The organism is Micromonospora sp. NPDC048839 (genome assembly GCF_040649915.1).
Classification (GTDB): Bacteria; Actinomycetota; Actinomycetes; order Mycobacteriales; family Micromonosporaceae; genus Micromonospora.
On sequence record NZ_JBEZGL010000022.1, the window covers coordinates 1 to 56,246 of the forward strand.

Annotated in this window: 51 protein-coding genes, 4 pseudogenes and 1 riboswitch (1 of these 56 running past the window's edge); of the genes and pseudogenes, 32 read left to right on the top strand and 23 right to left on the bottom strand. The window is 72.1% G+C overall.

The window, feature by feature from the left end; all coding sequences use genetic code 11:
- The 4 genes and pseudogenes from AB0C25_RS30300 to AB0C25_RS30315 all read left to right on the top strand — a co-directional run.
- Positions 1-85, top strand: a pseudogene (locus AB0C25_RS30300) (DUF4081 domain-containing protein); the annotation flags it as partial.
- A 271-nt stretch (positions 86-356) separates the two neighbouring features.
- A complete protein-coding gene (locus tag AB0C25_RS30305; protein WP_357377620.1) occupies positions 357-758 on the top strand; it encodes a hypothetical protein in 402 nt (133 codons plus the stop codon).
- Between the two features lie 87 nt (positions 759-845).
- On the top strand, positions 846-2,942 hold the full coding sequence (locus AB0C25_RS30310) for an amino acid transporter (RefSeq protein ID WP_357377622.1): 2,097 nt from the start codon (positions 846-848) through the stop codon (positions 2,940-2,942).
- 173 nt (positions 2,943-3,115) lie between these two features.
- On the top strand, positions 3,116-4,633 hold the full coding sequence (locus tag AB0C25_RS30315) for a hypothetical protein (protein ID WP_357377624.1): 1,518 nt from the start codon (positions 3,116-3,118) through the stop codon (positions 4,631-4,633).
- A 126-nt stretch (positions 4,634-4,759) separates the two neighbouring features.
- On the opposite strand, the gene AB0C25_RS30320 is transcribed toward AB0C25_RS30315, so the two are convergent.
- Both AB0C25_RS30320 and AB0C25_RS30325 read right to left on the bottom strand, forming a co-directional pair.
- Positions 4,760-5,719 carry a TIGR03557 family F420-dependent LLM class oxidoreductase gene (locus AB0C25_RS30320; RefSeq protein WP_357377626.1) on the bottom strand — a complete coding sequence of 320 codons (960 nt, stop codon included), beginning with the start codon at positions 5,717-5,719 and terminating at the stop codon, positions 4,760-4,762.
- A gap of 90 nt (positions 5,720-5,809) precedes the next feature.
- Positions 5,810-6,712: an NAD(P)-binding domain-containing protein gene (locus AB0C25_RS30325; protein WP_357377628.1), complete on the bottom strand. Its 903-nt coding sequence runs from the start codon at positions 6,710-6,712 to the stop codon at positions 5,810-5,812.
- 96 nt (positions 6,713-6,808) lie between these two features.
- Between AB0C25_RS30325 and AB0C25_RS30330 the strand changes: the two genes are divergently transcribed.
- Positions 6,809-7,174 (top strand): helix-turn-helix domain-containing protein, encoded by a 366-nt coding sequence (locus AB0C25_RS30330; RefSeq protein ID WP_357377630.1) that lies wholly within the window; start codon positions 6,809-6,811, stop codon positions 7,172-7,174.
- 68 nt (positions 7,175-7,242) lie between these two features.
- Here AB0C25_RS30330 and AB0C25_RS30335 read toward each other — a convergent pair whose 3' ends face one another.
- Complete coding sequence (locus AB0C25_RS30335) at positions 7,243-7,449, bottom strand: hypothetical protein (RefSeq protein ID WP_306271566.1); 207 nt, start codon at positions 7,447-7,449, stop codon at positions 7,243-7,245.
- Positions 7,450-7,702: 253 nt separating this feature from the next.
- On the opposite strand from AB0C25_RS30335, the gene AB0C25_RS30340 reads away from it, so the two are divergent.
- Both AB0C25_RS30340 and AB0C25_RS30345 read left to right on the top strand, forming a co-directional pair.
- Complete coding sequence (locus AB0C25_RS30340) at positions 7,703-8,530, top strand: hypothetical protein (RefSeq protein WP_357377632.1); 828 nt, start codon at positions 7,703-7,705, stop codon at positions 8,528-8,530.
- Positions 8,527-9,276 carry an Asp/Glu racemase gene (locus AB0C25_RS30345; protein WP_357377634.1) on the top strand — a complete coding sequence of 250 codons (750 nt, stop codon included), beginning with the start codon at positions 8,527-8,529 and terminating at the stop codon, positions 9,274-9,276. The genes AB0C25_RS30340 and AB0C25_RS30345 overlap by 4 nt, the downstream gene beginning before the upstream one ends.
- An 18-nt stretch (positions 9,277-9,294) precedes the next feature.
- On the opposite strand, the gene AB0C25_RS30350 is transcribed toward AB0C25_RS30345, so the two are convergent.
- From AB0C25_RS30350 to AB0C25_RS30370, 5 genes and pseudogenes are all read right to left on the bottom strand, one after another.
- The gene (locus tag AB0C25_RS30350) at positions 9,295-10,452 is read right to left on the bottom strand and encodes a low temperature requirement protein A (protein ID WP_357377636.1); all 1,158 of its coding nucleotides are present in this window, start codon (positions 10,450-10,452) and stop codon (positions 9,295-9,297) included.
- Between the two features lie 339 nt (positions 10,453-10,791).
- Positions 10,792-11,028 (bottom strand): annotated as a pseudogene (locus AB0C25_RS30355) (hypothetical protein); the annotation flags it as partial.
- Positions 11,029-12,290: 1,262 nt separating this feature from the next.
- Complete coding sequence (locus AB0C25_RS30360) at positions 12,291-13,640, bottom strand: NAD(P)/FAD-dependent oxidoreductase (RefSeq protein WP_357377638.1); 1,350 nt, start codon at positions 13,638-13,640, stop codon at positions 12,291-12,293.
- A 121-nt stretch (positions 13,641-13,761) separates the two neighbouring features.
- Positions 13,762-14,079 (bottom strand): annotated as a pseudogene (locus AB0C25_RS30365) (TcmI family type II polyketide cyclase); the annotation flags it as partial.
- A 90-nt stretch (positions 14,080-14,169) separates the two neighbouring features.
- The gene (locus AB0C25_RS30370) at positions 14,170-14,967 is read right to left on the bottom strand and encodes a BTAD domain-containing putative transcriptional regulator (protein WP_357377640.1); all 798 of its coding nucleotides are present in this window, start codon (positions 14,965-14,967) and stop codon (positions 14,170-14,172) included.
- Between the two features lie 444 nt (positions 14,968-15,411).
- On the opposite strand from AB0C25_RS30370, the gene AB0C25_RS30375 reads away from it, so the two are divergent.
- The 9 genes from AB0C25_RS30375 to AB0C25_RS30415 are packed head-to-tail and all read left to right on the top strand — an operon-like array spanning position 15,412 to position 23,506.
- Entirely contained in the window at positions 15,412-15,750 is a 339-nt protein-coding gene (locus tag AB0C25_RS30375) for a TcmI family type II polyketide cyclase (RefSeq protein ID WP_357377642.1), read from the top strand.
- The gene (locus AB0C25_RS30380; protein WP_357377644.1) at positions 15,747-17,471 is read left to right on the top strand and encodes an acetyl-CoA carboxylase carboxyltransferase subunit alpha; all 1,725 of its coding nucleotides are present in this window, start codon (positions 15,747-15,749) and stop codon (positions 17,469-17,471) included. Before AB0C25_RS30375 ends, AB0C25_RS30380 begins: the two co-directional genes overlap by 4 nt.
- Before the next feature lie 17 nt (positions 17,472-17,488).
- Positions 17,489-17,980, top strand: a complete 492-nt coding sequence (gene accB, locus AB0C25_RS30385; RefSeq protein ID WP_357377821.1) for an acetyl-CoA carboxylase biotin carboxyl carrier protein — start codon at positions 17,489-17,491, stop codon at positions 17,978-17,980.
- A 19-nt stretch (positions 17,981-17,999) separates the two neighbouring features.
- Entirely contained in the window at positions 18,000-19,442 is a 1,443-nt protein-coding gene (locus AB0C25_RS30390; RefSeq protein ID WP_357377646.1) for an acetyl-CoA carboxylase biotin carboxylase subunit, read from the top strand.
- Positions 19,439-20,191 (top strand): SRPBCC family protein, encoded by a 753-nt coding sequence (locus tag AB0C25_RS30395; RefSeq protein WP_357377648.1) that lies wholly within the window; start codon positions 19,439-19,441, stop codon positions 20,189-20,191. The genes AB0C25_RS30390 and AB0C25_RS30395 overlap by 4 nt, the downstream gene beginning before the upstream one ends.
- The gene (locus AB0C25_RS30400; protein WP_272611493.1) at positions 20,184-20,588 is read left to right on the top strand and encodes a cupin domain-containing protein; all 405 of its coding nucleotides are present in this window, start codon (positions 20,184-20,186) and stop codon (positions 20,586-20,588) included. Before AB0C25_RS30395 ends, AB0C25_RS30400 begins: the two co-directional genes overlap by 8 nt.
- 55 nt (positions 20,589-20,643) lie before the next feature.
- Positions 20,644-21,918 (top strand): beta-ketoacyl-[acyl-carrier-protein] synthase family protein, encoded by a 1,275-nt coding sequence (locus AB0C25_RS30405; RefSeq protein WP_357377650.1) that lies wholly within the window; start codon positions 20,644-20,646, stop codon positions 21,916-21,918.
- Between the two features lie 23 nt (positions 21,919-21,941).
- Positions 21,942-23,192, top strand: a complete 1,251-nt coding sequence (locus AB0C25_RS30410) for a beta-ketoacyl synthase N-terminal-like domain-containing protein (RefSeq protein ID WP_357377823.1) — start codon at positions 21,942-21,944, stop codon at positions 23,190-23,192.
- Entirely contained in the window at positions 23,189-23,506 is a 318-nt protein-coding gene (locus AB0C25_RS30415; protein ID WP_357377652.1) for an antibiotic biosynthesis monooxygenase family protein, read from the top strand. The genes AB0C25_RS30410 and AB0C25_RS30415 overlap by 4 nt, the downstream gene beginning before the upstream one ends.
- A gap of 77 nt (positions 23,507-23,583) precedes the next feature.
- Here AB0C25_RS30415 and AB0C25_RS30420 read toward each other — a convergent pair whose 3' ends face one another.
- Together AB0C25_RS30420 and AB0C25_RS30425 are read right to left on the bottom strand one after the other, a co-directional pair.
- Positions 23,584-24,366 (bottom strand): hypothetical protein, encoded by a 783-nt coding sequence (locus AB0C25_RS30420; RefSeq protein WP_357377654.1) that lies wholly within the window; start codon positions 24,364-24,366, stop codon positions 23,584-23,586.
- 145 nt (positions 24,367-24,511) lie between these two features.
- On the bottom strand, positions 24,512-25,849 hold the full coding sequence (locus tag AB0C25_RS30425; RefSeq protein WP_357377656.1) for a hypothetical protein: 1,338 nt from the start codon (positions 25,847-25,849) through the stop codon (positions 24,512-24,514).
- Positions 25,850-26,072: 223 nt separating this feature from the next.
- Here AB0C25_RS30425 and AB0C25_RS30430 point away from each other — a divergent pair, with 223 nt between their 5' ends.
- The 5 genes and pseudogenes from AB0C25_RS30430 (at position 26,073) to AB0C25_RS30450 (ending at position 27,520) form a co-directional block, all read left to right on the top strand.
- A complete protein-coding gene (locus AB0C25_RS30430) occupies positions 26,073-26,219 on the top strand; it encodes a hypothetical protein (protein ID WP_357377658.1) in 147 nt (48 codons plus the stop codon).
- A gap of 68 nt (positions 26,220-26,287) precedes the next feature.
- Positions 26,288-26,427: pseudogene (locus tag AB0C25_RS30435) on the top strand (helix-turn-helix transcriptional regulator); the annotation flags it as partial.
- On the top strand, positions 26,401-26,643 hold the full coding sequence (locus tag AB0C25_RS30440) for a hypothetical protein (protein WP_357377837.1): 243 nt from the start codon (positions 26,401-26,403) through the stop codon (positions 26,641-26,643). The pseudogene AB0C25_RS30435 and the gene AB0C25_RS30440, both read left to right, overlap by 27 nt.
- A 6-nt stretch (positions 26,644-26,649) precedes the next feature.
- A complete protein-coding gene (locus AB0C25_RS30445) occupies positions 26,650-27,099 on the top strand; it encodes a hypothetical protein (protein WP_357377660.1) in 450 nt (149 codons plus the stop codon).
- Positions 27,100-27,268: 169 nt separating this feature from the next.
- Complete coding sequence (locus AB0C25_RS30450; RefSeq protein ID WP_357377662.1) at positions 27,269-27,520, top strand: hypothetical protein; 252 nt, start codon at positions 27,269-27,271, stop codon at positions 27,518-27,520.
- Between the two features lie 117 nt (positions 27,521-27,637).
- Here the strand turns inward: AB0C25_RS30450 and AB0C25_RS30455 are convergent, their stop codons facing one another.
- From AB0C25_RS30455 to AB0C25_RS30470, 4 genes are all read right to left on the bottom strand, one after another.
- Complete coding sequence (locus tag AB0C25_RS30455) at positions 27,638-29,074, bottom strand: glycine hydroxymethyltransferase (protein ID WP_357377664.1); 1,437 nt, start codon at positions 29,072-29,074, stop codon at positions 27,638-27,640.
- Between the two features lie 19 nt (positions 29,075-29,093).
- A riboswitch (ZMP/ZTP riboswitch) is annotated at positions 29,094-29,183 on the bottom strand.
- Positions 29,184-29,266: 83 nt separating this feature from the next.
- The gene (locus tag AB0C25_RS30460; protein ID WP_357377666.1) at positions 29,267-30,136 is read right to left on the bottom strand and encodes an NAD(P)H-hydrate dehydratase; all 870 of its coding nucleotides are present in this window, start codon (positions 30,134-30,136) and stop codon (positions 29,267-29,269) included.
- Entirely contained in the window at positions 30,120-30,851 is a 732-nt protein-coding gene (locus AB0C25_RS30465) for a histidine phosphatase family protein (RefSeq protein WP_357377668.1), read from the bottom strand. The genes AB0C25_RS30460 and AB0C25_RS30465 overlap by 17 nt, the downstream gene beginning before the upstream one ends.
- Positions 30,852-30,894: 43 nt before the next feature.
- Positions 30,895-32,454: a glycosyltransferase family 39 protein gene (locus tag AB0C25_RS30470; RefSeq protein ID WP_357377670.1), complete on the bottom strand. Its 1,560-nt coding sequence runs from the start codon at positions 32,452-32,454 to the stop codon at positions 30,895-30,897.
- Between the two features lie 212 nt (positions 32,455-32,666).
- Between AB0C25_RS30470 and AB0C25_RS30475 the strand changes: the two genes are divergently transcribed.
- From AB0C25_RS30475 to AB0C25_RS30490, 4 genes are read left to right on the top strand one after another with little or no spacing between them, the layout of a single operon-like run.
- A complete protein-coding gene (locus AB0C25_RS30475; RefSeq protein WP_357377825.1) occupies positions 32,667-33,542 on the top strand; it encodes a glycosyltransferase in 876 nt (291 codons plus the stop codon).
- A 23-nt stretch (positions 33,543-33,565) separates the two neighbouring features.
- Positions 33,566-34,540 (top strand): NAD(P)-dependent oxidoreductase, encoded by a 975-nt coding sequence (locus AB0C25_RS30480; protein WP_357377672.1) that lies wholly within the window; start codon positions 33,566-33,568, stop codon positions 34,538-34,540.
- 21 nt (positions 34,541-34,561) lie between these two features.
- Positions 34,562-35,854, top strand: a complete 1,293-nt coding sequence (locus AB0C25_RS30485) for an acyltransferase (RefSeq protein WP_357377674.1) — start codon at positions 34,562-34,564, stop codon at positions 35,852-35,854.
- A 36-nt stretch (positions 35,855-35,890) separates the two neighbouring features.
- Positions 35,891-36,862 carry a DNA primase small subunit domain-containing protein gene (locus tag AB0C25_RS30490; RefSeq protein ID WP_357377676.1) on the top strand — a complete coding sequence of 324 codons (972 nt, stop codon included), beginning with the start codon at positions 35,891-35,893 and terminating at the stop codon, positions 36,860-36,862.
- A gap of 43 nt (positions 36,863-36,905) precedes the next feature.
- Here AB0C25_RS30490 and AB0C25_RS30495 read toward each other — a convergent pair whose 3' ends face one another.
- Both AB0C25_RS30495 and AB0C25_RS30500 read right to left on the bottom strand, forming a co-directional pair.
- Complete coding sequence (locus tag AB0C25_RS30495) at positions 36,906-39,071, bottom strand: acyltransferase family protein (protein WP_357377678.1); 2,166 nt, start codon at positions 39,069-39,071, stop codon at positions 36,906-36,908.
- 74 nt (positions 39,072-39,145) lie between these two features.
- A complete protein-coding gene (locus AB0C25_RS30500; protein ID WP_357249639.1) occupies positions 39,146-39,619 on the bottom strand; it encodes an Lrp/AsnC family transcriptional regulator in 474 nt (157 codons plus the stop codon).
- A gap of 106 nt (positions 39,620-39,725) precedes the next feature.
- On the opposite strand from AB0C25_RS30500, the gene pdhA reads away from it, so the two are divergent.
- From pdhA to AB0C25_RS30520, 4 genes are all read left to right on the top strand, one after another.
- On the top strand, positions 39,726-40,925 hold the full coding sequence (pdhA, locus tag AB0C25_RS30505) for a pyruvate dehydrogenase (acetyl-transferring) E1 component subunit alpha (protein ID WP_357377827.1): 1,200 nt from the start codon (positions 39,726-39,728) through the stop codon (positions 40,923-40,925).
- A complete protein-coding gene (locus AB0C25_RS30510) occupies positions 40,922-41,926 on the top strand; it encodes an alpha-ketoacid dehydrogenase subunit beta (protein ID WP_357377829.1) in 1,005 nt (334 codons plus the stop codon). Before pdhA ends, AB0C25_RS30510 begins: the two co-directional genes overlap by 4 nt.
- Entirely contained in the window at positions 41,911-43,344 is a 1,434-nt protein-coding gene (locus AB0C25_RS30515; protein WP_357377831.1) for a dihydrolipoamide acetyltransferase family protein, read from the top strand. The genes AB0C25_RS30510 and AB0C25_RS30515 overlap by 16 nt, the downstream gene beginning before the upstream one ends.
- 137 nt (positions 43,345-43,481) lie before the next feature.
- On the top strand, positions 43,482-45,161 hold the full coding sequence (locus AB0C25_RS30520) for a right-handed parallel beta-helix repeat-containing protein (RefSeq protein ID WP_357377833.1): 1,680 nt from the start codon (positions 43,482-43,484) through the stop codon (positions 45,159-45,161).
- 96 nt (positions 45,162-45,257) lie between these two features.
- Here the strand turns inward: AB0C25_RS30520 and AB0C25_RS30525 are convergent, their stop codons facing one another.
- Entirely contained in the window at positions 45,258-47,345 is a 2,088-nt protein-coding gene (locus AB0C25_RS30525) for a PQQ-dependent sugar dehydrogenase (protein WP_357377680.1), read from the bottom strand.
- A 20-nt stretch (positions 47,346-47,365) separates the two neighbouring features.
- A complete protein-coding gene (locus AB0C25_RS30530) occupies positions 47,366-48,310 on the bottom strand; it encodes a sugar phosphate isomerase/epimerase (RefSeq protein ID WP_357377682.1) in 945 nt (314 codons plus the stop codon).
- A 672-nt stretch (positions 48,311-48,982) separates the two neighbouring features.
- Here AB0C25_RS30530 and AB0C25_RS30535 point away from each other — a divergent pair.
- Positions 48,983-50,251, top strand: a complete 1,269-nt coding sequence (locus AB0C25_RS30535; protein ID WP_357377684.1) for an Ig-like domain-containing protein — start codon at positions 48,983-48,985, stop codon at positions 50,249-50,251.
- Positions 50,252-50,308: 57 nt separating this feature from the next.
- Here AB0C25_RS30535 and AB0C25_RS30540 read toward each other — a convergent pair whose 3' ends face one another.
- Entirely contained in the window at positions 50,309-51,370 is a 1,062-nt protein-coding gene (locus tag AB0C25_RS30540) for an SMP-30/gluconolactonase/LRE family protein (protein WP_357377686.1), read from the bottom strand.
- A gap of 111 nt (positions 51,371-51,481) precedes the next feature.
- Here AB0C25_RS30540 and AB0C25_RS30545 point away from each other — a divergent pair, with 111 nt between their 5' ends.
- Positions 51,482-51,868, top strand: a complete 387-nt coding sequence (locus AB0C25_RS30545; protein ID WP_357377688.1) for an STAS domain-containing protein — start codon at positions 51,482-51,484, stop codon at positions 51,866-51,868.
- Positions 51,869-52,084: 216 nt separating this feature from the next.
- Here the strand turns inward: AB0C25_RS30545 and AB0C25_RS30550 are convergent, their stop codons facing one another.
- Positions 52,085-52,477 (bottom strand): FKBP-type peptidyl-prolyl cis-trans isomerase, encoded by a 393-nt coding sequence (locus AB0C25_RS30550; RefSeq protein ID WP_357248913.1) that lies wholly within the window; start codon positions 52,475-52,477, stop codon positions 52,085-52,087.
- A 248-nt stretch (positions 52,478-52,725) separates the two neighbouring features.
- Here AB0C25_RS30550 and AB0C25_RS30555 point away from each other — a divergent pair, with 248 nt between their 5' ends.
- Positions 52,726-53,649, top strand: coding sequence for a TerC/Alx family metal homeostasis membrane protein (locus tag AB0C25_RS30555; protein WP_357377835.1), 924 nt, complete (start codon positions 52,726-52,728; stop codon positions 53,647-53,649).
- 182 nt (positions 53,650-53,831) lie between these two features.
- Here AB0C25_RS30555 and AB0C25_RS30560 read toward each other — a convergent pair whose 3' ends face one another.
- The 3 genes from AB0C25_RS30560 to AB0C25_RS30570 all read right to left on the bottom strand — a co-directional run.
- On the bottom strand, positions 53,832-55,070 hold the full coding sequence (locus AB0C25_RS30560; RefSeq protein WP_357377690.1) for a DUF4037 domain-containing protein: 1,239 nt from the start codon (positions 55,068-55,070) through the stop codon (positions 53,832-53,834).
- Between the two features lie 103 nt (positions 55,071-55,173).
- Positions 55,174-55,734, bottom strand: coding sequence for a hypothetical protein (locus AB0C25_RS30565; RefSeq protein ID WP_357377692.1), 561 nt, complete (start codon positions 55,732-55,734; stop codon positions 55,174-55,176).
- A protein-coding gene (locus tag AB0C25_RS30570; protein ID WP_357377694.1) for a DUF6286 domain-containing protein crosses the window boundary here: on the bottom strand, positions 55,731-56,246 show its 3' portion. It continues 6 nt past the right edge of the window; 516 of the gene's 522 nt are visible here — the last part of the coding sequence; the start codon falls outside the window, past its right edge; the stop codon is at positions 55,731-55,733. The genes AB0C25_RS30565 and AB0C25_RS30570 overlap by 4 nt, the downstream gene beginning before the upstream one ends.

Sequence of the window (56,246 nt, forward strand, 5' to 3'; positions counted from 1 at the left end):
GTGGGACCGGCTCTCGGACACCTGGGGGCCAGCGCGAGACGTCCGCCCCAACCAGCCACTGCTGGCCACCGACACCTTGCCGGCCACCCGAGGGTGCAGCCGGCCGGCTCCGGGGGGTGCCGACCGTCTGCCACCGTCGGCCGGCCCGGGGGGTGCCGGCCGGCGGTGGGGAAGGGGCGTCACGCTCGTCCCGGCGGTGGCGGATGTCGGGGGTGTCGGCGGGCGCTTAACGGGTACGCCCGCGCCATGACCGTCCTGGCCCGGCGCCGGCCCGCCGCCCGACCCCGGCCCGCGCGGCCCGGCCCGCTGCGGCCAGGTGGCCCGGTGCCGCGACCCACCGTCCGACCCGGTGCGCGATGACCGCTGCCGCGACGCGGTTCGCGTTCCGCTTCGATCCGCTGTTCCGCCCGGTGTTGGCGCTGCTGGGGGTCCGCCCGGCGACGGCCTGGGTCGCCGTCACCGACCGGGATCTGGTGATCCGGTACGGGCCGTGGCGGCTGCGGACCGACCGGGAGAACGTGACAGCCGTCGAGCTGAGCGGCCCGTACCGCTGGTGGCGGGTGATCGGGCCACACGTGTCGCTGGCCGACGGGGGCGCGAGCTTCGGCAGCAGCACGGCCGGTGGGATCTGCCTGCGCTTCGGCACCGCGGTGCCGGCGGTGGTGCCGGGCGGGCGGCCACGACATCCGGCGGCCACGGTGACCGTGGCCGACCCGCCCGCACTGGCCCGCCTGCTCGCCGTACCGGACCTGTCCTGAGCTGGCCGTCCACCTGCCCGGTTCCGCCGGTCGGGTCCCACGCCACCGCCTACCGTCGGATCAGGACCTGTGAGGGTGGGACTGGCGATGGGTGACGAGCACCGGGCGAAACCACGACGTTGGGGTGGACGCCGCCACGCGCCGACGGGGCCGGACCCGGCACTGCGGGCGGCCCGTGACCCGGCCCGCCCACACCGGGGCGGCCGACCGGGTGTCGTGGTGCCCGAACGCGTGGCGACGGCGGCGCGGTCGGCGCCGCCGGCCAGTCCACTGCGCCGGTGGCTCTTCCAGCACCAGGTGCAGCCGCCGGGCCCGGAGGCGGGCGAGGGACAGAACCGCCGGCACGCCTGGTGGCAGGTGATGTGCCTGACCGGCGTCGACTACTTCTCCACGCTGTCGTACCTGCCGGGTATCGCGGCGGTGGCGGCCGGTGCGCTGTCTCCGCTGGCGACCCTGCTGATCGTCGCGCTCACCCTGTTCGGGATGCTGCCGATGTACCGGCGGGTGGCCCAGGAGAGCCCGCACGGGCAGGGGTCGGTGGCGATGCTGGAGCGCCTGCTGCCGTTCTGGCGGGGCAAGATCTTCGTACTCGTGCTGCTCGGCTTCGTGGCCACCTCCTGGATCATCACGATCACCCTCTCCTCGGCGGACGCCACCGTGCACCTGCTGGAGAACCCGTACCTGCCCGACGCGCTGCACGGCCCCGCCGTCCCGGTCGTGGTCACCGTGGTGCTGCTGCTCATCCTCGGCGGGGTGTTCCTGCTCGGCTTCCGCGAGGCGGTGGTGGTGGCCATCCCGCTGGTCGCCGTCTTCCTGGCGCTCAACGCGGTGATCGTCGTGGCGGCCCTGGCCCGGATCGTCGACGACCCGGGCATCGTGTCGGACTGGACCGCCGCGCTGACCACGGGCGGCGGCGGGCCGGGTCACGTGCTGCTCACGGCCGTGCTGGCGTTCCCGCTGCTGGTGCTGGGCTTGTCCGGTTTCGAGACCGGGGTGAGCATGATGCCGCTGGTCCGGGCCGACGGGGCGGACAAGCAGGCCCGGCTCGCCGCCCGGATCCGCAACACACGCCGGCTGCTCACCACCGCCGCGCTGATCATGTCGGTCTACCTCGTCTCGACGACATTCGTGACCACGGCGCTCATCCCGCAGGAGGAGTTCCGGCCCGGAGGGGCGGCCAACGGGCGGGCCCTCGCGTTCCTGGCGCACGCCCAGCTGGGCGAGGCCTTCGGCACCGTCTACGACGTCAGCAGCGTGCTCATCCTCTGGTTCGCCGGCGCCTCGGCGATGGCCGGGCTGATCAACATCGTGCCGCGCTACCTGCCCTCGTACGGCATGGCACCGGAGTGGGCGCGGGCGGTGCGTCCGGTGGTGATCGTCTACACGATCGTCAGCGTCGCCATCACGATCGCCTTCCGTGCCGACGTCAACGCTCAGGCCGGGGCGTACGCGACGGGCATCCTGGCGATGATGGTCTCCGGCGCGGTGGCGGTGACGATCTCCGCGGTCCGCCACCGCCAGCGTGCCGGAGCGGTCGGCTTCACACTGCTGACCCTGGTGCTGCTGTACGCGTTGCTGGAGAACGTCATCGAGCAGCCGGACGGGATCACCATCTCCGCGTTGTTCATCCTCGGCATCATCGTGGTCTCGTTGGTCTCCCGGGTCACCCGGACCACCGAACTGCGCGCCGAGCGGATCGAGTTCGACGAGCCGGCCCGTCGGTTCATCACCGAGTCCCTGGCCCACGACGGGCAGTTGCACCTGATCGCGAACAAGCGGCAGAGCGGATCGGTGAAGGAGTACACGATCAAGGAACGGGCGCAGCGGGGGATGAATCCGGTGCCCGGTGCGGCGGACGTGCTGTTCCTGGAGATCGACGTGGTCGACCCGTCGGAATTCAGCCAGGTGCTGCGGGTGCACGGGATCGAGGTGGGTGGCTTCCGGGTGTTGCGGGCCAGCAGCCCGGCCGTGCCCAACGCGATCGCCGCGATCCTGTTGGCCCTGCGCGACGCCACCGGGGTACGCCCGCACGCGCACTTCGAGTGGTCGGAGGGGAGCCCGATCGCGCACCTGGCGCGCTATCTCATCCTCGGTCGCGGGGACACCCCGCCGGTGGTGCGGGAGATCATCCGGCGGACCGAGCGGGACCCGCTGCGTCGTCCCGGCATCCACGTCGGCGGGTGACCGGCTGCCCGTTTGACGGGGTGAAAAGATGAATAGGGGCACTATTCACGTTCACACCTTCCTGTCCGTATTGCGGACCTATCGTGACGTTTGGCGGTCGGCGCTACGTCGAGCCCCCCGCGCCCGGATCGGCGCGCGGTCACGTCTTGCAGGCAGGAAGGCAGGCACCTTTGATGTCCACGTACCACGGAGGAGACCGCGAGATCCGACCCAGACGCCGGTCCCGATGGTTCTTGGCCAGCGGGTTGCTGGCGGGAAGCCTGGTCGTGGGAGCGGCCGGCGTGGCCGGCGTGGCCGTCGCAGCCGACCGTGACCTCTCCCTCCCCGGTCTGGGCCGGCTGAGCGCGGCGGCCGGAAGCGACGACGACCGCCGTGCCGGCGACCAGGGCGGGGCGCAGCGCGACCCGGACGACGCCGAGCGGGGCCGCGCCCCCAGCCCGGGCACCGGCAAGCGGGGCGTGGTGTCGGTGCCCTGCGACGCCGCGAAGCTGGTGGCGGCGCTCGTGACGGCCAACGCCGAGGGCGGCGCGGAACTGCGGCTCGCGCCCAAGTGCCGCTACCTGCTCACCGAGGCGTTCCACGAGACCGACCAGTACGACGGCGGGATCCGCGACGCACGGGAGGCGGCCGACGCGGCGGAAACCCCCGGCGACGCCGAGGCGCCGCCGCACAACCCGGCCGACGACACCGCTGGCCTGCCGGTGATCTACCAGGCCATCACGATCGACGGCGCCGGCGCCACCATCGCGCGCGACGCCCAGGCCGCGCCGTTCCGCTTCTTCACCGTCCGCGACGGTGGTGAGCTGACCCTGCGCGACGTGGAACTGCACAACGGCCGCTCGAACATCGAGGGCGGCAGCGTGCACGTGGTGCACGGGGCGACCGCCGTGGTGGAGCGGGTCACCGTCACGCAGAGCACCTCGCTGTCCCCCGAGGGCGGCGGCGGTGGGATCTTCAACGACGGCAACATGGTGGTCACCGACTCCACGTTCGTCGGCAACAGCGCCTCCGGCGCCGCGGGCAAGGGCGGGGGCCTGCTCAACGGTGGCGTGCTGACGCTGAAGCGCTCGGAGTTCCACCGCAACAGCGCCAACGCCTACGGCGGCGGGCTCGGCAACTACCGCGGTGCCGCCGACGTGGAGAGCGTCTCCTTCACCCAGAACAGCGCCGGCCAGGGTGGCGGGCTGGCCAGCTTCTCGGCCCGGACGAAGGTCTCCGACACCGAGCTGCTGAACAACACCGCGCAGGTCGGCGGCGGTGCCGCGAACTCCGACGCGGTGCTGGTGATGCGCACGATGACCATCCGTGGCAACACGTCCACCGTCAATGGCGGCGGCATCTCCACCGTCAAGGGCCTGACGCCGCTCGACGACAGCGTGGTCGACGGCAACTCCACCCACGGTGTCGGCGCCGGCATCTACGCCGAGAAGGCGAACCTGCTGGTCCGCGGCAGCGACGTGACCCGCAACGAGGCGGTCGGCGCGGCGTCCAGCGGTGGTGGCATCTACGCGTCCGCGGGATCGGTGGCGATCTACACCAGCAAGGTCACCCACAACGCGTCGACGCTGAAGCCCGGTGGCATCTTCGCCGCCCACGCCCAGGTCAAGATCGACGACGAGAGCGTGGTCATCGAGAACGAGCCGACCAACTGCGAGGGCAGCGCGGTACCTGTCGCGCACTGCTTCCGCTGACCCGACCCGCGCACCCATCCGGAGCGCGCAGCCGGCCGCCCGGACGATCGTGGTGATCGTCCGGGCGGCCGTCCGCCGTACCGCCGTACCGCTGCGATCGTGCGGGCGGTGGCCGTGCCGGCGGCGTCAGGACATGGCGCGCAGCCGGTCGGAGAGGGTGCCGGCGAAGAAGTCGAGGAAACCGTCCGGGTCGGGGCCGGCGTTCTGCAGGACGACGTGGTCGAAGCCGGCCTCGACGTACGACCGGACCTTCGCCACGTGCGGTTCCGGGTCGGGGCCGATGGCGAAGAGCTGGCGGATGTGTTTCTCCTCCACGTGGGCGCTGGCCGCGTCGAAGTTGACCGGGTTCGGCAGTTCGCTCATCACCTTCCAGCCGGTGACCATCCATCTGCTGGTCTGCAACACCGCCTGCACCGCCTGGTCCTCGTCACTGGCCCAGGCCAGCGGAACCTCGGCGTAGCGCGGGCCGGAGCCGCGGGCCCGGCGGTAGTGCTCGACGATCGAGGCGTCCGGCTCGGTGGCGAACAACCCGTCGCCCAACTCGGCGGCGAGCCGGGCCGACGCCTCGCCGCTGGCCGCCACCGCGATCACCGGCGGGGTGTCCGGCAGGTCGAAGATCCGGGCGTCCTCCAGGTGCAGGTGGCGGCCCTCGTAGGACTGGTAGCCGCCCTGCCAGAGCAGCCGGATGATCTCCAGCGCCTCGCGGAGCCGCTCGTGCCGACCCCGGACGCTGGGGAAGCCCTGCCCGACCACGTGCTCGTTGAGTCGTTCGCCGGCCCCCACCCCGAGGGTGAACCGTCCGTCGGAGATCAGCGCCATGGTCGCCGCGGCCTGCGCGATGATCGCCGGGTGATAGCGGACGGTCGGGCAGGTGACGCCGGTGGCCAGACGCAGGGTGCTGGTCTTGGCGGCGATGGCGCCGAGCACGCTCCAGGTGAACGACGAGTGGCCCTGCGCGTCCAGCCAGGGGTGGAAGTGGTCGCTCATCTCGACGAAGTCGAAACCTGCCTGTTCGGCCAGGACGGCCTGTCGGATGATCTCCTGGGGGCCGTAGCCCTCCGCGGCCAGCTTGTAGCCGATCTGCATGCGACGCTCCCGGTCTCGTCCGCCGACTGACCCGGGTCGGTTCCCGACCGCCGGGTCGGCAAACACCGACGACACCCGTAGGTCAGCCTCCTAGGATGCCCTAGGGGGTGTGCGGCTCGTCAGCAGATCGACCAGGCCGGCCAGATCCTCCTCGCCGGCGCCCTCGGCCAGACGGCGGCGCATCAGCGCGAAGTAGGGGCTGAGCAGCTCCGCGCTGACACCCTGCTGTTCGGCGGTGCGCAGAAAGGTCGGTGTGCCGGCCACCTGCATGGCGAGAGCGGAGACGACATCCGTGGTGTAGTCGCCGCTGCGCAGGCGGTCGGCGGTCTGGTGCGCGGTCGGGGCCATGGCGACGAGCCAGTCCGCGAGCAGTGCAGCGAACGCCGCCGGATCGACGTCCTCCTCGCGGATCAGGGCGAAGGCGTGTGTGATCCCGGCGAACATTCCGTACATGGCGCTGAGCAGGGCCACGTCGTACAGGGCGGCGAAACCCGGGTCCTCGCCCACGAAGGTGGTGCCGGCCGGGACGCCAAGCGTCCTCTGATGCCGCTCGAACAGCTCCCGCGAGCCGCTGTAGAAGACGTAGCCGCCAGCATCCGGTACGCCGATCATCGGAGGGACAGCCATGATCCCGCCGTCGAGGTAGCGGGCGCCCCGCTCGTCTGCCCACGTGGCGCGGGCGCGGGCCTGGGCGGGGGTGCTGGTGGTCAGGTTGACCAGGTCCCGGCCGGTCAGATCCACGCCGGTCATCGCCTCGTCGACCGAGGTGTCGTGCAACAGGCAGACGACGACGAGGGTGTTCGCCGCGACCGCCTCGGCGGCGCTGGCCGCGACCCGTGCGCCCTCGGCGGCGAGGACGGTGGCGCGGGTCGGGGTGCGGTTCCAGACGGTGACCCGGTGACCGGCGGCGAGCCAGGCACGAGCCAGCGCGGTGCCCATCGCGCCAAGCCCCAGCATCGTGACGGAGGTCTGCTGAACAGCGTTCGGTGTCATGCCGATTAGGCTGGCCAGAAGTCCTCCGGTGCTCAAGTACGCACTTCGGAGTGGGTGCTTACCCCCGGGTGAGCGAGGACGTCGGAAGGGGTGGTCATGACGACGCTGAACCGGCCGGGCGCACCAGACGGCCACGTCTGCGGGATCGACGCCGCGATGGAGGTGATCGGCGGCAGGTGGAAGGTGCTGATCCTCTGGGCGCTGCACGAGCACCCGTACCGCCGCTTCGGTGAACTGCGTCGACTGCTTCCGGGTATCTCCGAGAAGGTACTGGCCTCGCACCTACGGGAGATGGAAGGGGACGGTGTCGTGCACCGCGTCTCCTACGACGAGGTGCCGCCCCGCGTCGAGTACTCGCTGACCGTGGACGGCACGCGACTCAACGAGGCGCTCGAGCCGCTGGCCGCCTGGGGGCGCGAGAGGCGGGTCGGCGCGTCAGCGAGCACCGTCTCCGACGGCTGAGCCGCCCCCGCACGGACACCGGTCCCGCGCCCCGGGGTCGGGGGGCGCGGGACCGGTGCAGCTCTGTCCTACTTGGAGGGCTCGGGCAGCTTGCAGTCGACCTTGGGGTTGGCACCGATGTAGTTCAACGGCCCGGCCACGATGGTGACCAGGATGGTGCCGGCTTCGGCGCAGTTGGTGTCGTCGCCGCTGTAGTAGCCACGCTGGCCGGCGGCGACCGCGCCGATCACCAGCCAGATCACGACGATGACTCCGAGTATCGAGGTGCCGCGCATCGCTGCCTCCTGAAGGAAATGTGGTGGATCTGAGGTGCAGTCGTTGTACCCAATCGGGTCGTGCCGCTAACGGACACCGGGACGGGGTCACGCCGGATCCCCCATCCGGCCGAGGCCGATCGCCGTTGCGTACCGCCCGGGATCGGCCGCTCGCACGGGGTAACGCGAGTCGGCTATCGGATCGGCGACCGATCCGGCCCCCGTGCCGCTCGGCGGACGTAGAACTGCCTCACGGCCCCGCCGAGGAGGACTCATGGACGCCCCGACACCACCCCTGTACATCGACCGTCCCGAGGACGTCGCGGTCGCGGCCCGCGCGCTGGCTCGCGGCGCGGTCGTCGCGGCGGCGTTCGCCAACTTCTACGTCATCGTCACGCGTCCCGACGCGGCCACCGTCCGCCGGGTCAACCTGGCCAAGGGCCGACCCGCCGAGCAGGTCGGCAGCATCACCACCGCGATCGGCCGGATCCCCGGGATGTTCGACTGGACGCGGATCTCGCCGCGGCTGCCGGTCGGCCGGGTGCGGGCACTGATGGACAGCCTCTACGGCGCCGGGCCGTTCGGCTTCCGGGGGCCGGCGGCGGAGCGGCTGCCCGAGCACCTCACCCAGGTCGACCAGGGGCTGCGCACCACTCAGGTGATCGCACCGGGCCTGACCTGCCCGTCCAACGTCTTCTTCGAGCGGGCGCTCGCCGAGACCGGATCGGACCACCTCTACATCACCTCGGCGAACCGCTCCCGGCACCTCACCGGCGCGGCCGAGGAACCGGCGCACTGGAAGGCCGAGGCTCTCGCCGCCGACTTCGCCCACCTCGACGACCTGGTGGTGCTCGCCCACCGGGACGAGTCGGCGGCCCGTGCCGCGTACCCGGGCTACCTCACCACCTCCGTCACCCTGCTCTCCTTCCACGCGTCGGACGGCGAACTCGAGGAGCCGCCGGTGCTCACCGTGGACCGGCACGGATCGCTGCACCTGGATGACGTCCGCCGCGCCGCCGCGCCGCTCGGGCTGCAGGTGCGCCTGGGTGACGCCGCCGCGCGGCGACTGCAGGTGCGCGCGTACGCCGGGGCGCTGGTGTGAGCGCTTACCGCGTCGGCCTGGTGGTGCCCAGTTCGAACACCACCATGGAGACCGAGATCCCGGCCATGCTGCGCCGCCGCGAGACCGTCGACCCGACGGTCCGATTCACCACGCACGCCAGCCGGGTACGCCTGCGTCAGGTGACCCCCGACGAACTGGCCCGGATGAACCGCTCCGCGCTCCGCTGCGCCGCCGAGTTGGCCGACGCCCGCTGCGACGTCCTCGCGTACGCCTGCCTGGTGGCGGTGATGTGCGAGGGTCCCGGCGCGCACGAACGGGCCGAGCGGCGGCTGGGCCGGGCGGCCGGTCGCGCCGGGCACGACATGCCGGTGGTGAGCAGCGCGGGGGCGCTGGTCGCCGGGCTGCACGCGCTGGGTGCCCGTCGGGTGGCCCTGATCGCGCCGTACCTGCCGCCGTTGACCGCGACCGTCGTCGCCTACCTGGCCGCGCACGGCGTGCAGGTGACCGAGGCGGTGAGCCTGAGCGAGCCGGACAACGTCGCGGTGGGGCGCGTACCCACCGCTGACCTGGTCGAGCTGGCGGAGCGGCTGGACGTGACCGACGTGGACGCGGTGGTCCTGTCCGCCTGCGTGCAGCTGCCGTCGTTGGCGGCGGTGCCGCGGGTGGAGGCCCGACTCGGCCGTCCGGTGCTCACCGCGGCCACCGCCACCGTGCACCAACTGCTCACCAGGCTGGGTGTCGAACCGTACGTGCCGGACGCCGGACGGCTGCTCGCCGGGGTCTGAGTGGGGCGGTCGGCCGGTTCAGTGCGGCGGCGATGGGGCCTCGGGTGGTTTGCCGTAGCTACGCCGGAAGTCCGCGTAGGCCACTCCGATCAGCACCAGCAGGGCACCGAGAGAGGCGAACACCGGCGGCAGGTACAACACGGCGGGCGCGATGGTCAGCAGCGCCAGCACACCGCCGGGGCGGGACAGCGACACCCGGCTGAACACCTCGTACTCGAAGGAGGCCCGGCCGGCCAGGAAAAGGGCCGGGCCGCCGAGGATCACCGCCGCCCAGGCCGGCGGCGTCCGTCCGGTCGGCTCGTGCAGCACGAGGTCGAAACCGGTCGCCGTGGTCACCACTCCGGCCACCATCAGCAGATGGGTGTACGGGGCGGTGAACAGGAACTTGCTCGGTGACCCGGACCCCTTGATGGCCATCGGCAGCAGCTGACCGGACTTGTGCACGTAGATCCGCCAGAGCAGCAGGGTGGTCAGGAACGCCACCGCGAACACCCCGATGTTCTGCGCCTCGCTGTGCGCCGTGCTGAACATGGTGCCGATGGTCAGGATGGCGTCGCCGAGCGCGATGATGAAGAACTGCTGGTAGCGCTCGGAGAGATGCTCCGCGGTGACGTTGCGCTGGGGCTCGGGCACCACCCCGAGCCCCGGCACCGGGTACGCGAGCCGGAAACCGACGTAGTCGATGGCGAGCGCGAGCGCCCAGCACGACAGGCGGGCGTCGCCGCTGACGAACGCGCCGATGAGCCACGGGATCGCGGACACCGCGAACCAGATGAAGATGCGTGCCGCGCGGCGCTGGGTCTGCGGCTCGCGGCGTACGGCCGGCATCAGGAACAACCCGCGCCCGAGGTGGATCGCCACGTAGGTGCCCGCGAACGCGAGCCCACGGTCGCCGAACGCCTCCGGGATCGCCGTGGTCATCAGCAGCGCGCCGAACATCACGGCGCTGATCAGCAGCTTGATCTCGGTGCGTTCCGGGTTGTACAGGTCGGTGACCAGGGTGGTGATCACCCACGTCCACCACACGGCGGCCAGCATGATCAGTGCCTGTCCGGCCCGGTGCCAGTCGAGCTGGTCGACCATGCCCCGGGAGATGAGCGCCAGAGCGACCACGTACACCAGGTCGAAGAAGAGTTCGAGGAGGGTCACCCGGCGTGGGGCCTCCGGATCACGCACCGGAGGTCGACGGGTCCGCGGGGACCCGGGCTCCGGCGCGGCGTGGTGCACGGGCTACTCCTGCGGAACCGGTCGGCTCGACGGACCCGTCCGGCCCACCTGAACGGACGGTAACGATCGGTCGACAACCCGGCCGCGAATTCGCCGTGCGTCCCCCAACCGGGGGTGATCGACTCGGTTTCCTGAATGCCGGGGTGTCCGGGCGGGTCGGTTGGCCCGGTTTTCTGAAGTCCGAGTCGATCACGCCGACAGCCGGGTCCGTGGATGGCGTGACCTCGACGGCCGAACCCCCGGCCTACCGCCGCGACGGACGGTGGACCGGGGGCTCGATGTCCCGCGTCAGGACGGGTTGCCACCCGGGAGTACGGCGGCCATCTCGTCGCCGGCACCGGCGAGCACGCGCGCCTGCTGCGGCCAGGTGGCCAGCGCGGGTGCGGCGCGCAGGCCGGCGGCCCGGATCAGGTCGCGCAGCCCCGCCTCGTCCAGCGCACCGAGCTGGACGTACGTGCGTACACCGGCGACCTGCAACGCCGCCGCCATCTTCGGCCCGATCCCCTGGATCCGGCGGAAGTCGTCGGCCGGACCGGAGTCCGTGCCGCTGGCAGCGGTCGGGACGACCGGAGGGGTCTCGGCCACGGTCGGTACGACCGCAGGCGCGGCCACCGCCGACGGTACCGACTCCGGCTCGGCGTCCGCGTCCGTCGGAGCTGCTTCCACGCCGTTGGCGCCCGACGGGTCGGTGTGCAGCGCGTCGGCGTTCACCGGCACCGGCACCGCGGCCTCGGCCGCCACACCGTCGGCCGGCCTGGTCACGGTCGGCTCGTCGAGCGGGCTGACGGCGGTCGGCTCGTCGGCCGGGCTGGCCGTGATCGCCGCATCATCGGTCGCGTCGGCCGCGATCGGCACGTCCGCCAGGCTGGCCTTGGTCGCCGCACCGTCGGTCGGCTCGGCCGCGATCGGCTCGTCGGCCGGGCTGCTGTCGAGCGGGAGGTCGTCCGCGGGTTGGCGGGGGGCGATCACGGCCGCCGGGGCGGGCTGCTCGTCGACCGCGACCGGCTCGGGGGTCGACTCCACAACGGGCTCCGACGGAAGGTCATCCGCGTCGGACGGTGCCGACGGCGGGGCCTCGGTCAGCGCCATGTCGGCCGGGTCGACGGTGCTCGGGGCCTCCGCCGGGACTTCCACCGGCGTGGGCGCGCTGTCCGGTCCGGTGACGGCGGCCGGCGCGCTGACCGTGTCCACCGGCACCGGTTCGTCGGCGATCGCGACGGGGGTCGGGTCGACGGTGGCCGCGGGCCGGGCCTCGTCGGTGGTGGCCGACGGCGTCGGCGTTTCGATCACGGCCAGGCCGGCGACGGCATCTCCGTCCACTATCGAATTGCCCTGCACGCCCCGCCGGCCGCGCAGCAGCCACCCGGCGGCCAGGCCCAGCAACAGTGCCAGTACCACTATCAGCGAGTGTCCGATAGACCACGCCACGGCGAACCTCCCTCTCAGCTCGTTGGAAAAGGCACGAGAAAAACTCGCCGCAGCTTCGCACACGCGTGTTGCTGGCAAGTGAGAGGATCGGCCGCAGACGACCCGGGTGTGGCGACCACGTCACGCGGTGCCCGCCGAGTGACGCAGCGTCGCACCGAACACGCAGCACCGCACCGAACAAGCAGCACCGCGGCAGACAAGCAGCGCCGGACCAACAAGCACCACCGCACCGAACAGGCAGCACCGCGGCAGACAAGCAGCGCCGGACCAACAAGCAGCGCCGCACCGGACCACACCAAGGCCCGGCACGACGAGACCCGGGCCCGGCGGGGGACGCCGAGCCCGGGTCGATGTCCAGCTCAGTCCTGGTCGCCCTCGTAGGTGTGGAAGTCGTCGACGAACCGGCGACGCAGCCGCGGCACCCGGCTCGTCACTCCGAAGTAGCCGCGCGCGCCGAGCAGCGCGAGTCGACCCACCACCGGCCGGTACATCCGGTCGTCGCCGCTGGTGCCGCTGCGGTTCAGCGATTCGGCGACCCGCGCGAAGCCGTACGGCACCATCGCGGCCTCGTAGTCCGCGACCGCCTGCACCAACGTCTTGTCGCCGGTCACGGCGTGCCCGAGTTGGTCGCAGAGCAGGCGGGCGTCCCGCAGCGCGGTGTTCGCACCCACCCCGCGGCCGGGGGTCATGGTGTGGATGGCATCGCCGAGCATGGTGACGGTGCTGCTCTTCCAGGGCGGCGTCGGTTCGGACGTGGACACCCTGATCGGTAGGGCACTTGCCGGGTCCGCGCGGGTCAGCAGCTCGCGCAGGTTCGGGTGCCAGTTGGAGGTGAGGTCCAGGGCGACGTTCACCAGGTCCTCGCCGCGACGCTCCAGGACGTCGGCCGGGAATCGGCGGCCGGTGCTCCAGATGATGAGGTTGATGTTGTCGGTGGTGGTGTCGTGGGCCAGGCCGGGCCAGTTTCGCAGCACCGCGGCGTCGGCGTCGCTGACGCCGGGTTTGACGGCCCGCCGGGCATCCCACTTGAATTCCATGACGTGCAGGACACCCATCATCCCGCCGACGCCGAAGATCAGCGAGATGCCCTGACGGACCCGCTCCGGGACGAGGCCGCGGGTGTACGCGGTGAGCGGGATCCGGGTGGCGATGTTGATGGTGCCGGCGTCGCGGGTGACGGCGTGCGGCAGGTACTGCCGGCGTACCGCCGAGTGGGTGCCGTCCGCGCCGACCAGCAGGTTGCCGGTGGCGCTGGTGCCGTCGGCGAAGTACGCGGTGACCGTGCCGTCGTCGCGTTGCTCGTAGCGGGTGAAGGCCTTGTCGAAGTGCACCACGTCGTCCAGGCCGGTCAGCAGCACCTGCCGCAGCACCATCCGGGCCACCGAGTGTTCGGTGTGCACCGGGTCGGCGTTCGGTCGGAGGGCGAACGACGCGGTCTGGCGGAGCCCCTGGGTGACCACGTTGAAGTAGTGCGGCGGCCGCGCGCAGGTGGCCAGGAAGGTGGCGAACAACTCCGGGGGCAGGCACTGCCGCAGTGCCCGGCTACCGGTGGGGCCGATGCCGACCCGGTAGCCGAGCAGCCCTTCGGCGCGGTCGCGGTGCCGTTCGTAGACGGCGACGCTGATCCCGGCACGGCGCAGGCCGTGCGCCAGGCACAACCCGCCCGTGCCGGCGCCGATGATCAGGACGTGCGGTGGAGGGGTGGCCATCTCAGCCCGCCGGCTGTGCCGCGGCGTCGGTGCTGGCCGGACGTGCCGCGGGTACGTCGGTGCTGGCCGGACGTGCCGCGGGCGCGTCGGTGCTGGTCGGGCGCGCCGCGGGCGCGTCGGGGGCATCCCACCGGTAGAAGCAGCCGGCGATCGCGTCCCGGGGGGAGCGCCAGGTCGGCAGGTACGGCGACGTGTGCGCGGAGAGCCGCTCGTTGACCTGGTGGAAAAGCGGGTGGTTGCGGGCCGCGGCGAGGGCGTCCGGGTCGATGTCGTCCGAGGTCTCCAGCAGGTGTACGCACAGGTCGTGCAGGCAGTACAGGGATCGGTGCATGACGCCGGTCAGACCGGGCAGGTCGGTGGCGTCGGACTCGGCGAAGATCTGTGCGACCCGCCCCTCCGCGCCCGGGATGATCCGGCTGACGATCAGTAGACGACTCATGGGACCCCTTCCGCCGGTGGCCTTCCGATCCTCGGACCGGTGCCACGTGCTCTGTGCGCCTACCGTGCCGCAGCGTCTGTCACATCACCGTCACGTACGCCGGCCCGCCGGTGACGGGCCGTCGGTGACGGCTTCGCGGGTGGCCTGGCGGATCGGGGCGAGCGTGTCGTCGAGCAGGGCGTTCATGGCCGGGCTCGGCTCCAGACTCAACTCCCTGCGCAGCAGGTCCCGGTAGACGTAGAAGGCGTGCACGGCCTCGAAAGCGTTGCCCTCGGCGAGGTGGATGCGGACCACCAGGCGGTGCGGCGTCTCCCGGAGCGGCTCGGCGGCCATCGCCTCCAACGCGGCGTCGAGGGCCTCGCCGTGCCGCCCCGCGGTCAGGTGCTGCCCGGCCACCTGTTCCAGCATGTGCAGGCGCAGTTGGCGCAGTCTCTCCCGGTCCAGCAGCACCCAGTCGTCGTACCAGCCGGGCAGGAGGTCGTGGCGGCCGGCGGCGAGCGCTCCCGCCGCGATGCGCGGGTCGTCGCCGTCCCGCACGCGGGCCGCGGTGCCGACCAGGTCGTCGACGTCGAGCCGGACCGTCGGGCCGAGCCGTACGGTGTCGCTGGCCACGGTCATCGGGCAACACGGGTCCTGCCGCAGCCGCCACAGCGCGGTACGCAGTGAGGACAGTGCCCGTTCCTCCGACGCGTCCGGCCAGAGCAGGCCCGCGAGTTGGCTGCGGGTGGCGCCGGGGCGCAGCCCGATCAGGGCGATCACCCGTTGCAGCCCGCGGGGCACCACGACCGGCACCGCCTCGCACAACAGGCGGAAACCACCGAGCAGGTGAAGGGAGACACCCTCCCCGGGCGGCTCCCCGGCGGTCGGCACGGACGGGTCAGCGGTCACGGCGGCACCCCCTGCGGAACGCTCGTCCCGACTGTCTGCTGTGTCCCGGATCGGTTGCCCGTGACGCCACTGTCGGCCCCACCGGTGCGGGCGCGGCCCACGGCTGCCGGGGGCGGCCCCGCCCGCCGGGGCGGCCGGGCTGACCACCGTGAAGATTATCAATAGCAGTAACGGTGAGTCAACGTCGCGGTGAATGTTCTATTGGCCGACAGTCAACCTGAGATCGGTTCTGAACTGCGGAAACGTCGTCGTTCCGCCCGTGTCGGATGCAGCGTACGCATAGCTGGTACACAGGCTGCGTCAACGCAGCGTCACCGTCCTACGTCGCTGACCGGTGCGCCACGGTGACGCCGCCGTGACGAGGACTGCCGCATCGTGTCCGCAGTCGTCCAGCGCGTCCGGGCACACCCGTCGCCGCCCGGACGCCGTGGGGGGAGGAGCAGTATGGACCGATCACTGATCGTCGCGAAGTTGGATCCGACCGCCGAGGAGCGGGTCGCTGAGATCTTCGCCGAGTCGGACGCGACGGAGCTGCCGCGCCTGGTCGGCGTCCGGCACCGTTCGCTGTACCGGCTCCACGATCTCTATGTGCACCTGCTCGAGACCGAGCATCCGGCAGCGGACGCGGTGGAGGGCGCCCGGGGTCACCCGGAGTTCATCCGGGTCAGCGACCGCCTGCGCCCGTACGTGTCGCCGTACCTGCCCACCTGGCGCTCACCGCGGGACGCGATGGCGCAGTGCTTCTACCGGTTCGACGCCCCGGACCCCCGGCGGCGGTCGTGACCGCCACCGCGCCACGCGAGGAGCAGCTCTGGTCCCGCTGCCCCGGCTGCGCCAGCCTGCTCTACCGCAAACGGTTGCGCCGCAACCTGGATGTCTGCCCGGAGTGTGGGGAGCACGCCCGGCTCGGCGCCCCGGAACGCCTGCGTCAGCTTGTCGACCCGGGGTCGCTGCGGCTGTTGCCCGACCAGCTCCCCGAGACGGACCCGATCGACTTCGTCGACGTGCTGCCGTACCCGCACCGGCTCAGCGCCGCCCGCGCCAGCACCGGACTGGCCGAGGCGGTCGTCTGCGCCACCGCCACCATCGGCGCTCACCCGGCCGTGCTGGCGGTGATGGATTTCCGTTTCCTGGGCGGCAGCCTGGGTTGCGCGGTGGGGGAGCTGATCACCCGGGCCGCCGAACGGGCGCTGGACGACCGCGTCCCGCTCATCCTGGTCACCGCTTCCGGCGGGGCGCGGATGCAGGAGGGCGTGCTGTCGTTGATGCAGATGGCCACCGTCAGCCAGGCCATCGCCGCGCTGCGCGAGGCGGGACTGCTCACCGTGAGCGTCCTCACCGACCCGACCTACGGCGGGGTGGCCGCGTCGTTCGCCACCAACACCGATCTGGTCCTCGCGGAGAGCGGCGCGCGGATGGGTTTCGCCGGTCCTCGGGTGATCCGCCAGGTCACCGGCCGGGCGCTGCCGGAGGGCTTTCAGAGCGCCGACGTCCTGCTCCGCCACGGTCAGGTCGACATGGTGGTGCAGCGCCGGGCACTGCGCGCACGGCTGGGGGCGCTGCTCGCCGCCACCCGCGCCGCCCGTCCGGCCCGTCCGCCCGTACCCCGGCAGGAGCCGGCGCCGCGCCGCGAACGCCTCGCCGACGCCCCGGCGGCCACGCCGGGCGGAGGTGACACCCCGGCGGTACGCGACGCGTGGGACACGGTCCGACTGGCGCGACACCCCGGTCGACCGACCACACTGGACTATCTCGACTCGGTCTTCGACGGGTTCCTGGAACTGCACGGCGACCGGCTCGGCGGAGACTGCCCGGCCGTCGTGGGCGGCGTGGCGCGGCTGGCCGACCGGCACGTGATGGTCATCGGCCACCAGAAGGGGCACACCACCGCCGAGTTGGTGGCCCGCAACTTCGGCATGGCCAGCCCGTCCGGGCACCGCAAGGCGCTGCGGTTGATGCGCCTCGCCGCCCGGCTCGGCCTGCCCGTGATCACGCTGGTGGACACCCCCGGCGCCGACCCCGGGGTGAGCGCCGAGGAGCAGGGCCAGGCGGCGGCCATCGCGGAGAACATCCTCACCCTCACCGTGCTGCCCACCCCCGTGCTGGCGGTGATCACCGGAGAGGGGGGCAGCGGCGGCGCGCTGGCCCTGGCGGTCGCCGACCGGGTGTTGATGCTGGAGAACGCCGTCTACTCGGTGATCAGCCCCGAGGGATGCGCGGCCATCCTGTGGCCGGACCGTTCGGCGGCGCCGCAGGCCGCCCGCGCGCTCAAGCTGACCGCGCCCGACCTGCGCCGGCTCGGGGTGGTCGACGAGGTCGTGCCGGAGCCGACCGCCGCCGCGCACGGCGACCCGGCGGAGACCGCCCATCGGTTGCGCGCGGCCCTGCTGAGCAATCTGCTGCCGCTGCTGGATGTGCCGCCCGCCATGCTGGTCCGCCTGCGTCGACAGCGCTTCCGCCGGTTCGGGATGGCACGCGCCAACGCTCGGGCGGGTGCCCGGTGAGCGCCGGGGACACGACGGTGTCGACAGTCGAGGTGCCCCACGACGGCGGGGTGGAGGGCGAGGAGGCGCTCGCCGGCCTGCGCCGGCAGGCACAACACCTGATCGCCGAACTGGCCGGGCCGGTGCGCCGGATCCGGCTGCGCAGCGGCCCGGCGGTGCTGGAGGTCGAGTGGCACCCGGAGGAGCCGGCCCGTGCGGACGTACCTCCCGGGTCCGCCGAGGTGGCGCGGCCCGCCGGCCCGGTGCCGGCTCCGCCACCGACGCCCGGCCGGGCCGCGGTGCGGGCACCCATCGTCGGCACCTTCTACCGCGCGTCGGAGCCCGGCGCGAGGCCGTTCGTCGCGGTGGGCGACCTGGTCCGTCCGGGCCAACCGGTCGCCATCGTCGAGGCGATGAAGCTGATGAACGAGGTGACCGCCGATCGCGCCGGTCGGGTGGTCGCGATCCTCGTCGAGGACGGCCACCCGGTGGAGTACGACCAGCCGCTTGTCGAGCTGGACCCGGCATGACGGCGCAGGGTGGTTGACCATGTTCGAGACCGTGCTGATCGCCAATCGGGGCGAGATCGCCCTGCGGGTGCTGCGCGCCTGCAAGGAGTTGGGTGTGCGAACCGCAGTCGTCTACTCCGCGGCGGACGCCGACTCGGCGGTGGTTCGCCTCGCCGACCAGGCGGTCCGGATCGGGCCCGCGTCGAGTCGGCGCAGCTACCTCAACGCGGCCGCGATCGTGGAGGCCGCCCGGCAGGTGGGCGCGCAGGCCGTGCACCCCGGTTACGGCTTCCTCTCCGAGGACGCCGACTTCGCCGAGATCTGCGTGGACAACGGGTTGACCTTCATCGGCCCACCACCGACGGTCATGGCCGCGCTGGCCGACAAGTCCTCGGCGCGGGCCCTGCTGAGCCGTGCCGGCCTGCCACTGTCGCCGGGCAGCGTCGCGCCGGTGCCCACCGCCGCCGCGGCGGCGGAGGTCGCCGCGGCCGTCGGCTACCCGGTGATCGTGAAGGCCGCCGCCGGCGGCGGCGGTCGTGGCATGACAGTCGTGCGAACGCCGGGCGAGCTGCGCCGGGCGTACGCCCGTACCCGGGCCGCCGCCCAGGCCGCCTTCGGCGACGACCGGGTGTACGTCGAGCGCTACCTCACCGAGGCGCGGCACGTCGAGGTGCAGGTGCTCTGCGACTCCCACGGCAACGGGGTGCACCTGGGCACGCGGGACTGCTCGGTGCAGCGCCGGCACCAGAAGTTGGTCGAGGAGGCGCCCGCACCGGCGCTGTCCGCCACTGTTCTCGACACCATCGCCGAGGCCGCCCTGCGGGGCGCGCTGGCTGTCGGTTTCGTCGGTGCCGGAACCCTGGAGTTCCTTGTCGACGCCGAGGAGAAGTTCCACTTTCTGGAGATCAACTGCCGGATCCAGGTGGAGCATCCGGTCACCGAGATGGTCACCGGGATCGACCTGGTGCACGAACAACTGCACATCGCCGCCGGGGTGCCGCTGCGCTGGCGGCAGGAGGAGATCCGCCTGCACGGCGTGGCGGTGGAGTGCCGGGTCAACACCGAGGACCCCGACCGGGACTTCGCGCCGACCCCCGGCCGGTTGGAACGGTTCACCCCACCCGGCGGCCCGTTCACCCGGGTGGACACCCACGCCAGCGCCGGCTACCTCGTCGGCCCCTGGTACGACTCGCTCCTGGCCAAGGTGATCGTCTGGGCGCCGGACCGGGAACTGGCCCTCAACCGGCTGGAACGGGCCCTGGACGAGTTCGACGTCGCCGGGCCGGGCGTCCACACCACCATCCCGTTCGTCCGGCGCGTGCTCGACGACGCCGCATTCCGCAAGGGCCGCTACACGACCGGCCTGGTCGACCGTCTGCTCGCCGCGCCCGACGCGGCGTCCGCGCGGCGGCCGGCGGCCACCCCCGCTCCGCGCCCCGCGTCCGCCGCGGAACCCGACACAACCCTCAGGAGGACCCGATGACCGTCACCCATGGTCGCCCGATGACCGCCGAGATCACCGACATCCTGGTGGCGCACTGCGGGCTGGACCCCGACGCGGCGGCCCGGGCGCCCGCCGCGTCGCTGGAAGAGCTGGGGATGGACTCCCTCGCACTGCTGGAACTCTCCGCGGTCGTCGCGGACCGGTGGCAGGTGAGCATCCCCGAGCAGGCCGGGGAGCTGAGCATCCCGGCGGTGGCCGACCTGGTCGCCCGCCGCGTCGACCCACCCGGGCACACCGAGAACAGCGTGGTCATCGACGCGCCGCTGGCGCTGGTCTGGGAGGTCACCAACGACGTGGCGAACTGGACCGAACTGTTCACCGAGTACGCCGTGGTGGACATCCTGCACCGCGAGGGCCACACCGTGCGGTTCCGGCTCACCATGTACCCCGACGAGAACGGGGTGTCCTGGAGTTGGGTCAGCGAGCGCACCTCCGACCCGGTGAGCAGGCAGGTCCGGGCGTACCGGGTGGAGACCGGGCCGTTCGAGTACATGCGGATCCACTGGCGCTACACGGAGGAGGTCGGCGGCACCCGGATGACCTGGACGCAGGACTTCGCGATGAAGCCGACCGCGCCGCTGGACAACGCCGCGATGACCGAGCGGATCAACACCAACAGCGTCATCCAACTCACGGTGATCAAGGATCGGGTGGAGCGGATCGCCCGGCAGCGCGCCGACCAGGACCCCCTGACCAGCACCGAGCCGACGGAGGCCGACGATGAGTGACCTGAGCACCCGGCCGATCGCCGCCGGGGACGTACCCGCCGACCGGCGACGCGGCGGTGAGCTGCGCGTGTTGCTCGGCCCCCGCACGGTCGGCAGCACCTCGGGCTTCCTCGGGGTCGCCGCCCTCGCGCCGGGGGAGCGGATCGCCGAGCACTACCACCCGTACAGCGAGGAGTTCCTGTACGTGGTGCGCGGCGCGATTACCGTCGACCTGGACGACCAGCCGACGTTGCTGGCCGCCGGTGAGGCCCTGTTCGTACCGGTGAACGTGCGACACCGACTCCGCAACACCGGCGTCGAACCGGCCGAGGTGGTCTTCCACCTGGGCCCGCTCGCCCCCCGCCCGGAGCTGGGTCACGTCGACACCGAGTTGGCCGAACAGCGCGGTGGGTCGTGAGCGCGAGGAGTGAGCCGGGGTTGCGAGCCCCGCAGTCGCGAACAGAGGTGACACCGTGAGCGGACGCCGCACGGTGGTGACCGGGATCGGGGTGGTCGCGCCCGGCGGCGCCAGCCGGGACCGGTTCTGGAAGACCATCACCGAGGGGCGGACCGCCACCCGGCGGATCAGCTTCTTCGACCCGTCGGCGTTCCGGTCGCAGATCGCCGCGGAGTGCGACTTCGACGCGACCGCCGCAGGGCTGACCGAGGCCGAACAACGCCGGGCCGACAGGTACGTGCAGTTCGCGCTGGCCTGCTCCGTCGAGGCCGTCGCCGATGCCGGGCTGGTGCTCACCGACGCCGAGCGGGACCGGGCCGGGGTGGTGCTCGGCACCGCCGTGGGCGGCACGATGGCGCTGGAACAGGAGTACGTCACCGTCAGCGAGCACGGTCAGCGCTGGCTGGTCGACGCGACGCGCGGTGGCCCGTACCTCTACCAGGCGCTGGTGCCCAGCAGCCTCGCCGCCGACGTGGCCTGCCGGCACGGGCTGCACGGCCCGGCGCAGGTGGTGTCCACCGGCTGCACCTCCGGCATCGACGCCATCGGCTACGCCCACCAGCTCATCGTGGACGGTGAGGCGGACGTGATGTTGGCCGGCGCGGCGGACTCGCCGATCTCGCCGGTCACCGTCGCCTCGTTCGACGCGATCAAGGCGACCAGCCCGGACAACGACGACCCGGCGCACGCCTCCCGCCCGTTCGACGCCGACCGGCACGGGTTCGTGCTGGCCGAGGGCGGGGCGGTGCTGGTGTTGGAGGAGCTCGGGCACGCCCGCCGGCGGGGCGCGCACATCTACTGCGAGGTGGCCGGCTACGCCAGCCGCAGCAACGGTTACCACATGACCGGGCTGCGCCCGGACGGCCTGGAGATGAGCCTCGCGGTGACCGACGCGTTGAAGCAGGGGCGGATCCTCCCCGAGCAGGTGTCCTACATCAGCGCCCACGGCTCGGGCACCCGCCAGAACGACAGGCACGAGACGGCCGCGTTCAAACGGGCGTTGGGTCAGGCCGCGTACCGGGTGCCGATCAGCTCGATCAAGTCGATGGTCGGGCACTCGCTCGGTGCGATCGGGTCGATCGAGATGGCGGCGTGCGCCCTCGCGATCGAGTTCGGCGTGGTGCCACCGACGGCCAACTGGAGCACCCGGGACCCGGAGTGCGACCTGGACTACGTACCGAACGAGGCGCGGGAGGTCCCGGTGGACGTGGCCCTGTCGGTCGGCAGTGGGTTCGGGGGCTTCCAGTCGGCGATGGTGTTTCGCCGACCGGCCGGCCCGGTGGCGGCGTGAGTGCCGCCCGGCCCGGTGGTGGCGTGCGTGCCGCGCGGGCGGTGGTGACCGGCATCGGTGTGGTCGCACCGAGTGGCATCGGCGCGGACGCGCACTGGCGTACGGTGCTGGCCGGCACCCGCCGGACCGGACCGATCACCCTGTTCGACCCGGCCGGCTATCCGACGCGATTCGGCGGGGAGGTGCCCGGCTTCACCGCCGACTCCTACGCCGACAGCCGGCAGGTGGTGCAGACCGACAGGTGGACGCACCTCGGCTTCGCCGCGACCCGGTTGGCGTTGGCCGACGCCGGCCTGCCCGAGCGGGCCCCCGACCCGTACGGCTACGCGGTGACCCTGGCCAGCTCGTCCGGGGGCAACCTGTTCGGCCAGCGGGAGTTGCAACGGCTGTGGGGCGGATCGTCGCGCACGGTCGGGGCGTACCAGTCGATCGCCTGGTTCTACGCGGCGAGCGTCGGGCAACTGTCCATCCACCACCAGTTCAAGGGACCGAGCGGAGTCCTGGTCGCGGAGGCCGCCGGCGGGCTGGACAGCCTCGCGCACGCCGCCCGCGCGGTACGCCGGGGCACCCCGGTGGTGATCGCCGGGGCCACCGAGTGCCCGCTGAGCCCGTACGCGTTGGCGTGCCAACTGCGTTCCGGGCTGCTCAGTGACGTCTCCGACCCGCAGCGGGCGTACCGGCCGTTCGACGCCTCGGCCAGCGGCTACCTGCCGGCCGAGGGAGGCGCGGTGTTCGTGGTGGAGGAGTTGGGGCACGCGCTCGCCCGGGGCGCCCGCGTCTACGGCGAGGTGAGCGGCTGGGGCTCCACCCACGACGCCGCGCACACCACCGCGGACAGCGCCGGCGACCCGGCGCAGTACGCGCGGGCGATGCGGCTGGCCCTGGACCGGGCCGGCGTCGCCGCGGCCGGGATCGACGTGGTGCTGCCCGACGCCCTCGGCGTGCCCCGCTACGACCGCAGCGAGGCCGAGGCGTTGCGTGCCGTGTTCGCCGACCGGCCGGTCCCGGTGACGACGCAGAAGCCGCTGACCGGGCGGGCGTACCAGGGTGGCTCGGCGTTGGACGTGGCCACCGCGCTGCTGGCCTTCGCGCACGACACGCTGCCCGCGTCGGCCGGCCCGGAGGAGGTCGCCGAGGGGTGCGAACTGGACTTCCTGCGCGAGCACCGCCAGCCGCGCAGCCGGCTCGCGCTGGTCTGCGCGCGGGGCTTCGACGGGTTCAACAGTGCGCTGGTCCTGCGCGGGGCGGTGCCGATGAGGGGAGAGACGCCATGAGTGGACAGCGGGCGCGGGTCGTGTTCCTGGTGCGGGTCCCGGTGCCCCGCACCGACGAGTTCCTCGCCGCCTACGAGCAGGTGCGGCACCTGGTCGCCGACGGGGTGCCGGGACACCTGGTCGACCAGGTGTGCCGCTCGTCGACCGACCCGGAACAGTGGTTGATCACCAGCGAGTGGGTGAGCCTGGCCGACTTCGAGGCCTGGGAGCGCAGCCCCGAGCACCGGGATCTGGTGCGCCCGATGCGGGAGTGTTTCACCGACGCCCGCTCGCTGCGTTTCCACATCCACGCGCAGACACCCGCGCTGGTCTGACGGTCCCGGCGGCCGACAGGCGAACGCGCGACGGACTGCTGGCCGGTCCCGGAGTGTTCGCCGGGGGAGAGACGACCTCAGTCGCCGAGAGGACGCAGCAGGAGGGCGTCGATGCTGGCGTCGAACGGCTGCGGATCGATGTCGCCCTCGTACACCAGGGCTACCGTGCCGGTGGGCAGGTCGGGCGAGAGGCAGTAGTACAGGCTGGTCCCGTTGGTGGTGACGATCAGTAGGCGGGTCGAGGCGATCTCCTGCTCCTCGTCCCAGTCCACCAGACCGTCCGGTTCCTCGGCCCACTCCGCGTACGTGCTCATCTCGCCGACCTGCGCCAGCCCGCCGGAGATGCCGTCGGGATGGCTGAAGCCGCCGTGCACGGTCTGGAGGAACGTCTGCGCCGCGGTGGGGAAGCGGTCCCAGAACCGTGGCTCCCGGAACTGCCGCGAGTCCCAGCCCAGCCAGAGGACCAGTTCGTCGTCGCGGCCGCGGACGACGTAGATCAGCGCCAGGTCGCCGGCTGCCCGACCGAGCCGGACGTCCAGCAGCCGCTTGCGGAACTCGCCGAAGAACCCCGGCACCAGGCCGGTGAAGTCCAGGGTCCACCGGGCCAACGCCGCCGCGATCCGCTCCTCGGCGGTCACCGCCGTGACGACCGGCCGCCACTCCGGGTGCAGGTCATCCGGTACGCCGACGACGAGGCTCAGCGCCGGAGCGAAGGCAGCGTCCAGGATCGCGTCGTCGGTGACGCCGGGCAGCCCGCTCACTGTTGGGTCCTCAGCAGTTTGTTGATGTTGGCTCATCTCGACGCGCGCTGCAGATTCACTGGTGCGGCCACCACCCGGGCGAGCGGCACGCGCAGACACCCGCGCTGGTCTGACGCTCCGGACGCGACCTCGATGATCGCGCTCGATCCATGTTGTAGTGGCCTCGCCCTCGGGCGGAGACCACTATTTCATGGTACGAGCACGATCTCCTCTCGTCCGGGTCCCGTTCGGCACCGAGCCGCCCTCAGGAGGCGATCAAGTCCCTGGCGTCCTGACAGAATCGGCGGACGGTAGGGGTGCGCCGGTACGGGGTCAGCGCGCCGACGAGGTTGCGGACGTGCTTGATGCACCTGGTGGAGGTGACCTGCCCGGTCAGGGTCTGCACGGCCTGGTCGCCGAGTGCGAGCGCCTTGTCCAACTCGGGGTGTTCCTGTTGGACGTACGTGGTCGCGAGCAACGCGTTGCGCAGTGCGCCCTCGCGGGTGTACTCGTTGCTCTGTAACCGCAGTGCTGCCCGCAGGTGGTCGCGGGCGCGTGGCCAGTCTTCGAGCTTGACGAAGCAGTAGCCGGCCTGGGCGTGGGCCTGCGCTTCGTTGACCCAGTAGGACCAGTCGGGGTCGCCGTGCTCCGGCCGGCTGTCGGTGAACCTGCCGAAGGCGTTGTCGAGCGCGCGGCGGGTGTCGGTCACCGACCCGTTGTTGGCGTACGCCTCGGCGGCTCGCAGGTCGAGGATCGTCCCCACCTTGGGGCTCGTGGCCGGGTAGCTGGCCCGCGCGGTCTCCGCGAGGGTCACAGCCTGGCGGAGCTGACCGAGATCTTTGGCCTGGCAGGACATGAAGCCGAGGATGTTCGCGCCGAGCCCGCGATCACCGGACGCATTGGCCTGATAGAGGCCGGCGATCCAGAACCGTTGTGCCTGGGTGTGGTGGCCGTCGTCGAAGGAGAGCCATCCGGCGAGGCGTAACAACTCACCGGCGGTGCCGTGCAGGCGTCGGCCGACCGTGTCCGTGTAGCTGCGGTCTCGCAGCACCTCGACCACCGTGCTCAGGTGTTGGCGTACCAGGCCCAAGGTCTGGCCGCTGCCGAGGTGGTCGTCCATTCGTCGCAGGCTGGCGGTCACCGCGTCCAGGTGATCGACGACATCGCCGGACAGGACGCGGCCGGTGGTCGATGCGAGGTCGTCTGGCGGCTGGGCGATCATCCACTCGTGCGCTGGTGACGTCAAAGCCGAACCGAGCAGAGTGAGGAACATCCGTCGGTGCATCATTCCCTCAGGTTCGTTTACCACCAGGGCCGCCCGCAAGGCCCCGCTCGCGCACCAGGGCAGATCCAGGCCGGCGGTGGCGGGAGCGGACTCGAACCCGTCGTCCGGCCAGCCCAGTTCATCGAGGCCGATCGTCCGCTGCAACTGCTCGGAGAGCAGCGCCGTGGTCAGTGACGGCCAGGGGGTGCGGGGAACATCGCCCTTCTTCCACTTGTACGGCGTCTTGAGGTGCAGCCGTTCTACCCGCCCGTGCCGCTCGGCGCACTCGTTGAGACGTCGAGCGAACTGCTCCGGCTGCCAGCCCGCCTCGGCCAACAAGCGTGTTAACGCCTCTCCGCTGGGTGCCACCGTCCATCCTCCTCATCTGTAGCGACCACCACACGAACAGTAGCGATTCGGTCGGACATCAGAGGGCTGCGGCACCCCAGCGCACCGATAGGCACCCATCGCACCTGCCTTCGCAGCCCCGCGCGCGGAGTCCACTGGACACGTCAAGACGGGCCGTCGAGTCACGATGGCGAGGCGGAAAGGTGGACTGCCCATGATTTCCGAAGTGGTGGCGGCGATGGTGTTCGGTGGCTTGGTGCCGGGGTTTCTGCTCGGGTTGCTGGCGTTTCGAGTGAAGTCGAGGTGGTGTCCCCACTGTGGCCAGCCCACCCAGGCGCTGCCGCAGGAGCGGGACCGGTGACCCGGCCGGTGCTGGAACGCGACGAGCCGGTGGGGCGGCGGGTGGCTCGTTGGCGGGTGCGCCGCCGGATGACCCAGCAGATGCTCGCCGATCGGCTCGGCAAGTCGAAGAGCTGGGTCGACAAGGTCGAGCGCGGCGTGCGAAGTCTGGACCGCTACTCGTCGTCCAGGAGATCGCCCGGGTGCTGCGCGTCGACCCGGCCGTCTTATTCGACCCCCGCAAGCCGCCACCGACGCCGGCTACCGGCCTGGACGGCATGGACGCGGTTCGCGCCACCGGTGACCCCGTCCGCACCGGTGCCGCCACGATCGCCGTCGCGCAGGCGTTGCGGGCTCTGGGCCGCGACCGGCTCGCCCTCACCGCGACCGTCGCCGCCGTGGGCACGGCCGCCGACGATGGGGTACGCGGAACGCTGCTCCTCTAGGCCGCAATGGCCGCTGCCGCTTGCGGCGAGGGGCACCGCGCCGACGACCTGATCGACTCCGCCGCCGCACTGGCCAGCCGGCGTACGAGCACCCAGGACACCCACCACACCGCGTTCGGCCCGATCGTCGTACTGCTGGCCCGCTTCCTCACCGCTCTGAACCTTGGTGACGCCGGAGAAGCCGTGTACCGCCACGAGCAGGCCATCCGCCGCGACGACTGGCCGCTGCTACCCGCCGAGCATCGCGCCGCCCACCTCATCGACGTCGCACGCGCCTACCTCCAGGCCGGCGACCTCCCCAAGGCCGGGCACGCCCCGGCCGACGCCGACACCATCGCACCCGCCGAAGTTCGCTATCGGCCTGCTGCTCGTACCCTCATTGCCGAGATCGCCCACAGCGGACGCGCGGCCGCCGGCGTGGCCCGGCTCGCCACCCTCATCGGGCTCACCCGGTGACCACGACGCCTTCGGTCCTCCGACCGAGGCCGCGACGGTCGTCGGAGGTGACCGCCGGGCCGGGCCGATCGCGGGGCGACCACTCGCGGGTTGACGCACCGCGTTCACCGGATGGCAATGCGCGACGGCCGGCGTAGGCCGGTCCTGGGTGGACGGTCATAATGTCCGCATGATTGCCTGGGAGTACGCCCTGCTCGTCCGCCGTTATCAGGGACAGGGCCGCAATTTCCACGTCTCGTTCGTCTGGTACGCCCCGGACGGGTCCCGCAAGGACATCACCGCCTTCGGTGACACCGCCATCGCGCACCTCAACCGCGCCGGTCGGGAGGGGTGGGAGCTGGTGTCCGCGGCCGAGGACGTGAACAACGTCCAGGGCAGCACGGAGGTCCACCGTTACCACCTCAAGCGCCCCATCGACTGAGGCGGTCACCGCCGCGAGCGATATACCTCTGAGTCATAACTATGACCCAGAGGTATATCGCTCCTTCCGACGAGTGCCACCGACGGCGTCCCGTGCGCATCCGTCGAGGCGGTGCCGTCAGGCCAGGTCGACGCCCGGGTAGAGCGGGTGGGGGGCCAACAGGTCGGTCGCCTGCCGGGCGATCTTGTCGGCCAGGTCGGCGTCGAGAACGTACTTCGCCTTGGACGGGGTGCCGTCGGCGTTGGCACCGGCCGTGGTCTGGGTCAGCACGGTGTGGATCAGATCCGCGGTCTGGTCCATCTCGGCGGCGCCCAGGCCCCGGGTGGTCAGCGCCGGGGTGCCGATCCGGATGCCGGACGTGTACCAGGCCCCGTTCGGGTCCTGCGGGACCGAGTTGCGGTTGGTGACGATGCCCGAGTCGAGCAGCGCCTGCTCGGCCTGCCGGCCGGTGAGCCCGTAGCCGGACACGTCGATCAGCACCAGGTGGTTGTCGGTGCCACCGGTGACCAGCTTCGCGCCCCGGCGCAGCAGCCCCTCGGCGAGCGCCTGCGCGTTGTCCACGATGCGCTGGGCGTAGTCGGCGAAGTCGGGGCGGCGAGCCTCCGCGAGGGCGACGGCCTTGGCGGCCATCACGTGCGGCAGCGGACCGCCGAGCACCATCGGGCAGCCGCGGTCCACCTGGTCGGCCAGCTCCGGCTGGCAGAGCACCATGCCGCCGCGCGGACCGCGCAGCGACTTGTGCGTGGTGGTCGTGACGATGTGCGCGTGCGGCACCGGGTCGAAGTCGCCGGTGAACACCTTGCCGGCCACCAGGCCGGCGAAGTGCGCCATGTCGACCATGAAGGTGGCGCCGACCGAGTCGGCGATCTCCCGCAGGATCCGGAAGTTCACCTTCCGGGGGTACGCCGAGTAGCCGCCGACCAGGATCAGCGGCTTGAACTCGCGGGCCGCCTCGGCCACCCGGTCGTAGTCGATCAGGCCGGTCGTCGGGTCGGTGCCGTAGCTGCGCTGGTCGAACATCTTGCCGGAGATGTTCGGCCGGAAGCCGTGGGTGAGGTGGCCGCCGGCGTCCAGCGACATGCCGAGCATCCGCTGGTTGCCCAGCTCGCGGCGCAGCGCGAACCAGTCGGCCTCGGTGAGGTCGTTGACGTGGCGGACCTGCGCCTTCTTCAGCGCGGGGGACTCCACCCGGTCGGCCAGCACCGCCCAGAAGGCGACCAGGTTGGCGTCGATGCCCGAGTGCGGCTGCACGTACGCGTGCGCGGCGCCGAACAGTTCCCGGGCGTGCTCGGCGGCGAGCGCCTCGACGGTGTCGACGTTCTGGCAGCCGGCGTAGAAGCGGCGGCCGACGGTGCCCTCGGCGTACTTGTCGCTGAACCAGTTGCCCATGGCCAGCAGCGTCGCCGGGGAGGCGTAGTTCTCGCTGGCGATGAGCTTGAGCGACTCCCGCTGGTCGGTCAGCTCGGCGCCGATGGCGTCGGCCACCCGCGGCTCGACGGCCCGGATCACCTCGAGGGCGCTCCGGAATGCGGTGGACTCGGCGTTGTGCGACATGCGACCTCCAACAGACGTGCGGGAAGGCCCAGGCGCTCGGCAAACGTCCTCGTGACGGGGCCGCTCCCCGATGGTTGTCCATCCCCACGCGCCAGTAACGGCCCGCGCCGATCCTACCGGGCCGGCCGGGGCCGTCCCGGGCGACCTCCGTACGCCACGCGTCGGCAGGGCTGAGCGGCCGACGTCGGCTGATCAGACCATCGACAGCGTTCCGGGGATCTCGTCGAGCAACTCTCGGGCGAGGAAGCCGATCCGGCCGTACCGGGGGATCAGCCGCTGCCCGCTCACCGCGTGCGCGAACGAGCCCCAGCAGGCGGCCTGCGCCGGGTCGGCGCCCCGGGACAACAACCCCGCCAGCAACCCGGCGAGCACGTCCCCACTGCCGGAGGTGCCCAGGCCGGCGTCGCCGCTCTCCTCCCGCCAACCCCGCCCGTCCGGGGCGGCCACGTGCCCGTAGAGCGAGACGACCGCCTCGTAACGGGCGGCCAGCTCGGCCGCCTCGGCGTCCAGGTCGTCGCCCGGTTCCCGGCCGAGCAGGTGCCCGGCCTCGGTGACGTTCGGGGTGAGCACCACGGGCCGGCCCGAGCCGACCAGCAGGTCCGGCGCGTGGCTGAGCGCGCCGAGGGCGTACGCGTCGAGCACCAGTGACGTGCGCGGCCGGGCCGCGTCCAGGACCAGGCTCAGCAGGCGGTTGGTCTCGTCGATCGCCTTCAGCCCGGGACCGAGGGCCACCACGTCGGCCTGCGCGACCAGCTCGCCGAGCTGGCCGTCGCGGTCCGCGGCGACCGCGCCGTCGGAGGTCTCCGGCAGCCCGACCACGAGCGCCTCGGGCACCTGGATGCTCAGCGTGGCCGCGGTGGACTCGGCGGCGGCCAGCTGGAGCACCCCGGCGCCGGCGCGCAGCGCGGCCACCCCGGCGAGCAGCACCGCACCGGGGGTGAAGCGGGAGCCGCCGACCACCAGCACGGTGCCCCGGCTCTCCTTGCCGCCGACCGGCACCGGCAGCGCCCAGTCCCGCAGCAGCCCCGGCGTGATCACCTGAACGTCAGACCGGTTCGGCATGGATCTCGTCCTCCCTGGTTGGCTCGGCGCCCTGCCGGTGCAGGTGACCGACCTCGTTGAACCCGCCAAGCGTCAGCCGACCGTCGGCGTCGGCGGACCAGTCGGTGATCGAGCAGTTCGCGATCACGTGTTGGCGGGTCAACGCCATCAGCTCCTCCTCGGTCAGCCCTTCCACCAGATAACGCAGCAGGAAGACAAGCGCGTCGTGGCCGAAGAGCAGGACCCGTTGGCCCTCGTGGTCCCGGCGCAGGTCGCCGAGGAGCGTGCGTAGCCGCAGCGCCACGTCGGTCCAGGACTCCCCGCCGGGCGGCCGGTAGTAGAACTTGCCGAGTCGCTCCCGGCGCTTGGCCTCGTCCGGGTGGCGTCGGCGCACCCCGTGCCCGGTCAGGCCGTCGAGGATGCCCAGCTCCCGGTCGCGCAGCCGCTCGTCGCGGCTCACCGGCACGTCGGTGCCGTGCAGCGCCAGCTGCGCGGTGGACACCGCCCGCAGGTACGGCGAGACCACCGCCACGTCCGGTCGGCGTTCCGGCGGCAGCTCGGCCAACCAGCGGCCGGTGGCCCGAGCCTGGTCCTCACCGGTGGGGGAGAGCGGCACGTCGGCGTCGCGGTGACTGAGCCCGATCAGCTCCTCGCCGGACGCCTCGGCGTGGGTCGCCGCCACGTTCGCGGTGCTCTCACCGTGTCGGATGATCCAGAGGGTCGCCAGTTCCGCCATGCCGACCCCCTACCCGGGTGCCGGCGGCGGTAATCGCGGCGGGTCAGCCGCGCCGCTGCAGGAGGGCGACGGTCAGCCCGGTCACGTGGGTCAGCCGGGTTAGTTGGTAGCGCTTGCCGAGCAGGTCGGCCCGATCCTTCGGCAGCCCGCTCAGCGGTGCGTCGGTGATCGTCGGCAACACCAACCAGAGCCTCGGCTCGTCGCGCAGACACCTCGCCGGCTCGCCGCAGGCCGTGCCGAACAGCTCGTTGCGCTGGGCCGCCGACCGGTGCTGGAACACGTTGCGCGGGGAGATGTCCTCCGGGAGGTAGTACCGCACCCCCGGCTCGGTCATCCACCACCAGACACCGCCCACGACGAGGCCGTCCCCGGGCTCGTAGCCGGCCTCGATGACCCTGGCCGCCTGGGAGTAGGACAGGGGCTCGAAGGCACGTTGCCGCGGGTAGGTGTACCAGCCGTGCGAGTACTCACCGCGCAGCGCGAGCTGACCGGGCATGGACAGCGCGGCGACGACCACGAGCCCCGCGGCCATCAGCGGCGTCCAGCGCAGCGCGGTGATGCCGGCGCCGGCCAGCACCGCCCAGGCCGGCAGCAGGAAAAGCAGGTACTTGGAGAAGAAGTAGTTGATCTCGCCGGTCGAGGCCAGCAGGATCACCGGCACCGGCAGCACGGCGACAAGCGTCACGCTCACCGCCCGAGCCACGCCATCGCCGCGCAGGTGGGTCAGCAGACCCACCGTGGCCAGCGCGGTCACCGCGGCGGCGAGCAGCGTCGAGCCGTACGCCTGCTCCCAGACCGTCCAGGGCGAGAGGTCCGGGATCCAGCTGATTTGCCGACCCGACTGTGTCATGCCCCGCAGGATCGCCGGCGCGGCGACAGCCACCCCGGCGACGGCGGCGAGGGGGAACCAGACCAGCGACCACCAGTGGCGTTGTCGCCAGGTGTGGATCAGCACGACCGTGCCGTGCCCGAGCAGCAGGGTCAGCGCCACCACGTTGGCCAGGCCGATGCCGGCCACCGCGAGCGCGTACGCCACCCAGCGCTGCCACCGGGGCCGCTCCAGCGCGCGGAGCAGGAACAGGGTGGCCGCCGCCGAGGCCAGGACGACGAAGGCGTACGAACGGGTCTCCTGCCCGAACCGGGTGACCGTGGGCACCAGGGCGAAGACGAACCCGGCGGCGACACCCGTCGCGTGATCGAAGAGCCGGCGTCCCACCAACGCCACACAGGCGGTGGCCAGGGTCATGGCCAGCGCCGACGGCAGACGTACCGCGACGGGACTCGTGCCGAACAGCGTCGTCCAGGCGTGCATGAACAGGTAGTAGGCCCCGTGCACGGCGTCGACGTTCGCCAGCATGGCCCGGATCTGCCCGGTGGAACGCGTCGCCACGTCGACGGTGACCAACTCGTCGTGCCACATCTCCGGGCTGCCGAGCCGCCACCCGACGACGAGCGCGGCGAACGCGGTCGGCCAGAACCAGACGCTGAGTACCAGCCGGCGGGCGAGGGGGGCCGGCTGACGCTCCGGCTCGGCGGGCAGGGGCGGACTCTCCCCGTCGGTCTGCGCGGGCTGCGCGTCCGTGGCGACGGCGCGTTTCGACATCGGCGTCCGATCGGGGGCGGGGGGTTACGGGGCGCGACGATGATAACGCCCACGAAGCCGGGCGTCGGGCGGCGACTCGGTGCGCTCCGGGTGGGCGCGCCGCCCGGTTCGGCGCTGGCCGATCGCGGGGGTCGGCCTGATAATGTGGCCGCGCCCGTCGCGCATTCCCACCACGCACAGTGAGGCCTACCGACCCAATGATTGTCGACATTATGCTGCCGTACTACGGAAGCGTGCCCCTCATGCAGGCGGCGGTGCGCAGCGTGATGGCGCAGAGTGACCCTGGTTGGCGCCTCACCGTGGTCGACGACGGCACCGAGCCGGGTGTCCCCGAGTGGTTCGCGGGCATCGACGACGAGCGGGTCCGCTACCAACGCAACGAGCACAATCTCGGGATCACCGCCAACTACCGCAAGTGCGTCGGCCTCGCCGAGCACGAGTACCTGGTGATGATGGGCACGGACGACATCATGCACCCCAACTACGTCGCCACGGTGCGATCGGTGACCGAGCAGTACCCGGGCGTCGGCATGATCCAGCCGGGGGTCGAGATCATCGACGCCAACGGCACGGTGGTCAACACCATCGTCGACGAGGCGAAGCGGCGGATCTACGCGCCGCGGATCGACTCCCGTGAGCTGATGGGCGGCGAGGACCTGGCGGCCAGCCTGCTGCGGGGCTGCTGGTTCTACTTCCCGTCGATGTGCTGGCGCACGGACGCGATCAAGGCCGTCGGCTTCCGTGCGGAGTTCCAGGTCATCCAGGACCTGGCCCTGGTGATCGACCTGATCCAGCGTGGTGAGCAGATGGCGATCGACAACACCCTCTGCTTCCAGTACCGGCGGCACGCGGTCAGCAAGTCCGCCGCCGACGCGGTCAACGGCTCCCGGTTCACCGAGGCGCGGGCGTTCTTCCTCGACGTCGCCCGGCGGATGGACGAGCAGGGGTGGCCGCGGGCGGCTCGGGCGGCCCGCAGCTACACCTCGTCCCGACTGCACGCCATCACCCTGCTGCCGACGGCGGTCCTCTCCGGCAAGATGTCCGGCGTACGCAGTCTGTCCCGGCACGCGTTCGGGCCGGGCCGATGACCGACGACAGCCAGGGGAGCGCCATGACCGTCCGACCACGACGTCCGGCGGAGCACGCCGAACCGCCCGTACGGGTGGTGGTGCTCGGCGGCACCGGATTCCTCGGCCGCCCGATCTGCCGCGCCCTGGCCGACCAGGGGCACACCGTGGTCGCCGTGGCGCGTAACCCGAAGACGATCGGCCGGGGTGTCCAGGTCCGCGCACTGGACCTGGCCGCCGCCGACGTCGACGAGGTCACCGCGGTGCTGCGTGACCTCGCCCCGGACGTGGTGATCAACGCGGCGGGCGGGATGTGGGGCCTCAGCGAGGCGCAGATGCTCGCGGTGAACGTCACCCTGGTCGAGCGGCTCCTGGCGGCCGCAGGCCGACTGCCCGGGCGGGTCCGGGTGCTCCAGATCGGCAGCGTGCACGAGTACGGGCTGGTCCCGGTCGACACGTCGATGCCCGAGCAGCTGACCCCCGCGCCCGTGATGCCGTACGGCGAGTTCAAGGTGCGTTGCACCGAGGCGGTCACGGCGGCGGACCGGCAGGGCCTGATCGAGGGCGTCACGCTCCGGGTCGGCAACGTCATCGGCCCCGGCCAGCCCGGCCACAGCCTGCTCGGGGTGGTCGCGGGCCGGCTGCGCGACGCCCAGCGGGCCGGTGAGCGGGCCCGGCTGGAGCTGGCTCCGCTCGGCTCCCGGCGTGACTTCATCGGTCTCAGCGACGTGGTCGCCGCCGTCCAGTTGGCCGCGACCCGTCCCGATGCGGCCGGTCGCGTGATCAACATTGGTCGGGGTGTGGCGGCCAGCGCGCGTGATATGGTCCGGCTCCTCATCGAGGTCAGTGAGGTGCCGACCGACCTCGTCGAGGCCGAGCCGACCGGTCCCGCCGAGACCAGTTGGCAGCGGCTGGACATCGGGTTGGCCGCCGAGGTGCTCGGCTGGTCGCCGAGCGACGACCTGCACACCGAGATGAAGCAGCTGTGGGAGCACGCCGGCGCCGATGTGCCCGCCTGATGCCGAGAGGTACCTGAGCGCATGACCACCCCCGATCTCTTCCGGTCCCGGGGCACCCTCGCCGACCTGCTCTCCGGCCGGAGCAACGGCATCGGGCTGATCCGGCTCTGCCTCGCCGTCGGCGTCGTGTTGTCGCACTCCAAGCCGCTCGGCTTCGGCGCCAACGACCTGGGCTACTACCTGACCGGTCGGCAGACGAACGTCGGCACCATGGCCGTGTACGGCTTCTTCGTGCTGTCCGGCCTCCTGATCACCCGCAGCGCCCGGCGTACCGGCATCTTCCGTTACGCCTGGCATCGGGCCCTGCGGATCTTCCCCGGTCTCTGGGTCTGCCTGCTGGTCAGCGCGCTGGTGATCGCCCCGCTCGTCGCGTTGCGCGAGCACGGCACGATCGGCGGCTTCTTCGACAACCCCTGGGACCGGGGCGGCCCGCTGGCCTACCTGCAGGCCAACTGGTGGACCGGCGTCCGTCAGTACGGCGTCCGGGACCTGTTCACGGACACCACCCCGTGGGGTGAGAAGGTCAACTACAGCGTCTTCAACGGCGCGCTGTGGTCGCTGAAGTACGAGATGTTCTGCTACGTCGTGGTGGGCGTGCTGGCGGTGACCGCGGTGCTGCGGAACGCCCGGCGGTTCGTGCTGTTCCTGACCGTCGCGCTCTACCTGAGCATCCTGCAGGACTGGGTCAGCTCCGGCCGGATCAGCGGCCCGGTGTCGACGGCGAGCTGGACCTTCGTGTCGCCGCTGGTCGGCACGATGAACTTCCACTACATCGTCTACCTGGGCTTCCTCTTCGCCGCGGGTGCGGCCCTGGACCTCTACCGGGAGCGGGTGCCGATCAACGACGCGCTGGGCATCGGCTCGGCGGTGGCGCTCGGGCTGTCCCTGCTCTTCGGCGGCTTCTTCGTCATCGGGCTGCCCGCGTTCGCGTACCTGCTGGTCTGGCTGTCGGTGCGGATGCCCCGCCAGCTGCACTGGGTGGGCCGCAAGAACGACTACTCGTACGGCATCTACATCTACGGGTTCGTCCTCCAGCAGGTCATGACGAGCCTCGGCTGGAGCCGCTGGGGTTACGTGCCGTTCGCGGCGATGTCGGTAGCGGTCGCGTTCGCCGCCGCGTTCCTGTCCTGGAAGTTGGTCGAGCGCCCCGCGCTGCGGTTGAAGGACTGGACGCCGGGCTTCGTGGCCCGCCGGTCGTCGCAGCGGGTGCCGGTCGAGCAGCAGACCGCGGTGGCCGAGGAGCCGCCGGCGCAGGTCGGCGGTCCGACCCAGGAGTTGCCGCAGCAACCCGCCACGCTGGTTCCCGGCCGGTAACCCGCCGGCCCGCCCCCGAGCCGTACGCTCGTGGGCGTGGCCACGGTGGCGGAGGAGATTCAGGTGGGGGAGCGGCTGGTCCGCGTCTCCAGCCCCGACAAGCCCTACTTTCCCGAGCGTGGGCTGACCAAGCTGGATGTGGTCCGCTACTTCCTGTCGGTGGGTGGGGGGATCCTGCGTGCCCTGCGGGACCGGCCGACGATGCTGGAACGCTGGCCGCGTGGCGTCTTCGAGGGCGCGACGATCGCCACCCGGCAGACCAACCGGGGCGACGCTTTCTACCAGAAGCGGCTGCCGGCGGGCGCGCCCGACTGGGTGCGTACCGCGCACATCACCTTCCCCAGTGGCCGGACCGCCGACGAGATCGCGCCCAGCGAGTTGGCCGTGGTGATCTGGGCGGCCAACCTGGGCACCCTGCGGTTTCACCCCTGGCCGGTCACCGCCGCCGACGTGGAGCGACCCGACCAGCTGCGCATCGACCTCGACCCGATGCCCGGCGTCGGGTTCGACCAGGTGGTGCCGGTGGCCCGCGAGGTCAACGCGTTCCTCGCCGAGCTGGGGATGACCGGCTACCCGAAGACGACCGGTGGGCGGGGCCTGCACGTGTACCTGTCGATCGAGCCGCGGTGGAGCTTCGGTGAGTGTCGCCGGGCGGTGCTCGCCCTGGGCCGGGAGATGCAGCGCCGGCTCCCGGAGCTGGTCACCACCACCTGGTGGCGCGACCAACGCGACCGGCCGGTCTTCATCGACTACAACCAGATGGCTCGCGACCACACGGTGACGTCGGCGTACTCGATCCGGCCGACCCCGCAGGCCCTGGTGTCGGCGCCGCTGGAGTGGGCGGAGCTGGACGACGCCCGCCCGGAGGACTTCGACGTGCTCAGCATGCCGGCCCGCTTCGCCGAGCGCGGCGACCCGCACGCCGGCCTGGACGGCGACCGGCACTCGTTGGAGCCGCTGTTGGATTTGGCCGACCGGGACGGGCTGGAGGCCCCACCCGAACGGTGAGGTCCGCCAGCCCGGGCGGTCACAGCTCGGCGAGCACGGTCGGTCACAGCTCGGCGAGCACGGGCTTGAGCGCGGCGCCCACCCGGGGTGCGAGGGTCGTCGAGTACGTGGCGCTCAGGTGGTGCGCGTCGCGCCAGACGAGCACCCCTCCGATGACGGGGGCGCACCGGTCCGCGGGACAGATCCAGTCGTTCAGGTCGATCAGGTGGACGCCGGACAGCCCGTCGGCCGCCTCTTCCTGAGCGGGACCGCCCCCGCGGCTGAGGGCCTCGTCCCGGGGCGTGGTGCACTTGGTCAGGCGTTTCGGGTTCTTGGACACGCACTCGGCGACGTCGAACAGGTGCAGCGGCGTGTCCCGCAGCACCAGGACCGGAACCTTCTCGGCGGTCATACTCTTCCAGGTGTTGCGCAACTCGCGGACCATCGCGGGCCGCCAGTTCGGCGGCGCGCCCGAGACCGGGTACTCGGAGTGAGTGACGATCAGCAGGTCGGGGCGGCCCGCGCCGAGCAGTGTCTCGCGGACCTTCTTGTTCCACTCCGTGCAGGCCGAGTAGGGCCTGTCGTTCAGGGAGATCTCCGCATTCAGGAACGGGCAGCCGCCCTTGGTGTACGTGGCGAGGCGCCAGCCGTTCGTCTCCGCCGCCTGCCGCATGGCGGGGACCCAGTGGTCGGCGTGGGAGTCGCCGACCAGCGCGATGGTGGTCGCCGAGTTCATCTTCCCGTAGACGCAGACCTCCGGCGTCGCGGACTCCAGCGACACGTGGCAACTCTTCGTCGCCTGCAACAGCGGTGCGTCCCGGGCCGCGCGCGCCGGCTCGGGCGTGATCGACGCGACCTTGTCGACGGGCACCCCGGCCCGGCTGGTGCGCGGTGATGTGCCGAGCGCCGCGGCACCCGGCGCGGCCGGTGGCGTCGCCTCCGGGGAGGCCCCGGGCACCTGACCCATGATGACCGACGCGGATGTCGTACCCGTCGTTGTCGGAATGGCCAGTTGGAAGGTCAGGCCGGCGAGCGCGGCCGCACCGGTGCAGACGGCGCCGATACGCAGGGCGGCGGAGGGCCGGTCGGCGAGGGTGGGTGACCGGCGCACCGGGTTCTCGACGAAGTGGTACGTGAGCGCGGCGGGGACCGCCGAGGCGGCCACGACGGCGAGCGCGGGGCCGACACCGAGGTCGCCGAAGTGCGCCTGCGCGGCGATCAGCACCGGCCAGTGCCACAGGTACAGCGAGTAGGAGATCCCGCCGACATAGCGCAGCGGCTGTTGGCCCAGCAGCAGGACCGGTCCGGCGCGACCGGCGGCCGGCCCGAACGCGATCACCGTGGCGGTGCCGAGGGTGGGGCCGAGCGCGGCGTAGCCGGGGAAGCCCGCCTCGGTGGTGATCAGCGCGGCCGAGGCGCCGACGGCGATCAGCCCGGCCCAGGCCAGCGGCACGGCCACCAGGCGCGGCGACCGGCGCAACCAGATCGCCGTGACGGCGACGGCGCCGCCGAGGGCCAGCTCCCACATCCGGGTGGTGGTGACGTAGTACGCCGATGGGTCGGTCGGCGAGACGTACAGCGCCCAGGCGAACGAGGGGAGGGCGATCAGCGCCAACCCGAGCAGGTAGAGGCCGCGGCCGCCGTGGCCCCGGCGGCGGGCGAACCACCCGAGGGCGATCAGCAGCAGGGGCCACACCAGGTAGAACTGCTCCTCGACGGCGAGGGACCAGAAGTGCTGGGCGATGCTCGCGGCGTCGTTGGCGGCCACGTAGTCGGCGGACTGCTCGGCCAACCGCCAGTTCATGGCGTAACAGGCGCTGGCGATGACGTCCCAGGCGGTGGACGACCAGCGGCCGCGAGGCAGGAAGAAGTAGGTAAGCACCAGGGTCGCGAGCAGGACGGTCGCGGCGGCCGGCAGCAGACGCTTCGCGCGGCGGGCGTAGAAGTCGGTGAGCGACAGCCGTCCACGATGGTCGAGTTCCTCCAGCAGCAGGCCGGTGATGAGGAATCCGGAGATCACGAAGAACACGTCGACACCGACGAAACCGCCGGGCAGGTACGGCACCCCGGCGTGCCCGAGGAGCACCAGCAGCACGGCCACCGCCCGCAGGCCTTCGATGTCCCCGCGGAAGGACCGCCCGCCGGCCGACGTCGGCCTGGTCGACGTCGGCCTGGTCGGTGGCGGGGCGGCGACCCGGGCCTGCGCCCACAACTCATTCGATATAGCCACGTCGCGGATAGTAGCGGCGTTCTACGGTAATTCGCCTATTTCATCATCGTGCTAATCAATTCGTGTTATGGCCTCTACTGCCACGGGCTCTGCGTTCCGCCGAACTCCTCGAAGACGAGCCAGGACCGTGTCGACAACACCCCGGCGATACGCTGCACCCGGTCCAACACCACATCCCGCAGGGCGGCGTTGTCCGGCGCCCGGACCAGGGCCAGCACGTCGTGCTCGCCGCTGAGCAACGCCACGTGCTCGACGTAGCGCACCCGAGCCAGCTCGGCCGACACCTCCCGCCAGGTGTTCTGCTCGATCGTCAACGCCATGTACGCCGAGGTGCCCAACCCGGCCGCCTCGGGCGCCACCTGGGCGTGGAACCCGGTGATCACCCCGTCGCGCAGCAACCGCTCCACCCGCGCGTACGCGTTGGTGCGGGAGATGTGGATCCGTTCGGCCAGGGTGCGCACCGACGTGCGCCCGTCCCGGACCAGCTCGTCGAGGATCCGCCGGTCCACCTCGTCGAGGGCTCGAACCGATCGTCCCGATCCCGCCACCCGGTCCGCGTCGTCGCCGCTCTCCTGGCTCACTGTGACCCCCTCCGCGTGCCAACCGTCCCGCGTTCTGCGTGGATCTTGAGTCAATCATCCGACACGCGGAAGCATAGGCTCACCACACGTCCCAGGAGGTTCCGCCGTGACGACCACTCCCCAGGCGGTCCGCAGGGCATCCCCGCGTACGCGTCGAGCGGCCACCCCGCCCGACCCGGCGCGCCCGCTGCTGCCGAACACCGAACCCGTCCGCCTGCTCGACCCCACCGGCACGCCACTGCCCGCCCGCGGCGACTATCCGGAGCCACCCGTCGAGGTGCTGCGCGAGCTGTACCGCCGGATGGTGCTCGGCCGCCGGTTCGACACCCAGGCGACCGCCCTGACCAAGCAGGGCCGGCTGGCCGTCTACCCGTCCTCGCGGGGGCAGGAGGCGTGCCAGGTCGGCGCGACGCTCGCGGTCCGCGACACCGACTGGGTCTTCCCCACCTACCGTGAGTCGATGGCGCTGGTTGCCCGGGGCATCGACCCGGTCGAGGTGCTCACCCTGCTGCGCGGCGACTGGCACTGCGGCTACGACCCGACCGAGGTGCACACCGCGCCGCAGTGCACCCCGCTCGCCACCCAGTGCGTGCACGCCGCCGGCCTGGCGCACGGTGAGGCGTACCAGGGTCGGGACACCGTGGCGCTGGCCTTCATCGGCGACGGCGCGACGAGCGAGGGCGACTTCCACGAGGGGATCAACTTCGCCGCCGTGTTCAAGGCGCCGGTGGTCTTCTTCGTGCAGAACAACCGCTACGCCATCAGCGTCCCGCTGTCGCGGCAGACCGCCGCGCCGTCGCTGGCCTACAAGGGCGTCGGCTACGGCGTACCCAGCGAGCAGGTCGACGGCAACGACCCGGTGGCCGTGCTCGCCGTGCTCACCCGCGCGGTCGCCCACGCCCGCGCCGGCAACGGGCCGTTCCTCGTCGAGGCGCACACCTACCGGATGGAACCGCACACCAACGCCGACGACGCCAGCCGCTACCGCGACGGCGCCGAGGTCGACGCCTGGCGTGACCGCGACCCGGTCGCCCGGCTGGAGACCTACCTGCGGGCCCGCGGGGTGCTCGACGACGCGGCGGTCGCCGAGGTCGCCGAGCAGGCCGAGGCGTACGCGGCGGACCTGCGGACCCGGATGAACGAGCAGCCCACCGTGGACCCGCTGAGCCTCTTCGACCACGTCTACGCCCAGCCCACCCCGCAGCTGATCGAACAGCGCGAGCAGGTCCGTGCCGAGCTGGCCGCCGCCCGCGACGAGGAGGGGGACGCCTGATGGCCACCACCATGGCGAAGGCCCTCAACGCCGCGCTCGCCGACGCCCTCGCCGCCGACGACCGGGTCGTCGTCTTCGGTGAGGACGTCGGCGCGCTCGGCGGCGTCTTCCGGATCACCGACGGCCTCCAGGCCCGCTTCGGTGAGGACCGCTGCTTCGACACCCCGCTCGCCGAGGCCGGCATCGTCGGCTTCGCCGTCGGCCTGGCCATGTCCGGTCTGCGGCCGGTGGTCGAGATGCAGTTCGACGCGTTCGCGTACCCGGCGTTCGAGCAGATCGCCTCGCACGTGGCGAAGCTGCGCAACCGGACCCGGGGCAAGCTCAGCGTGCCCATCGTCATCCGCGTGCCGTACGCCGGTGGGATCGGCGGGGTCGAGCACCACTGCGACTCGTCCGAGGCGTACTACGCGCACACCCCCGGCTTGAAGGTGGTCACCCCGGCGACCGTCGAGGACGCGTACTCGCTGCTGCGCGAGGCGATCGACGACCCCGACCCGGTGGTCTTCATGGAGCCCAAGAAGCTCTACTTCGGCAGCGCCGACGCGGTCCTGCCGACCCGGACCGAGCCGTTCGGCCGGGCCGTCGTGCGCCGGCCCGGCCGCGACGCGACCCTGGTGGCGTACGGGCCGGCGGTGCCGGTCGCGCTGGAGGCCGCCGAGGCCGCCCGCGAGGAGGGCTGGGACCTGGAGGTGGTGGACGTCCGCACCATCGTGCCGTTCGACGACGAGACCATCGCCGCCTCGGTCCGCCGCACCGGCCGGTGCGTGGTGATCCAGGAGGCGCAGGGCTTCGCGGGGGTCGGCGCGGAGATCGCCGCCCGGGTGCAGGAGCGCTGCTTCCACGCGCTGCACGCCCCGGTGCTGCGGGTCGCCGGGCTGGACATCCCGTACCCGGCGCCGATGCTGGAGCACACCCACCTGCCCGGTGTGGACCGGGTGCTCGACGCGGTGGCCCGACTCCAGTGGGACGACCAGCCGGACGCGCGTTGGGCGGCGGCATGACCACCGTCGAGCGCACCCAGGTCTTCCTCCTGCCCGACCTGGGCGAGGGGCTGAGCGAGGCCGAGATCGTCGAGTGGCGGGTCGCGGTGGGCGACGTGGTCACTGTCGACCAGAGCGTCGTCGAGGTGGAGACCGCCAAGGCGGTCGTGGACGTGCCCTGCCCGTACGCCGGCCGGGTCGTCACCCTGCACGGCGCGGCCGGTGAGGTACGCCCGGTCGGCCAGCCGTTGATCACCATCGCGCCGCTGGACGGCGGTGACGAGCCCGCCGGGCACGCCACCTACCGCGAGGAGGAGCAGGCCGGCTCCGGAAACGTGCTGATCGGCTACGGCACCGGCCACGGCGGCGCCACCCGCCGTCGGCGCCGGCCTCGGCTGACGCTCGCCCCCGACCCGGCCGACCCGGCGCGGACCGACACCGACACCGCGTGGACCGACACCGCCCCAGCCGGTGGTGCTGCCCCGAGCGGTGGGACCCGCGCGGCTGCCGGCGGCGCCCCGGGTACGGGCGACACGTCCGGCCACCCGGCGCGGCCGACCGCCCTGGTCATCTCGCCGATCGTGCGGCGGCTGGCCCGGGAACGCGGCGTCGACCTGAACGCGGTGCGGGGCACCGGTCCCGGCGGAGTGATCCGCCGCGCCGACGTGGAGGCGGCGCTGACCGTGCCCGCCGCCCGACTCGCCGCCGTGCCCGACGCCCCCGTCGCACCGGTGCCGTCCGGGGACGACGACGTGATCATCCCGCTCACCGGCGTTCGCAAGGCCATCGCCGACAAGCTCTCCCGCAGCCGGCGGGAGATCCCGGAGGTGACCATCTGGGTCGACGTGGACGCCACCGGGCTGCTGGAGACCCGGGCCGCGATCAACGCGGCGACGCCCGACGCGCCGGTGAGCATCCTGGCCCTGCTGGCCCGGATCTGCCTCAGCGGGCTGCGCCGGTTCCCGCAGCTCAACGCCCGGGTGGACACCGAGGCGCAGCGCATCGTCCAGTCCGCCGGGGTGCACCTCGGCATCGCCGCGCAGACCGACCGGGGTCTGCTGGTGCCGGTGCTGCGCGACGCCCAGCGGCTCACCACCGCCGAGTTGGCCGCCGAACTGGCGGCGACCACCGCCGCCGCGCGAGCGGGTAGCCTCCCGCCGGCCCGACTGACCGGCGGCACCTTCACGCTCAACAACTACGGGGTGTTCGGCGTCGACGGCTCCACGCCGATCATCAACCACCCGGAGGCGGCGCTGCTCGGCGTCGGCCGGATCGTGGACAAGCCGTGGGTGGTCGACGGGCAACTCGCCGTCCGTAAGGTGGCCCAGCTCAGCCTCACCTTCGACCACCGGGTCTGTGACGGTGGGGTGGCCGGTGGCTTCCTGCGGCACGTCGCCGACTGCGTGGAGCGCCCGGCGCTGCTGATCGCCGCCGTCTGAGGCGCGTACCCCCTCGGTCCCGGCGCTGCCCCCGCGGCGCCGGGACCGACGCACGCCTGGGGTTTCCCCGCGGCGTCATCGGGAAGTCGGCCCCGCCGGAGCGCACCGAACGTGTCGAAGGGAGCCGGTCTGTGGCCGTGGCGAACGAGCTGCTACTGAACTCGGTCCGGGTACGACGGCCCGCCTCGGCCGGCGCGCCGCTCTACTGCGACGCGCTGGAGTACGGGCTGACCGGCGACGGCGCGACGAACGACCAGCCCGCGCTGGCTGCCCTCGTGGACCGCCTGGGCGCCGGGTACGCGTCGGACGGGCGTGCGCGCGTCATCTACTGCCCACCGGGCATCTACTCGATCCGGGACGCGGGCACGGTGTGGCGCAGCGGAGTGTCGCTGATCGGTGCCGGCCCGGCGGCGACCCGGTTCATGCTCAGCAACGAGGGCAACCGGGCCGACCCGACCCCGTTGGCCTTCTGGACCACCGTGCAGCACGGCGCCGACCGGGACCGGCACATCGCCGACTGCAGCTTCGCCGACTTCCAGATCGACGGCTCCGGGGTGGCCATGGCCGAGTACAACTACCTGGCCAAGGGGCTCGGCCTCCAGTACGTGGTGCGCGGCGTCTTCCGCAACCTCTACATCCACCACACCGCGGCCACAGGCCTGGGCTGCGACTTCCTCCAGGACTCCATCATCGACGGCGTGGTGGTGGTCGGCTGCGGCCGACTGGACAACGGCGAGCAGATGGGCGGCGCCGGCATCGGCATCGGCGTCGGCGGCTGGGGCACGGTGGAGCGGCTGACCATCGCCAACTGCACCACCCTGGCCAACGGCACCAACGGCATCTTCCTGGAGCTGCAGAAGGACTACTGGCCGCCGCCGCGCGGCTACCGGATCATCGGTTGCCACAGCCAGGGCAACCGGTTCGGTATCTCCGACTGGGGCGCCGACGGCCTGATCGTCTCCGCCTGCACCATGACCGGCAACCTGGAGACCGGCTTCGACGTGTCGGCGCAGGGCACCTCGTCCGTGGCCGGCCGGGGTGGGCTGCTCACCGACTGCGTCATCGACGGCAACATGCGCGACGGGGTCAGCATCGGCAACAGCCCCGGCCCGTACACCGTGCGGGGCAACCGGATCAGCGGCAATGGGCGGCACGGCTATCACGCGCACGACCTCGGACGCGGTTACCAGGGCTCGATCCGGGACGTGGTCATCGAGAGCAACGAGTTCTGGGGCAACGGCCTGGACGCGGTCCGCATCGACCACCAGATGACCGACGCGGTGCTGCTCAACAACCGGATCCGCAACAACGGGCGGCAGTGTGCCGAGGGGGCCGGCGGTACCGGCGACGCCGTCCGCTACAGCGAGCGGTGTCTGGTGGACCGGTCGGCCAACTGGCCGCACGACGGGCACCGGGGCAAGGTCCTGCGGGTCGGACGAGCCGTCGCCATGGTCGCGTCCAACACCGGCGACGAACTCACCCTCGCCCCGGTACGCCCCGACGGGTTCACCGCGTGGAGCGGGGACGTGCCGCCGCCCGGCTGTGGGTACGAACTGTCGCCCGCACCCGAGCGGCGGGCCGGGATCACGATCGACGCGCCGTTCGACTCCGCCACGGTTCGGGGCAACCGGATCTGGGACAACCACGACGACCAGACCCAGACGCACGGGCTGTGGATCACCGAGCGCGGCAGTTGCGTGGACTGCCGGGTCGAGGACAACGACCTGGCCGGCAACGCCGGCGACGGGATGCTGCTGGACACCCCGCCGGTGGGCGGGCGCTGGCGGGACAACCACGTCGACAGTGACTGGACCTGAGCGGCGACCCGTCGGTGGTCCCGGCGAGACCGGAGCTGAACGACGAGCGGCGGCGACCGGAGTGATCCGGCCGCCGCCGCTGTCATCGTGGGTTGGTCAGCCGGCCAGACCGGCCACCGGGGTCGGATCCAGCACGACCTCGGCCGAGCCCGACTGCGCGGGAGAGCCCGCGTCGGTGTACTCCGCGACGAACACGGCGGTCAGGTTGTCCGCACCGCTGTGCCCACCGTCGAGGAAGGTGGGAATGCTTCCGGAGCAACCCGTCGAGGTGGAGAGCGGGTGCCCGTGCTCGTCGTGCCCGAGCACGTAGGTGACCTTCACCTTGGAGCAGTCCACCGGCAGGTCGTCGGTGACCTTCACCTCGTACGCGACCGTCTGTCCGAACTGGAACGGCTGCCCCGCCTCCGGGGTGACGAACTCGACCACCGGCGCGGTCGGCCCGACCACCAGCGGCAGGGATGCCGAGGCGGACCGTCCGGTGCGGTCGGTCACCTTCAGCGTCGGCGTGTACGAGCCGTTCTTCGAGAACGTCCAGGTCGCGTTCGGGTTGGTGCTGTCCACCGAACCGTCCGCGTTGAAGTCCCACGCGTAGCTGAGCTTGTCACCGTCCGGGTCGGTGGTGCCGGCGCTGGAGAACGCGACGGTCAGCGGCGCCTGCCCAACGGTCGGCGTGCCGCTGATCTTCGGGATCGGCGTCCGGTTGCCCCGGACGAAGTCGATCCGGGACAGCTGGGCGTCCGGGTTCTCGGCGAAGTAGCCGTCACCGTACTCCAGCACGTAGAGCGCGCCGTCCGGGCCGAACTCCATGTCCATCGGGTTGTCCACCACCAGCGACGGCGCCACCGGAAGGATGTCCGCGACGTCGCCGTCGGAGTCGAGGCGGAACTCCTTGATGTAGTCCCGGCTCCACTCGTAGAACAGCGGCACCCCGTCGTAGTAGGCCGGCCAGCGGGTACGCGACGTGCTGTTCCCGTCGTAGTCGTACGCCGGGCCGCCCATCGGAGAGATGCCGCCGGTGCCCAGCTGCGGGAACTCGGCCGAGGGGGCTGCCGCGTACCAGACCTGCGGCTGCTCGACCGGCGGCAGCACGCGCTTGCCGGTGTTGTGCGGTGACTCGTTGACCGGGCGCGTGCAGTTGAACTTGGCGCCGGACTGGCCGGTGGCGAAGTCGTAGTCGCGGTAGGCGATCGTCGGCGTCACGCAGTACGGCCAGCCGTAGTTCGCCGGCTTGTCGACGAGCATCCACCGGCCGTGCCCGGCCGGGCCGCGCGCCGGGTTCGGGTTGGAGGCGTCCGGGGAGTAGTCGCCCACGTACACGTTGTCGGTACGCCTGTCGACGGAGAAGCGGAACGCGTTGCGCAGCCCCATCGCGTAGATCTCCGGGCGGGTCTGCGCCGCGCCCGGCTTGAACAGGTTGCCGGCCGGCACCGTGTAACCGCCACCGTTCTTCACCTTGATGCGCAGCAGCTTGCCGCGCAGGTCGTTGGTGTTGGCCGAGGTGCGCTGGGCGTCGAACGCCGGGTGGCGGTCGGCCCGCTCGTCGATCGGGACGTAGCCGTCGGAGGCGAACGGGTTGCTGTCGTCACCCGTCGACAGGTACAGGTTGCCCTTGCTGTCGAAGTCGATCTGGCCGCCGACGTGGCAGCAGATGCCCCGGTCGGTCGGCACGTCGATGATCTGCTGCTCGCTGGCGAGGTTGAGCTTCGTCCCGTCCAGCTTGAACCGGGACAACCGCAGCGCGCCCTTGAACGGCAGCCAGTCCGCCTCGGTGCCGGTCTCCGGCGCGTCGCCCTCGTTGACGCCCGGGGTCGCCGGGTCGTCCACCGGCGTGTCCATCGGCGGCGAGTAGTAGAGGTAGACCCACTTGTTCTGGGCGAAGTTCGGGTCGATGGCGACCCCCTGCAAGCCCTCCTCGTCGTGCTCGTACACCGGGATGTCGGCGGCGAGGGTGTTCAGCCCGGTGCGCGGGTCGTGGATGCGGACCTCGCCGGTGCGGGAGGTGTGCAGCACCCGCAGGTCGGGCAGGACGGCAAGGCTCATCGGCTCGCCCGGGAAGTCGTTGAGTGTCACCTTCTGGAAGCTGCTGTCCGGCGGCGGGGCCGGCGCGGCGGCCGCGGCCGCCGGCGGTACGGCGAGACCGGCCGTCACCAGCAGCAGGGCGGACACGAATGCGGTTCTGTTCATCAATTGTCCCCCGAGGTGTTTCAGTACCGGAGTGAGGCGAGAAAGTCGAAGCCGACCCGTGCGGTGTCCAGGGCGTCGGCGGGGGAGCGTGGCGCGGTGCCCGCGTCGTCGCGCTCCACGATGTACTCCTCGATGCCGGCCTCCCGCTCGTGGGCGAAGATTCGGCCGAAGTCGATGAGGCCGTCGCCGAGGTCGGCGAAACCACCCTCGACGTCGAGGTCCTTGACGTGCACCTGGCGGATCCGGCCACGGTTGGCCCGGATCACGTCGACCGGGTCGTGCGCCCCCCGCCAGGTCCAGTAGAGGTCGAGCTCGAAGTGGACCAGGCGCGGGTCGGTCTGCCCGGTGAGGATGTCGAAGCCGGTCGAGCCGTCGGTCAGCGGCGTGAACTCCAGCTGGTGGTTGTGGTAACCGAAGTCGAGCCCGGCGCGTTCGGCCAGCCGGCCGGCCTTGTTCAGGTCGCGCGCCAGGGCCCGGTAGACGTTGGGGTCCCGGATCGCCTGACCGTTGGCGTCCCGACCGAAGTAGGGGTGGACGATCTTCTTGCAGCCCACGACGTTGGCGTCCTCGAGGGCCTGCTCCCAGGTGGCGGCGTCGAAGGGCTGCGGGATGCCGGTGTGCCCGGAGGTGGATCGCAACCCGGCCTCGTCGAGCGCGGCCCGGAACTGCGCGGCGGTGCGTCCGACGAATCCGGCGTGCTCCACCCGCCGGTAGCCGATCCGGCGCAGCGCGTCCAGGGTGCCGGGCAGGTCGGCGGTGAGCTGGTCGCGCAGGGTGTAGAGCTGGATGCTGATCCGGTCGACCGGCACCCGACGCCGAGACTGCGCGGCGGGGGCGGCGGTGGCCGGGCCGGCGAGCAGGCCGGCGGTACCGACGGCGGCGGCGGAGACGGTCGCGGCGCGCAGCACTCCGCGCCGGCTGATCGGCTCGGACGTCGGTGTCGGCGGGTTGAGCTGTTGATCCATGGTGGTGGTCCCTTCCTGACGGCAGGTACGCCGTCGGCGGCGGTCGACCTGGCTGTCGTCACCCGGGCGCGCCGAACCGGCCGAAGGCGGGCTTCGGCTGGACGGTGAGGACGGCGCTCCGGTGCGGCCCGGCCCCCCGTCGGGGGCGGAACACGGCAACCCGGCAGGGGTGGCGGCAGGCTGATCGACTAATGGGCAACCCTCTATCTGGAAGGTGACCTTACCCTTGCCCCCGGACGAAGGCAAAGCTTCGTCGCGTTCGGCAGAAGTTTCGCTTCAGTCGACAAAAGTCCGCCCCCGAGGTGCGCGGGCCCGATCTCACCGGACCCGACCCGGCCGCGAACCGAGCGTGATCCACCCGGGGCCCGAGTGTCATCGCCTCGCCTTCCGGGCATGATCCACTCTCGCGCTCAGGGAACTCGCGTCATCCCGGGACGTACCGACCCCGGCTGCACCGACGCTGAGTCGATCACGAACGGGACGACCGCACCCGCCCGGCTCAAGCGGAGCAGAGGGCTCGAGACCTGTCGGTCGAACGCTTGATCCGCCAACTGGAACATCATCGGAAAATGCGTCGGTAAATGCGCCGCCGATTATTTCGGAATGCGACGGATACGCCTGCTGAGCAGGTGAGAATGTGGCGGAGGGAAGTCGAAACGGGGGGGACTGAACATGACGTCTAGGCGGCGATTGACGCTGTTGGCGGTAACCATCGCAGCCGCACCACTCGTCCTGGGTGGGTGCACCGCCGACCGGGATCCGGCGAATGGTTCGGCCAAGGACCACGTCGCAGCCCCGGAGCTCGCCGTGACGCCGGCGGACAAGGCCCGCGACGTCCCGGTCAGCGCCGAGGTGGGCACCGTGGTCACGGGTGGACGGGTCACCGGGGTGCGCCTCACCGACGACAAGGGCAAGCAGGTCGGCGCCGAGCCGCGCGAGGACGGCTCGGGTTGGGTGCCGACGGCGCCCCTGCAACCGAGGCGGACGTACACCGCCGAGGTGACCGCGACCGGGGACTCCGGTGCGACCACCACCCGCACCACCTCGTTCACCACCATGGCCAGATCGACCAAACCGCAGATCACCAGCACTCTCTATTTCGTGGGCAATCGGACGTACGGCACCGCGATGCCGGTAACCGTCGCGTTCGACCCGGCAATTCCGAAAGAGGCCAGAGCAGATGTCCAGCGGCGGTTGTTCGTGAAGACGAATCCGCCGCAGCCGGGCACCTGGTCGTGGATCGAGGACGGCAGTCAGGTCTATTACCGGGCGCCCGATTTCTGGAAGCCGGGGACCACGATCAGTGTCCGGGCCGGCCTCGAGGGCCTGCCGATCGGCAAGGACCGGGTCGGCGACGCCGAGCGGAGGGCCACCTCCAAGATCGGACGCCAGACCGCGCTGGAGATCGACAACGCCACCAAGCAGATGACGGTGCTGCGGGACGGCAAGCAGATCAAGCGGATCCCGGTCAGCCTGGGCAAGCCGAGCACGCCAAGCTCCAGCGGCAAGATGGTGATCATGGAGAAGCACGAGCGGACCACCTTCGACACCCGGGGTGAGCCGAACGGTGGCTACGTGGTCGACGTCGACGACGCCCAGCGCTACACCTGGGGTGGCGAGTTCATCCACTCCGCGCCCTGGTCGGAGGGCGACCAGGGCAACACCAATGTCTCGCACGGCTGCGCGAACGTCTCCGCCACCGCCGCCGACTGGTTGATGGGGATGACGCAGGTCGGTGACCTGATCACCGTCAAGGGCACCGAGGTGGAGCTGCAGCCGGGCAACGGCTGGACCGCGTGGAACGTGAGCTGGGACGAGTTCGTCCGGGGCAGCGCCCTGCCGGTGCCGCCCGGCCTCAAGCCCGCACCTGTCGCCCCGGCGCACCCGGGCGCGGTGGCTGGCGGCTCGCCCGCCCCGGCGCCCTCGGTCAGCGGTCGCTGAGACACCGGCGCCGACACCCGGGCCGGCCCGCCGCCACGACGGGCCGGCCCGGGCCTGTCAGTTCAGCGGTACGCGGGCCACCCCTGGCCCGACCAGGCTGCCCAGCCAGAGGCGCCCGCCGTGCTGGCGTACCCCGGTGATCATCCGGTACCGCCCGGCCGGGCCGTGCAGCGTCCGGCGGACCGCGCCCGCGCCGTCGACGAGCGCGACCAGCCCGTAGCGTCGTGGCTGCGGCTGCAACGCGTCGGGCAGCAACGCGGCGATCTGACGCAGTCGCGGGTGCGGCAGGAGCCGCTCGGCGATCGGCACCCGTGGGCTGGGCAACGCGATCCAGTACGTCCCGTCGCCGACGGCGGAGAGATTGTCCGGGTACGCGGGCAGGTCGGCGAGCACCCGGACGCCGCCGCCCAGGTCGACGCGGAGCAGGCGGTGGGTGCTGGTCTCCACGAGCATCAGCGCCGACTCGTCCGGGGTCAGTGCGATCCCGTTGGGGAAGTACAGCCCGTCGGCCACCACGTCGGTGCGGCCGCTGCCCGGATGATGGGCCAGCACCCGACCGTTGGGGCGATGCTCCAGCAGGTCCCGCTTCCAGTGCGAGACCGGGAACCGGTCGGAGGAGTCGGTGAAGTAGATGGTGCCGTCGCGCGCCACCGTCGCGTTGTTGGCCAGGTGCACCAGGGGTGCCGTTCCGGTCAGTTCGCGGACCGCGCCGTCGGGCGTCACCCGCAGCAGCCCCCGGTACGCGTCGCAGACGACGAGAGCCTCGCCGGACGCGTCCACCTCGATGCCGAGCGGTCGGCCACCGGTCTCGGCCAGCAGTCGGGGGCGGGTGCCGACCGGCGCGTCGACCGGCCAGTACCAGAGCCGGCCGTCCTCGTCGCCACTGATCACCCGGCCGGCGTCGTCGACGAGCACGTCCTCCGGGCCGACGGCGCCGTTGGGCAGAGGCAGCAACTCGGCCCGGTCGAGCCTCTGGTCCGTCGGCGCCCATTCCCCGGCCAACGGCGGGGGCGTGGTGGCCGGCTCACGGACGGGACGGATCAACCGGGGCGGCCGGGGCCGAGGGACCAGCATCGGCCCATTCTCCGCCGCCCACGCCGACCGACCGATGTTCGACACGACCTGCACCCCGAGGAGGATGAGGGGTGCCTCGGGGTTAGACCCTGGGCGTACCCGGAATCACTCCGTCGGAGGCCGAAACTGTCGGTGGGGGCGGCTAGATTTCTCGGCATGGGAGAGCGGAACGACCGGCTGGACGTGCAGGTCAGCGTGAGTGACCAGATGGTCCTCGTGCGGGTGGCCGGCGAGGTCGACATCGCCACGGTGGCCGCGTTCCGGTCCGCGCTGTGGTCGGTGCCGGCCCGTCCGGTGCTCCAGGTGGACCTGTCCGGGCTGCGGCTGCTCTCCGCCGCCGGCGTCCGCACGCTGCTCGCCGCGCACCTGCGTGTGCGGGCGTGTGGTGGCGCACTGGTCCTGGTCGACCCGAGCCCGGTCGTGGCCCGGGTGCTGCGCGCCACCGGCCTGCACCGGGTGATGCCGATCCTGGAGCCGGCCCGGGTCGTCGAGGCCGCCCGTCGCCCGACAGTCGAGCCGGCGCACCTGCAACTGGCCGCCTGACCTGACCCGGAGCGGCCCCGCGATCCGAGGAGGCCGCCGCGGGGCCGCCGGCACGAGCCGACGACCCCCGAGCGATCCGACCTGCGGGGCCGTCGGCACGCCGACGACCCCCGAGCGATCCGAGTCCTGCGGGGCCGCTGGCACGAGCCGACGACCCCCGAGCGATCCGAGTCCTGCGGGGCCGCTGGCACGAGCCGACGACCCCCCGAGCGTCGGTCAGCGCACGCCGAGCAGGTCGACGACGAACACGAGCGTCTCGCCCGGCTTGATGACGCCGCCCGCACCGCGGTCGCCGTACCCCAGGTGGGGCGGGATGGTCAGACGACGGCGGCCGCCGACGCGCATGCCGACGACGCCCTGGTCCCAGCCGGCGATGACCTGACCGCCGCCGAGCGGAAACTCGAACGCCTCGCCCCGGTTCCAGGACGAGTCGAACTCGCCGCCGGTGGAGTGCGACACGCCGACGTAGTGCACGCTGGCGAGCTGGCCCGGTTCGGCCTGCGGTCCCTCACCCACGGTGATGTCCTCGATCACGAGGTCGGCCGGCGGCGCACCCTCGATCGGACCCACCTCGGGCTTGCCGGATGAGGCGCCTGCTGCCTGGTTCATGCGGGGATCTCCTGCCGTGTCGGTTGATGTGTCCGGTCACCTCGATCCTGCCGGATCACCCCCCACCGATGTGCGGCAGTACCGCCGCCCACCCGGTCGGCACCGGCGTTACCGGCCCGCACCGACTTCGCCGGAGCCCAGGCGTGGGGCGGGGCCGCTCGCCTAGGCTCGACACAGCCGGCGGCTGAGGTGTCGGGCGGTGGCCGTGGTCGAGGCGGAGGGCACCGGTGGCTGAGGCGACGGTCACGGTGCCGCTGTGGGCCTGGGCGGCGACCAGCGCGCTGATCGCCGTGCTGCTCGCCGTGGACGTGCTCCTGCACCGGGACAACCACGTCATCGAGCTGCCCGAGGCGGTGGTCTGGAGCGCCGTCTGGATCGGCACGGGTCTGCTGTTCGGGTTGGTCCTCTGGTGGGGCCTCGGCGGCGACCCGGCCATCGCGTACTTCTCCGGCTACCTGTTGGAGAAGGCGCTCTCGGTGGACAACGTGTTCGTCTTCGCCCTGCTCTTCGGCTACTTTCGCGTGCCACCGGGTCTTCAGCACAAGGTGCTGTTCTGGGGTGTCGTCGGGGCGCTCGTCTTCCGCCTGCTGTTCATCTTTGCCGGCGCCGAGCTGTTGGACCGGCTCACCTGGGCCGGGTTCGTGCTGGGTGCCTTCCTGATCTGGACCGGCTGGCGGCTGGCCGTACGCGGAAAGCCGGACGTCGACCCGGACCGTAACGTCGTGGTCCGGCTCTTCCGAAGGCTGGTGCCCACCGACGCCCGCTACCACGACGACAGGTTCACCGCCCAGGTCGCCGGCCGGCGGGTGGCGACGTTGCTGTTGGTGGCGCTCGTCGCCATCGAGGCCACCGACGTGGTCTTCGCCATCGACTCGGTGGCGGCGATCCTCGCCATCACCACGAACACGTTTCTGGTGTGGACGGCGACCGCGTTCGCCGTACTGGGACTGCGCAGCCTCTACTTCTGCCTCGCCGGCCTGCTACGCCAGTTCGGCTACCTGCGGTACGGGCTCGCGCTGCTGCTCGCTTTCGCGGGGCTGAAGCTCATCCTCGCCGAGACGCCGGTGGGCAAGCTGCCGGTCTGGTCGACCCTCGCGGTGGTGGTGGCGACCCTGGCGATCTCCATCGGCGCCAGCGTCGTGGCCGCGCGCCGACCCGGCGTCGACGGTTGATCCGCCGGGCCGGCGGGCCGGTCCGCGTGAGTCGATCACTACCGGTCGAGAGATCTCGGGTTCGGAACTACTGAAGTTCCCTCGGCCACGAACCCGAGTACGGGTGGGCTGTGACGAGCGTGGTGGCCTGCTTCGGTTCGGAAACTCGTGGCGTCTGCTTGTCGGCAAACGGTGCGTGATTGCTACTGGTCGAGCGGGTAGAGGGCGGCGGTAAGCGCACGGCTGCGGGTGCGGTGGCCGAGTGCGTCGGTGTTGTCGACGAACTGGTCGATGGCTCCGGTCAGCGGCAGTGCTCGCAGGGCGGGGTCGCTTATGGCGCGGATCAGCGCCTTGGTGAAGCGTTCCGCGTGCAGGACGCGGAAGGGCCGGTCGTGAAAGAGCCGGGCGCGCGGGTCGACTGGCGCGGTCAGGTCGAGGTCGTTGTGCTGGGCCGCGGTGGCCTCGTAGGCAGTCACGAGGTGGTGCTCGCGGTCACGCCAGTTGTCGGCGGCCAGCGCTGCGGTCAGTGTGGCGGCGAGTTGGTCGGTGTCGGGCAGGCGGGTCAAGGCGGTGCCGAGCCATTTGCCGTAGGGCGGGTAGGTCTTGTCGATCAGCAGGCGCAGCCGCATGAGGTCGCGGACCAGGCGGGCGGCCACGACCGCCGAGCCGAGTTCGTCACCGACCTCACCGCAGCGGCCGACGAATGCTTCCTCCTGGCTGATGCGCTGCCATTGACAGGCGAGCACGTAGCGCCACACGTCATCGGGATACCAGGCCAGCGCTCGCCGCGCCGTGTGCAGGACACCGATTCCGTCGTGGTACACGGCGCCGGTGGTGACCTCTGCCAGGGTCTGGGTCGGGGTGGCCAGCCAGTCTCGGGAGGTGATGCCGGTCAGCGGGTTGAAGCCGAGGTGACCGGTCAGCCAGTCGCCGAGTTCGGCGATCACGACGCCGTGCTGGGCGCGTCCGGCCGTGTGTCGCAGGTGCCGGGTGCCGTGGTCGGTGGGGACCAGGCTGGTGGGATAGCCGGCGATCGCGGCGGGCAGCCGCTCGCGGAGCAGGTTGTCGATTCCGGTGCCGTGGCGGGGAAGATTCTCGGCGGTGAGGAACAGGTGCAGTCGCGGACCCCAGTCGTGGTCGGTCGAGCGCTGTGTGTCGAACCCGAGGACCTCGGATCCGGCGCCGATCAACGCCGCGCTGTAGGCGAGGCCGGGGAGGTGCCGAGACAGCAAGGGCTGGACCGCGTCGGCGTAGAGCCGCCGGGACAGCTCGACGCCGGAGATGAAGTTCACGGACACGGTCGGCATCCTCGCAGCGCGGACCGGTCGTCGGCGACGGATTTCCGCGCGGACGGCACGGGTCTGCGTGCGGCGGGCCTCGACCCGCTCGGGCTCACGGATCAACACCTCGGTCAGCGACGGCACCGGTGACACCACCCGCACCCGCGCACCTCCGTCCGCCAACCGTCCCCGCCCCGATCATGCTCGCCACGCCCGGCGCGGGTCAGGGTCGGCCGGATTCGGCGCCGGCCCGGCTCGGCGTCGGTCAGGGAAGGCCCGGCTCGATGTGGGCGGTCACGTCGAGGTGCGCCGGCTGGCAGTCGGTCGTCGCCGCGAACCGGCCGACGGCGGCGCGGACGTGCTCGCGGACGCCCGCGGTCGCCGCGTCGGCGGTCAGGTCCACCCGGATCCACACGTCGGGGTGCGGCGGCTCGCCGGTGAGCACCACGCGGGCCCGGCGTACCCCGGGGTTGCCGGTCAGGTCGCGGACCAGCGCGTCGGTGAGGACGTCGGCGGCCAGCCGGGTCCGGCCCGGTCGCCGCCCGGGATGGCTCAGGGTGCCGCGCAGCGCACCGGCGGGTCGTCGCAGCTCCCGGGCCAGCAGGCGCTGCCCGGCCAGGGCGACCAGCGCCCCGCCGACCGCCGCGGCCAGGGTGCTCCACGGTACGGCCATCCGCCACCCTTCCAGTAGTCCGACGCTGAGCACCACCGCCTGTGGATCGGCGCCGGGCAGGCTGCCGTGGCCGGCGGCCAGCGCCACGGCGCCGCCTCCCACCAACAGCAGCGCGATGACTGTCCACAGCAGGCGGTGTCCGGCGTTGGTCATGCCGGGCGCCGTCGGGGTTGGAGCCGGACGTCGATGTGGCCGGGGCGTGGCGCCGTGAGCCGGTGCAACTCCTGGTGTACCGCGTACTCGATCTCCGCCCGGGCGGCCGGGTCACCTGTCGCGCGCACCCGGTGGCGCCACTGGCCGCCGCGCCGTCGGACCCGGACCCGGGCGCGGCGTACGCCCGGCACCGCGCTGGCGGCGTCGGCCAGCCGCCGCTCCACGCTGCGCCGGTGCAGGTGCCAGCCGTCGCGGTCGTCGGTGCGCAACCGCACGGGCGTCCAGGGGCGCAGTTGGGCGACCAGGATGGCCAGGCCCAGCAGTACGGCGCCGCCGGCCACCGCCTGGACGCCCGGGTCGCGCCATCGGGTGCCGCTCAGGGCGTCGAGCCAGCCGGTGGGGTCCAGTGGCGCCGGCCGGTGCAGGGCGAGGAGCAGTGCCTGGACGGCCACCAGCGTCCCGCCGACGAGCAGGGCGGTGGCCAGCAGCAGCGAGGCGATCCGGTTGACGCT

Bases quoted from the DNA above. Each gene is read 5' to 3' on its own strand.
- AB0C25_RS30305 (WP_357377620.1), top strand. From the start codon at position 357: ATGACCGCTGCCGCGACGCGGTTCGCGTTCCGCTTCGATCCGCTGTTC.
- AB0C25_RS30310 (WP_357377622.1), top strand. From the start codon at position 846: ATGGGTGACGAGCACCGGGCGAAACCACGACGTTGGGGTGGACGCCGC.
- AB0C25_RS30315 (WP_357377624.1), top strand. From the start codon at position 3,116: ATGTCCACGTACCACGGAGGAGACCGCGAGATCCGACCCAGACGCCGG.
- AB0C25_RS30320 (WP_357377626.1), bottom strand. From the start codon at position 5,719: ATGCAGATCGGCTACAAGCTGGCCGCGGAGGGCTACGGCCCCCAGGAG.
- AB0C25_RS30325 (WP_357377628.1), bottom strand. From the start codon at position 6,712: ATGACACCGAACGCTGTTCAGCAGACCTCCGTCACGATGCTGGGGCTT.
- AB0C25_RS30330 (WP_357377630.1), top strand. From the start codon at position 6,809: ATGACGACGCTGAACCGGCCGGGCGCACCAGACGGCCACGTCTGCGGG.
- AB0C25_RS30335 (WP_306271566.1), bottom strand. From the start codon at position 7,449: ATGCGCGGCACCTCGATACTCGGAGTCATCGTCGTGATCTGGCTGGTG.
- AB0C25_RS30340 (WP_357377632.1), top strand. From the start codon at position 7,703: ATGGACGCCCCGACACCACCCCTGTACATCGACCGTCCCGAGGACGTC.
- AB0C25_RS30360 (WP_357377638.1), bottom strand. From the start codon at position 13,640: ATGGCCACCCCTCCACCGCACGTCCTGATCATCGGCGCCGGCACGGGC.
- AB0C25_RS30375 (WP_357377642.1), top strand. From the start codon at position 15,412: ATGGACCGATCACTGATCGTCGCGAAGTTGGATCCGACCGCCGAGGAG.
- AB0C25_RS30390 (WP_357377646.1), top strand. From the start codon at position 18,000: ATGTTCGAGACCGTGCTGATCGCCAATCGGGGCGAGATCGCCCTGCGG.
- AB0C25_RS30395 (WP_357377648.1), top strand. From the start codon at position 19,439: ATGACCGTCACCCATGGTCGCCCGATGACCGCCGAGATCACCGACATC.
- AB0C25_RS30400 (WP_272611493.1), top strand. From the start codon at position 20,184: ATGAGTGACCTGAGCACCCGGCCGATCGCCGCCGGGGACGTACCCGCC.
- AB0C25_RS30415 (WP_357377652.1), top strand. From the start codon at position 23,189: ATGAGTGGACAGCGGGCGCGGGTCGTGTTCCTGGTGCGGGTCCCGGTG.
- AB0C25_RS30430 (WP_357377658.1), top strand. From the start codon at position 26,073: ATGATTTCCGAAGTGGTGGCGGCGATGGTGTTCGGTGGCTTGGTGCCG.
- AB0C25_RS30445 (WP_357377660.1), top strand. From the start codon at position 26,650: ATGGCCGCTGCCGCTTGCGGCGAGGGGCACCGCGCCGACGACCTGATC.
- AB0C25_RS30450 (WP_357377662.1), top strand. From the start codon at position 27,269: ATGATTGCCTGGGAGTACGCCCTGCTCGTCCGCCGTTATCAGGGACAG.
- AB0C25_RS30455 (WP_357377664.1), bottom strand. From the start codon at position 29,074: ATGTCGCACAACGCCGAGTCCACCGCATTCCGGAGCGCCCTCGAGGTG.
- AB0C25_RS30460 (WP_357377666.1), bottom strand. From the start codon at position 30,136: ATGCCGAACCGGTCTGACGTTCAGGTGATCACGCCGGGGCTGCTGCGG.
- AB0C25_RS30465 (WP_357377668.1), bottom strand. From the start codon at position 30,851: ATGGCGGAACTGGCGACCCTCTGGATCATCCGACACGGTGAGAGCACC.
- AB0C25_RS30470 (WP_357377670.1), bottom strand. From the start codon at position 32,454: ATGTCGAAACGCGCCGTCGCCACGGACGCGCAGCCCGCGCAGACCGAC.
- AB0C25_RS30475 (WP_357377825.1), top strand. From the start codon at position 32,667: ATGCTGCCGTACTACGGAAGCGTGCCCCTCATGCAGGCGGCGGTGCGC.
- AB0C25_RS30480 (WP_357377672.1), top strand. From the start codon at position 33,566: ATGACCGTCCGACCACGACGTCCGGCGGAGCACGCCGAACCGCCCGTA.
- AB0C25_RS30485 (WP_357377674.1), top strand. From the start codon at position 34,562: ATGACCACCCCCGATCTCTTCCGGTCCCGGGGCACCCTCGCCGACCTG.
- AB0C25_RS30525 (WP_357377680.1), bottom strand. From the start codon at position 47,345: ATGAACAGAACCGCATTCGTGTCCGCCCTGCTGCTGGTGACGGCCGGT.
- AB0C25_RS30530 (WP_357377682.1), bottom strand. From the start codon at position 48,310: ATGGATCAACAGCTCAACCCGCCGACACCGACGTCCGAGCCGATCAGC.
- AB0C25_RS30535 (WP_357377684.1), top strand. From the start codon at position 48,983: ATGACGTCTAGGCGGCGATTGACGCTGTTGGCGGTAACCATCGCAGCC.
- AB0C25_RS30545 (WP_357377688.1), top strand. From the start codon at position 51,482: ATGGGAGAGCGGAACGACCGGCTGGACGTGCAGGTCAGCGTGAGTGAC.
- AB0C25_RS30550 (WP_357248913.1), bottom strand. From the start codon at position 52,477: ATGAACCAGGCAGCAGGCGCCTCATCCGGCAAGCCCGAGGTGGGTCCG.
- AB0C25_RS30565 (WP_357377692.1), bottom strand. From the start codon at position 55,734: ATGACCAACGCCGGACACCGCCTGCTGTGGACAGTCATCGCGCTGCTG.